We start from the raw sequence: 57,671 nt of genomic DNA on the forward strand, positions 1-57,671 counted from the left end.
GCGAGATGAAATCCGATAAAGCCTGCCGTACCCGTAATCAAAACCCGGCGTGCGGTCGTGCGCGGCTCATTTCGATCCGTTGTCATTGTTTATCGTCCAATATTGAAAGGGGGGAGGCGACCCGCTTGTTACGGATCGATGATCGGGGGTCAGGTTAAGCTCGGTCGATAGAGCCTCTTCGATAATCTGCTCAAGCTTGCGGCCACGCCATTAGCCGAAGTCCATTCATAAGCAAATGCCGATCGCCGCGGACGCCTTGCCCGCTGGAAGGGATATTCTTCTGTTTTCAGCTACATTTCGCCGGTTCAAAGGCATGGACTGGAAGCGAGATGGGACAGGCTGTGCCCAAATTACCACGTAATGATCGAATATGGTCGCGACGCGTTCCACCTATATATGTAACGGAGCCGTGGTCTTCGCGATATGGTCCAACCCAAAGATTTGGGTGGCCAAAAAGGGAGGGCTGATATCGATCACTCCGAACGTGGAATTTATCATTGAGTCCGTTTGTGCTTGTGCGCAAATCGTTGTTGTTTTTCTTTGAATTTCCAAACTATCCGGATACGAAAATTAGCATGAAAGCCCTACCTGTGAATCAGACCGAACAGGTGTTCACGAGATCACGCTCGCTGCCCCATTTTTTCGGCTTGCTCCGGACGCAATTGCTGCTCTGTCTGCTGTTCGGCGTGGCCTTGCCGATATTCCTATATATTCGCGGCGACTTGTCGTTTCTCGCGCGCAATCCGGCAGCCATCAATTCGTCAATCGCCGCAGCCATCTGTACGATGATTGCCGTCGTCACAGTGCGCAAGTTCGGCGCCTTTCCGGGTACCATCGGCGTCAGTTATGTTTTTCCTTCTCTTGCGGGTGCTTACGGCATTGCGATGGCCGGGATCTTGCTGGTGCGCGCGCCGTATAGCGGTGCGTTGCTGATGCTCACATTCGCCACCAGCATGGCTGTCCGTTTTGCAATCGGCGCGCTCGAGCGCCGCCGCGAAGGCAAGCAATATTATCTGGTTCCCGGTGGCAGCATCGATCGTATAAGTCGCGATCTCGACGCGGCATGGATCATGCTTGAAGCGCCCGTGTTGCCGAGCGACGGCGATGTGGTCATCGTCGCGGACCTCCATCACGATCATTCTGCCGAATGGGAGCGCGCCTTCGCAATGGCCGCGTTGAACGGGATCGGCGTTTATCATTACAAACAGGTGTGGGAAGCCTCGACCGGCAAGGTCCGCATCGAACATCTGTCGGAAAATAGTCTCGGCTCGCTGATTCCGAGCAATTCCTACGCGAAGGGCAAGCGGCTCATCGACATCCTGCTGTCGCTGGCCGTCCTCCCATTGCTGCTTCCGATCCTGCTGATAACAGCGCTTGTCATCCGCTTCGATTCCCCGGGTTCGGTCTTTTTCCGCCAGGAACGAATCGGCTATCGCGCGCGACCGTTTCGCGTCCTGAAATTCCGCACGATGCATTCGCGCGAGGTCGCCAAAGCCGACCGCGTCGATGACGCGATTACAAAGGACGATGATGCGCGGGTCACCAGGCCAGGACGGTTTCTTCGCCGGACGCGCATCGACGAACTCCCCCAGATCCTCAACATCCTTCTCGGCGATATGAGCTGGATCGGCCCGCGCCCCGAGGCGAGGCCGCTTTCCGAATGGTATGAAAAGGAAATCCCTTTCTACTCCTATCGCCATATCGTGCGGCCGGGGATCACGGGTTGGGCGCAGGTGAACCAGGGGCATGTCGCGGGCATCAGCGAGGTGCATGACAAGCTCCGCTATGACTTCTACTACATCAAGAATTTCTCGATGTGGATCGACCTCGTCATTCTGTTCAAAACCGTGCTCGTTGTGGTTCGAGGTTTTGGTGCCAAATAGGTCGTGGCGTCTTTTGCCGGACCATATGGAAAGTTTGATGCGTGTCCGATATTGATTTCCCGAACTTGCTGGCATGCCCGGCTGCCCATCGTGCGCCTGTCGTGGGCAGCGGCAAGAGGTGGGGGTGCAGCGATGCCAATTGCGAATATGCAATGGAAGCAGGCGGCTTTCCGGTCTTTCGCGGGATACCGGTGTTGATCGACTTTGCGGGCAACACGCTCTGCCGGCGCGAAGCCTATATCGACGCAGAAGGCGGCAGCGACGTTTATATGAAGCGCCGTCCCGAAAGTGTGAAGAAGCGGCTTCAACGCCTTACCGGCGGGACGAGTTCGGTCACGCTCGCCAATTGCCGGCGATTTCTCGACGAGATCGGAAAGATTGCGCCGGTTCCGCGGATCCTCGTCATCGGCTCGGGCGAGCGCGGCCAGGGCACCGACATGTTGTGGGAAAACGACGGGGTGCAGCGTGTCGGCATCGATATCTATCCAAGCCACACTACCCACGTCGTTGCCGATGCGCACGACCTGCCATTTCGCGAACAAAGTTTCGACGGGGTCTGGATTCAGGCGGTGTTGGAACATGTGGCGGAGCCGCAGCGCGTCGTTGCCGAGATCGAGCGTGTCCTGAAACCCGACGGGATCGTCTATGCTGAAACGCCCTTCATGCAGCAGGTGCATGAGGGCGCCTACGACTTTCAGCGCTTCAGCGTGACCGGACACCGCTTTCTCTTCCGCCGGTTCGATGCGTTGGCCATGGGGGGCAACAAGGGGCCAGGTGTCGTTCTGGCTTGGGCGATACGTTATTTCTTATGGGGCCTGCTGCGCAGCCGCAAGGCTGCCACGGCGATTTCCTATCCGCTGCTTGTCGTCTTGCGGATGCTGGACCGGTTCATGGACCCCCGCGCGCTGTGGGATGGTCCGTCGGGCACATATTTTCTCGGCCGCAAGAAGGACGGGCCGCCGATTCCGCAACGCGACCTGCCGGCGCTCTATCAGGGGTTCCAGCGCTGATGTCCCTCGCTGCGAGCTTGCATTCATGGCGTTCACGCTCGACATAGGGCGTTATGGATTTCGCCTTCGACAACAGCTTCCATGACCGGATGGAAGGCTTTTATGCTCCCGCTGCGGCAGCGAAGCCCCCGGCGCCAGAACTTCTCGCTTTCAATGAACCGCTTGCCGCGCGGCTTGGGCTAAATACCGAACACACCGATCGTGAAGAACTGGCCCGATTGTTTTCGGGGCAGGCGTTGCCCGCGGGGGCAGCGCCGCTGGCCCTCGCTTATGCAGGCCACCAGTTCGGTCATTTTTCGCCGCAACTCGGTGACGGCCGCGCGCTGCTGCTGGGCGAATTGATCGCGCCCGACGGCGTGAGGTTCGACGTTCAGTTGAAGGGATCCGGGCCAACAGCCTTTTCGCGCAACGGCGATGGCAAAGCCGCGATCGGCCCGGTTCTGCGAGAATTTCTCGTGTCCGAAGCCATGGCCGCGATGGGTGTGCCGACGACACGGTCGCTGGCTGCCGTTGCAACCGGCGACCGTGTACAACGCGAGCGGAGCCATCCCGGCGCCGTTCTCACGCGGATCGCGAGCAGCCATATCCGCGTCGGAACCTTCCAGTTCTTCGCCGCCCATTTCGGCGCCGACCATGTGGCCCAGCTATCCGATTACAGCATCGGGCGTCATTTCCCCGATCTGGCCGATGCACCCAATCCGCATCTGGCATTGCTCGACCGCGTCATCGCGCTGCAGTGCGATCTGGTGGCCCATTGGCTCGGCGCCGGGTTCATCCACGGCGTGATGAATACCGACAATGTTGCGATCAGCGGAGAGACCATCGATTATGGTCCCTGCGCCTTCATGGACCGGTTCGCTGTCGAAACGGTGTTCAGCTCGATCGATGCGAACGGGCGTTATGCCTATGGTCGCCAGCCGCAGATCATGCACTGGAACATGGCGCGCTTTGCCGAAGCCTTGTTGCCCGCCATCCACGCGGTCGACCCTGCAGACGTCGATCGCGCCAAGGCGCTGGTCGATGCGATCCCGGAGCGTTTTCGGGAGGCCTGGTTCATCAGGATGCGTGCGAAGCTGGGCCTTGGCCAAGCCCACGATGACGATATCGCGCTGATCGATGCACTGTTCGGCGAACTTGAACTGCATGCGGTCGATTTCACTTCCTTCTTTCGAGCTCTCGCGCAATTGTTGCGCGGCGACGGGGCGATGCTGAACGCGTTGCTGCCCACCGCCGACGCGATGGCGCCTTGGATCTCGGACTGGTGGGCGCATCTCGAACGCGAAACGATCGCACCGCTCGAACGCGCCGACGCGATGGACCGGGAGAATCCGCTTTATATTCCTCGCAATCATCGCGTCGAACTGGCACTCGCCGCCGCCGAAACGGGCGACCTTGCTCCCTGGCGCGAACTGTTGCACGTGGTTCGCAACCCTTACACATCACGCGCGGAATGGGCCGATTATGCGCAACCCGGACCCGAGGATGCCGCTCCCTATAAGACCTTTTGCGGAACCTGAACGGGGCGCCCGGCCGCCAGTCACGCCCTGTCGCGCAAGGGTTGAGCGATAGGGCCCCCGCTGTTACGGGGCGACGCCCGCATGATCCTGCGCGACAGAGGAAATATCATAGTGCCGAACACCCCGGTAAAAATCGCAATCGTCGGAACCGGCTATGTCGGTATTTCCAACGCTGTTCTGCTTGCGCAAAACAACCGGGTCGTCGCGCTCGATATAGACAGTCGCAAGGTCGAACAGCTCAACGCGCGGATGTCGCCCATCGCCGACCCCGAGATCGAGGAATATCTGACAAATCGCGAACTGGATCTGGTCGCAACGACCGACAAGGCGCTCGCTTATGATGGCGCCGATTTCGTCGTCGTCGCGACGCCGACGGACTATGATCCCGATTCCAATTATTTCGACACGGGATCGGTGGAATCGGTGATCGCCGACGCGCTGAAGATGGCACCGGGCGCGATGATCGTCGTCAAGTCGACCGTTCCCGTCGGCTTTACCGACCGGATGCGCAGCGAGCATGGCAGCGAGGCGATCGTCTTTTCGCCCGAATTCCTGCGCGAAGGACGCGCGTTGTACGATAATCTGTACCCGTCGCGTATCATCATCGGCAATACCCATCCCCGCGCCGCCGAGTTCGCGAACCTGTTGCTCGCCGCGTCGCTGAAACCCGATGCGACGGTGCTGCAGACCGGCAACACCGAGGCCGAGGCGATCAAGCTTTTCGCCAATACCTATCTTGCGATGCGCGTCGCCTTCTTCAACGAACTCGACACCTATGCCGCGATGCACGGCGCGGATTCGCGCCAGATCATCGACGGGGTGGGGCTCGATCCGCGGATCGGGCAATTTTATAACAATCCCTCCTTCGGCTATGGCGGCTATTGCCTGCCCAAGGACACCAAGCAAATGCTCGCCAACTACAAGGAGGTTCCGCAGAACCTGATCCAGGCGATCGTTTCGTCGAATACGACGCGCAAGGATTTCGTCGCGTCCGAGGTGTTGAAGCGCAAGCCGCGCGTCGTCGGGATTCACCGGCTGGCGATGAAGGCGGGCTCGGACAATTTTCGCGCGAGCAGTATTCTGGGTGTGATGAAGCGGATCAAGGCCAAGGGGGTGGAGGTCATCATCTATGAACCGCTGCTCGAAGAGCCGGCACTGTTCAATTCGCGCGTCGTACACGACCTCGCGGCGTTCAAAGCCGAAGCCGATGTGATCATCGCCAACCGGATCGGCGACGAACTCGCCGATGTGATCGACAAGGTCTATAGCCGCGACCTGTTCGGGGTCGATTCCTGAGCGGGGGAACTTGATCGGCGCGGGCTCGTTGATCGGGGGCACCCACCGAACGGGCAGGGGAAATGCGACGAAATGATGGGGCATGCGGACGTTTCGGCCATAGAATCCGGTTGCGCCGCCGCCGCGGGCACGCCAGACAGGCGTCATCGGCGGATCACAGATGCATTTACCTGAAATAACATGTGCAAGCCACTCGCGGCGACCGTCGCGGGTGCGGCATCTGTCGGTCCTTTCGGTGTCCATCCTTGCTTTGGGCTGGACAGCGTCAGCCGGGGCGCAGCAGGTCGCGCCGTCCGCCGTCGTGCCGACGCTCCCACCGGCGGTGGACGAACCGATAGCGTCGCCGACACCGCCGCCGCCGGAGGCGCAACTCCCCGAGGTCGCGCCGATCATCCAGGACGACGAGTTCGACAAGGCGATTCCGCCGATCGCCGCCGAGGACGACGCCGAACTCGACCGCCCGCTCGAATCCATCGCCGATTTCGAGAAGCGGCAGGCCGCCGAAGCGGCGAAGGATTCTACTGACTCCGGAGAAACCGCTGTGGAGGCGCAAGCGCCGACGATCGACGGCGCGCCCGTCCCGGCGCTGGCCGATGGCGATACGGTCGAGGCGATCGGCGATGCACCGATCAGCGACCAGGAACTCGCGGCCCCGCTTCCCTCGCTTGAAAATTTCAACGTCGAACCCGTGGTTTTTGCCGAGGCAGAGGAAAACAGGGGCGACGTCAGCATCGCTTATTCGGTGAAGGTCAACGGGCTCGATGCGGCCGACGACAGCACCGACGTCGATCTGGCCGACCTGTTCGGCGATTTGTCGGCGCTCTATGATGGCGACGGCAAGGCCGACAATGCCGCGATGATCCGCGCGCGGCTGTCTGCCGACGGCGAACTGATGCAGCGCATCCTCGCGTCCGAGGGCTATTATGACGCGGTCGTCGATACGCGGATCGATCGCGGGGAGCGTTCGGAAGGACAGGAACGCCAGCGCCGGCCCATCACCGCGGTGATCGACGTCAAGCCGGGCAAGCGCTACACGTTGGCGGACATCATCATCGACGCGGCGCCGACGATACCGCCGAGCCTGATCGCCGACAATTTTCCACTGAGTGTCGGCGAGCCGATCGTCGCGCAGCGCATCCAGGGCGCGGAGGCAGCGGTCGCGCTCAAGCTGCCGGAGGAAGGGTACCCCTTTGCCAAGGTCGGCCAGCGCGACATCCTGCTCGACGACGCCACGGGCGACGGGGTTTACACGTTGCCGATCGACATCGGTAAGCGCTCGCGCTTCGGCGGGATCGAGACAACTGGCGACCTCGCCTTCGATGCCGAGCATGTCGAAGTGTTGGCGCGCTTCAAGCGCGGCGATCTGTATGACAGCCGCAAGGTCGACGACCTTCGGCAGGCGCTGGTGGCGACGGGCCTATTCGCGACAGTCGCCGCCGAGCCGCAGCCGACCGGTGAAAGCGCCGACGACGGGACCGAATATGTCACGATGCTCGTCACGCAGCAGGCCGGACCGCCGCGGACGATTGCGGCGAGCGCGGGCTATGGCACGGGCGAGGGCCTGAGGCTCGAGGGCAGCTGGACGCACCGCAACTTCCTGCCGCCCGAAGGCGCGTTGATTTTCCGTGGCGTCGCCGGGACGCAGGAGCAGGGGGTGGGCGCAACCCTGCGTCGGTCCAACGCCGGGCGCCGCGACCGCACATTCGAACTCGTGACCGAAGTCACACGCAGCACCTATGATGCGTTCAACGCGATCACGGGGCGTGTCGGCGCGCGGGTCAGCTATGATTCGACCCCGATCTGGCAGAAAAAATTCACCTATGCCTATGGCGCCGAGCTGATCGCGACGCGCGAGGATGATTATGACTTCGTCGCGGGCGACCGCAGCTATGATTTCTATACGATCCTTGGCCTGACGGGGCAGGTCGGGATGGATCGCACCGACAGCCTGCTCGATCCGACCAAGGGATTCCGCGTCACCGCGCTGATCCAGCCCGAAGGTTCGCTCGCCGGGCGCTTCTCACCCTATGCGCGGGCGCGGCTCGACGTCAGCGGCTATTATCCGGTTACCGATAGCATCGTATTGGCAGGCCGCGTCCGCGTCGGTTCGATTCTGGGCGCGGCGCGCGAGCGGCTGGCCCCGTCGCGGCGCTTCTATGCCGGCGGTGGTGGGTCGGTGCGCGGTTTCGGCTATCAGGAACTGGGGCCCAAGGATCCGAATAACGATCCGATCGGCGGCCGCAGCGTCAACGAAGCCGCATTCGAGGGGCGATATCGGTTCGGCAATTTCGGGGTCGTCGGCTTCGTCGACGCGGGACAGGTGTATCGCGGTTCGACACCCGATTTTTCGAACCTGCGTTTCGGCGCGGGGGTCGGCGCGCGCTATTATACCAATTTCGGCCCGATGCGGTTCGACATCGCGACGCCGATCGGGCGCAAGCCGGGTGAGGCGCGGGTCAGCGTCTATGTCTCGATCGGGCAGGCCTTTTGATGACCGACGACGCTGCCTTCGATGCCGAACAGGCCGCGCCGGCGCCAAGCCGATCGTGGCCGCGCACGACCTTGCGCTGGATCGGGTTGGCGCTGCTCGGGTTGATATTGCTTTTCGCCCTGTTTCTCATCGGGCTCAATAGCGACGCCGGACGCCGTTTCGTCGTCACCCAGATCGAGAAATATGAATTCGAAAACGGGATGAAGATCGGGATCGGCCGGCTCGATGGATCGCTCTATGGCGAGATGGTCATCCGGAATTTTACGCTGTCCGACCCAAAGGGCGTCTTACTCGCCTCGCCCGAAGTGCGGGTCGACTGGCGGCCGATTCGCTATCTTGCGAACCATGTGGATATCCGATCGGCCACCGCCGCGACGATGACGATGCGTAAATTGCCCGAATTCAAGCCGGTTCCCGACACCGGCGAGCCCTTGCTTCCCGATCTCGATATCGACGTCGGGCTGCTGCGGATCGACCGCTTTGTCTTCGAACCCGCCGTTGCGGGCGAACGCCAGGTGGCGACGCTCAACGGCAAGGTCGCGATCGCCGACCGCCGGGCGCAAGTGACCGCAAACGCCGCGACGCTCAGCGGCGGCGGCGGACAGGGCGACAGGCTGAAATTGCTGCTCGACGCGGTGCCCGATCAGAACCGGCTGGCCGTGACGCTCGATGTTTCGGCACCCAAGGACGGTGTGCTCGCCGCGATGGGCGGCTTCGAAGAAACGCTGACCGCGAAGCTCGACGGGCGCGGCGACTGGAAGACCTGGAACGGCAATCTGACCGCGAACCTCGGCGCCGCGCCGCTCGCGCGCGTTGCGTTGACGGCGCGCCACGGCACCTTCGCGGCAAAGGGAAGCGCCCAGGCGTCGCGACTGTTCGCCGAAGGACCGGCAGCGGAGATATTGGGCGGCGAAACGGCGATCGACCTGACCGCGCGGCTCGACAAGCGCAAGGCGGCGGTCGACGGACGCCTGTCGTCGGACACCGCCGAGCTTGGTATAAGCGGCGGCATCGACCTTGGCACCAATCGCTACGAGAGCCTGCAACTAGCGGTCAATATATTGCGGTCGGGCGCGATTGCGCCGGCGGTGAGGGCGAACGGCCTTCGCGCGACCGCTACGCTCGACGGAGAGTTCGCGTTGCCGACGGTCGATTATCGGGCGAATGCGAACAGCCTCGCGGTCAACGATATCGTCGTCGAGGGACTGAGCCTTGCCGGCAAGGCGCGCGTTGATGCCGACCAGATCGCCATTCCGGTCGCGGGCCGCGCCGCGCGAATTCGCGGCCTTGACGCCGTTGCTGGCGGCACGCTCGTTCAGGTCCGGCTCGACGGTGACCTGGCCTATAGCGACGGGCGCATCCTCAGCGATAATCTGCGCCTTCGTTCGCCGCGTATCGACGCCAAGGCGATTCTTGTCGCCGACCTCAACAAGGGTTTCTACACCGGGGCGATCGACGGACGGATCAACGATTATCGCATCGAAAGCGTCGGCATTTTCGATATCGACACCGATGCCGATCTCAAGACCGCGCCGCGCGGCGGGTTCGAAATCGCCGGCCGAGTCCGGGCACGATCGACACGGTTGTTCAATTCGGGAGTGCGCGACTTCCTCGGCGGCAACGCCACGGCATCGAGTGACGTGCGCTATGGCACCGACGGTCTCGTCCGTTTCGCCAACCTCCGCCTCTCCGCCCCGCGCCTGCGGATTACCGGCGGGCAGGGGAGCTATACGCCGAACGGGCAGATCCGGCTGACGGCGCGCGCCCACTCGACCGACTATGGTCCGGTCGGTGTCCAGGTGGCCGGCACAATCAGCGATCCCAACGCGGTCGTGACCGCCGAACGCCCGGGGCTCGGCATCGGCCTTGCCAAGCTTGTGGCGCGCATCAACGGCGCGCCGGACGGCTATCGCCTCGCCGCGACGGGCGAGACGGACTATGGTCCCCTGTCGGCCGATGTCCTTTTGCTCACGGCGAAAGGTCCGCTGACGATCGATGTCGAACGCGGCGACCTGTCGGGCATCGGCTTCAAGGGGCGATTGGTGCAAAGCGATGTGGGGCCGTTCGTCGGGCGGCTCGACGCATCGGGGCAGGGACTGGGCGGTCTCGTCCGCCTGAGCGCGGCGGGTCAATATCAGGCCGCCGCGATCAACGTCCGCGCAAACAATGTCGTGCTGCCCGGCGCGGCGCAGCTTTCGGTCGGTTCGGCGATCGTCGATGCCGACGTCACGCTGTACGACAATCCGCACGTCGTTGCCGACATTCAGATTGCGCAGACGCGCATCCGCGAATTCGATATCGCCGTCGGCAGGGTCAAGATCGACTATCGCGACGGCAGCGGCCGCGCGCAGGCGCTGGTCGAAGGGACCAGTGGTGTGCCGTTCCGCGTTGCCGCCAATGCCGACCTGAAACCCGACTTGTGGCGCGCATCGGTGCAGGGCCGGGCAACGGGCATTAATTTCCGCACCACATCGCCCGCGCGGATCATCCCTGGCGCCGACGGCTATGAATTGCTGCCCACGACAGTCAACCTGGGCCGTGGCAGCAGCGCGCGGATCGCGGGCCGCTTCGGCGAGGGCATCATGTTGCAGAGCCGGCTCGAACGCGTCAATATGGCGATCCTCAACGCCGTTTATCCCGATATGGGCCTTGGCGGCCGCGCTTCGGGAAGCCTCGATTTCGAACAGGCCAGTGCCGACAGCTTCCCGCGCGCCGACGCGCGGCTGACGATCACCGGCTTCACGCGGACGACCGCCGCCTCGGTCAGCCAACCGGTCGACGTCAATTTTGCCGGCAAGCTGCTCAGCGATGGTGGCGAAGCGCGGGCCGTGATGCGCAAGCGCGGCAGCGTGATCGGACGGATGCAGGCATCGCTGCGGCCGCTTGGCGCGGGGGCGGGCAGCTGGACCGAACGCCTGATGGCAGCGCCGCTGGGCGGCGGTATCCGCTACAACGGCCCCGCCGATACGCTCTACTCCTTCTTCGGTCCCGCCGACCAGCATGTGACCGGACCGGTCGCGGTTGCGGCCGATTTCAGCTGCAGCGTATCCGATCCCTGCCTGAACGGGGTCGTGCGCGGCAAGGACATGGTCTATGAAAATCAGATCTACGGCACGCGGCTGACGAACATGGTCGTGAACGGTCGCTTCACCGGGAACCGGCTGGAAATCGAGCAGCTCAAGGCAACCGCGGGCGACGGCACCGTCGAGGCAAAGGGCTTTATCAGCCTGGCGTCGGCCGACGGCTATCCGATGAGTATCGCGGCGACGCTCGACAATGCGCGGCTGGCGCGCAGCGAAAATATTGGTGCGCGCGCGACGGGCAATCTGACGCTCGAAAAGGTCGCGGGGCAGACGGCCTTGCTGTCGGGCAGCCTCCGCCTTCCCGAAACCCGGTACAAGATCGTGCGCGAGGGCGCAGCGCAGGTGCCGATATTGACCGGGGTCCGCCGCAAGCCGCCCGCAGGCCGTCCGCGGATCAGCGGTGACGGTCTCGCGGCGGTCGGCGGCAGCTTGTTCGACCTCATCCGGCTCGACATCGCGCTGGAGGCGCCCGACGAAATCTATGTCAGCGGCATGGGGCTCGAATCCGAATGGAAGGCCGACATCGTGCTGCGCGGCACGACCGAGGCGCCGCGCGTGACGGGCGAGATCGAGCTGGTGCGCGGGACGCTGGGCTTCGCCGGGCGTTCGTTCGAATTGCAGGAAGGCCGGGTGACCTTCCCGACTGGCGACGCGTTCGACCCTGCGATCCGGCTGCTGGCAAGCGATACGATCGAAACGGTGACGGTGAATGTCAGCGTGACGGGTCGCGCGAGCAATCCCCAAATCGCCTTCTCGAGCGTGCCCGGCCTGCCACAGGACGAGATCGTGTCGCGCATCCTGTTCGGCGATTCGATCACGACGCTCTCGCCGCTCCAGGCGGTCCAGCTCGCCTCGTCGCTCAACGCGCTGAGCAGCGGGGGCGGAGGACTGAGCCCGCTCGGCGCGCTGCAATCGGCGACGGGGATAGACCGGCTTCGCATTCTCGGCCCCGACGACACTGTGGGGCGCGGCGCGGCGCTCGCCGCCGGGCAGTATATCACCAAGGACATCTATCTGGAGGTGATCACCGACGCGCGCGGCTATACCGCGACGCAGCTGGAGATCAGCCTGACTCCGGCGTTGTCGCTGCTGAGTCAGGCGGGCGGGTCAGGCCAGTCGAACCTCAGCATCCGCTACCGCAAGGATTATTGATGCGCGCCGCCATCCTGTTCCTGTCCGTGCTGCTGCTCTCAGCGTGCGAGGACGAACCGCGGTTCGACGAGCGCTATGACAAGGCGGCAACAGAGATCGAAGCGCGCGCGAAGGCGATGGACGCCGATATCGCGAAATCCGATCAGGCTGCGCCTGCGGCGTCAAAGGACTTGTCTGAGACCGCGAAGCCGTCTAACCCGCCGCCGTCATCTGGGGAGTAGCCAGCCGTCCTTCGCGACGGGCCGCCGCGTCAACATACTTGGCCGAGAGGTCATGGTGCGGTGGAAACGGGAAACCGTTTGGGCGAGACCAATGGCATCGACCTTCGTCCGGGCCGGACGGCGGGTCCGGTGTCTATTGGAATCGCAGCCGTCCGGCCCCGGAGTATCCCATGGAAGCCCTGTTCACCTCGACCGCCGTCGTTGCGCTCGCCGAAATCGGCGACAAGACGCAGTTGCTGGCGATCCTGCTCGCAGCACGTTTCGGCCGTCCGGTGCCGATCATCCTCGGTATCTTGGTCGCTACGCTCGCCAACCATGCGCTGGCGGCGCTGCTTGGCGCATCGGCGGCAGCCTTGCTCGACAGCGCAGTTTTTCGGTATGCGATCGGCCTGTCGTTCGTCGCCATGGCGCTATGGACGCTTATCCCGGACAAGTTCGACGATGACGAAGCGCCCAAGCCGCGCTTCGGCGCGTTTCTGACGACGCTAGTCGCCTTCTTCCTTGTCGAAATGGGCGACAAGACACAGGTCGCGACGATCGCGCTCGGTGCGCAATATCAGAATGTCGTGGCGGTGACGGCGGGAACGACGCTCGGCATGATGATCGCCAATGTCCCGGCAATCTTCCTTGGCAATGAGCTGCTCAAACGCGTCGACCTGGCCAAGGTTCGCATGGTCGCCGCAGCCCTGTTCCTCGTCATCGGTCTGTGGGTACTCGCGCAGACCGCTGGCTGGCTCGGCTAGTCGGCATTGCGCGTGGCGAGCATGCGTTCGAAACGCCAGCTCGACGCGCACATGGCGTCCAGGTCGCGGCTTGCCTTCCAGCCCAGTTCACGCGCCGCGCGTTCGGGGCTGGCAAAGCAACTCGCGACGTCGCCGTCGCGGCGTGGAGCGATGCGGTACGGCACGCGAACGCCGTTAATGCGCTCGAACGCCTCGACCATGCCGAGCACCGAATAGCCCTGGCCGGTACCAAGGTTCCATATCGACAGCGGTTGGCTGGCTTTGGCGATCGCATCGAGCGCCGCGACATGACCGTCGGCGAGGTCGACGACATGGATATAGTCGCGGACGCCGGTCCCGTCAGGCGTGTCATAATCATTGCCGAATACCGACAATTCCGCAAGCCGGCCAGCGGCAACCCGGCTGATGAAGGGCATCAGATTGTTCGGAATGCCATTCGGATTTTCGCCGATCAGCCCGCTGTCATGCGCGCCGACCGGGTTGAAATAGCGCAGGATCGCGATACGCCAGTCGGCATCGGCGGCCGCGACATCGGCCAGCATCTCCTCGATCATCAGCTTGGTACGCCCATAAGGATTGGTTGCCGATGTCGGATGATCTTCGTCGAGCGGCAGATATTGCGGCTGGCCATAGACGGTCGCGCTCGACGAGAAGACCAGCGTGCGGACGTTGCAATCGCGCATCGCTTCGAGCAGCGTCAGCGTACCGCGGACATTATTATCGTAATATTTCATCGGCTCGGCGACCGATTCGCCCACAGCTTTGAGGCCTGCGAAATGAATGACCGCCTCGGCGCCATATTCCGTGAGGGCATCGCGCAGCGCGTCGCGGTCGCGGATGTCGCCTTCGACCAGCGGAATGGCAGTGCCGGTGATCGCCTCGAGCCGGTCCATCACGGCTGCATCGCTGTTGGAAAGATTGTCGAAACAGACGGCTTCATGCCCCGACGACACCAAGGCGGCGGCGACATGGCTACCGATATATCCGGCGCCGCCGGTCAATAATATCTTCATCGCCCGACTGTCTCCATCGGGCAATGGCCCGGTATCGTCGCCATATTCTATCGGCGACATACTACCAAGAGATTGTGCGCAGCCGGGACGTTAAGGCCCGGTTTTGTCATGTCGATCAAGGTCAATGGTGAGCCCTGCTGGGTTCGAACCAGCGACCTACTGATTAAAAGTCAGTTGCTCTACCGACTGAGCTAAGGGCCCATCGCGATACCGCCAAGGCGATCTTGCGAAGTGAGCCGCCGCCCTAGTGCCCCGACGCGTTCGGGTCAACCGGCTTCGGACGGATCAACCGTGCGGCGAGTTGGCGAACGCTGCGTCCCCGCAAGGGGTGCTTCCATCCGGGGACGATCGCGCGCAGCGGGCCGAGCACGAAGGCGCGCCTTTCGAGTGCCGGATGGGGAATGGTGAGGCTGGCATCGGCCCACGCCCCGCCCGACCAGAGCAAGATATCGAGGTCGAGCGTCCGCGCGCTCCAGCGCTGACCGGTGCGGCGACCGAAGCGCGCTTCGATTTCCTGCAAACGATCGAGCATCTCGGGCGGACTCAGCTCGGAGGCGACGAGCGCGACGGCGTTAGCATAACGGCGGCGCGACGGACCGATCGGGTCGCTCGCGATGATCGGGCTGGCATCGACCGCCTCGATATCGTCGCTCTCCAGCGCGGCGAGCGCGGCGAGCAGCACGGCGCGTGGATCGCCATACCGCGCATGGCGCCGGTTCGACCCGAGGCCGATGGCATATAGGGGGAGCGGCATTGCGTTGCTCATAGATGCGCGCCTATCGCAGATAGGTGGAAATTGACAGCCCGTTGCCCGGAACCGAGCCGCCGCGCGATTGCCCGCGCTGCCCGCGGCTCGTCGCCTTGCGCCGTGCCTGTCAGGATCAGCATCCTGACTGGTGGAACGCGCCGGTCTATGCCTTCGGCGATCCCGAAGCCTGGCTGGCGTTCGCCGGGCTGGCGCCGGGCAAGCATGGCGCGAACCGCACCGGACGGCCATTCACGGGCGATTATGCCGGCAACCTGCTGTTCGCGACGCTGGCCGAATTCGGGCTGAGTAAAGGATGCTACGATGCGCGGATCGACGACGGGCTGACGCTCGACGGGGCGATCATCGTCAACAGCGTCAAATGCCTCCCGCCTCAGAACAAGCCGATGCCTTCGGAGATCGCGAACTGCCGCCCCTTTTTCGAGCGTCAGCTTGCCGCCCTGCCGGCAGTCCGGGTGATTATCGCGCTCGGGCGGATCGCCCACGATGCGGCGCTGCGCGCGGCAGGCGAGCGCATCGCCGCGCACCCTTTCGGGCACGGCGCGGTCCATGCGCTGCCCGGCGACCGCTACCTCGTCGATAGCTATCATTGCTCGCGTTACAACACGAACACCGGGCGGCTGACGGCTGAGATGTTCGCCGACGTCTTTCGCACCGCGATCGCGCTCCGGGATCAGACGAGCGGGCCGAATTCCTCGACCAATCCGCGATAAAGTGCGCGTTTGAAGGGGACGATCAGCTTCTCGATCTCGCCCAGCTCGGCCCATTTCCACGCGCGAAATTCCTGATGCTCGGTGTGGATGTTGACGTCGCCGTCGTCGCCCATGAAACGCATCAGGAACCAGTGCTGGCGCTGCCCGCGATATTTTCCGCCCCACATCTTGCCGATCAGATGGTCGGGGAGGTCGTAGAAATATTCCTCTTTGCTGCGCGCGATGATCTCGACCAGCCCGCCATGGACGCCGGTTTCCTCGCCAAGTTCGCGGATCGCGGCTTCCTCGGCATCCTCGCCGTCGTCGATACCGCCTTGCGGCATCTGCCACGCCTCGGTGGTGGTATCGAGGCGCTGGCCGACGAAGATGCGGCCGTCGCGGTTGGCGAGCATCACGCCCGCGCACGGGCGATAGGGAAGTTTGTCGTGATCGATCATGCCGTGCCGTTAGCTTCGGCGACGATCGCTTTCAATATGGCGAGCGCGCCGCGGATGTCCTCCTTCGCGCTCGGGATTCCCTGCGACAGATTGATATAGCCGTGGATATTGCCCTTCGCCTCGCGGTAGGTTGTCGGGACCCCCGCTTCGATCAGCTTCGCGGCGTAAGCGCGCCCCTGGTCGCGCAGCGGGTCGAGCCCCGCGGTCACGAGCAGCGTCGGCGGCAAGCCTTCGGCCGGGAAATCGAGCGGCGAGGCGCGGTAATCGGCAGAATCAGCGGCATAATGATTGCCGAACCAGGCCATGCTGCCTTTGGTCAGCAGATGGCCCTCGCCGAAATCGCGATAGCTTTGCCAGTCGTCGTGCGTCGTGACCGCCGGATAGATGGGGTGTATCGCGATGACCGGTTTCGCCGCGGGCTTGTCGCGCAGGCTGAGCGCGGTGGCGATCGTCAGATTGCCGCCGGCGCTTTCGCCCGAAAGGACAAGGCCGGTGCAAGGGATATGGTCGGCGACCCATCGCGTCGCCGCTTCGCAATCCTCCGGCGCGGCGGGGAAGGGATGTTCGGGCGCAAGGCGGTAATCGACGGCGATCACGGGCATGTCGAGCAGCCGCGCGGCCTCGGCGCAATAGGGATCGTGCGTGTCGAGATCGCCGATCACCCACCCGCCGCCGTGATAGAATACCATCACCGGACCGGTTTCGCGGTCGGGGCGATTGTCGTATATGCGGATGGCGATATCGCCCGCGGGCCCCGGGATGGCTCGGTCCTCGACATGCGCGATCTCGCCGCGGGGCACGTCGGCGAGCTGGCCCATCACACGGAACATCTCGCGCGCGCCTTCCGGCGGCATCTCCTCCATCTTCGGGCCTTCCTGCCCGTTCAGGAAGGCGAGGAAAGCCGCCACGTCGGGGCGCGTTAAATGGGTGGTGCCGTCGGTCATCTGCATCTCTCCCTGATCCAATTTTCACCATGCTATTCGGTATCGACGGGTTAAATTCAATCCCGAAATGAAACCCACCTGCGCTTCTCCCTTTGCTGCGCACAAATTTTTCTCAATTGCGGCGAAGCGCCCACAGGCCTAGGCCAGTGTCACAGGTTCGCAAGTTTCAAAGGCAGATACGAAAAATGGCGACAGCGGTAGCGGACGAAGCCGGCAAGCGGCAGTCCCCCCTTTCGGATGCGGTGGTGGTTCGTTTTGCCGGCGACAGCGGCGACGGGATGCAGCTCACCGGCGGTCAGTTTACCTTGTCGTCGGCGCTGGCGGGCAACGACTTCGCGACCTTCCCCGATTTCCCTGCCGAAATTCGCGCCCCGCAAGGCACGCTCTTCGGCGTGTCGGCCTTCCAGATCAATTTCGGTTCGTCGGCGATCGACACTGCGGGCGACGCGCCCGACGTGCTTGTCGCAATGAACCCCGCGGCGCTCAAGACCAATGTCCCGCAGCTGAAGCAGGGCGGCCTCATCATCGCCGACGAGGGCGAGTTCAACGACCGCAACCTCGCCAAGGCGAAATATGACGCCAACCCGCTCGAGGACGGCAGCCTTGCGAAGTGGCAATTGTTGAAGCTCAATATCAGCCAGCTCACCATGGACGCGGTCAAGCCCTTCGGGCTCGGCAACAAGGAGGCGCTGCGCTGCAAGAATATGTGGACGCTGGGGCTTTCGCTCTGGATGTTCGACCGCGATCGCCAGCCGCTGATAGACTGGCTGAACGCGAAGTTCGCCAAGGACCCGAACCTTGCCGCCGCCAACGTCGCTGCGCTCAACGCCGGCCATGCCTATGGCGAAACGGCCGAGCTCGCGGGACCGCTGAAACAGCAGCATGTCGATCCCGCACCCGCGGCGCCGGGGCTCTACCGCACGCTGACCGGTGCCGAGGGCATCGCGCTCGGCCTCGTCGCGGGGGCGCAGCTCGCGAAGCTGCCAATGTTCTTCGGCGGCTATCCGATCACCCCGGCGTCGGCGATCCTGCATCACCTGTCGCGGCTGAAGGAATATGACGTCACGACCTTCCAGGCCGAGGACGAAATCGCCGCCATTTGTTCCGCGATCGGCGCGAGCTACGGCGGCTCGCTCGGCGTGACCAGTTCGTCGGGCCCCGGCATCGCCCTGAAGGGCGAGGCGATGGGCCTTGCGATCATGACCGAGTTGCCCCTCGTTATCGTCAATTCGCAGCGCGGCGGTCCCTCGACTGGCCTGCCGACGAAGACCGAGCAGTCCGACCTCTATCAGGCGGTCTATGGCCGTAACGGCGATGCGCCGATGCCGGTGATCGCCGCGCGCTCGCCCGGCGACGCGTTCGAATGCGCGATCGAGGCGGTGCGCATCGCGGTGCAATATATGACCCCGGTGATGCTGCTCACGGACGGCTATATCGCCAACGCTGCCGAGCCTTGGGCGGTGCCCGATCTTACCGCCTATGAGGCGTTCCCGGTCGAATTCCTGACCGAAGTGCCGGAGGGCGGCTTCAAGCCCTATGGCCGCGACGAAAATCTCAAGCGTCCGTGGGTCAAGCCCGGCACCCCCGGTTTGCTTCACCGCATCGGGGGGATCGAGAAGGAAGTCGACACCGGCCACATCAACTATGCGCCCGCCAACCACCAGGCGATGACCGACATCCGCAAGGACAAGATCGACGGCGTCAAGGTCCCCGACCAGGTCGTCGAACTTGGCGCCGAAGGCGGAAGGCTCGCGGTCGTCGGGTGGGGCTCGACCTTCGGCCCGATCCACCAGGCGGTGCGTCGCCAGCGGGCGCAAGGCGCCGACGTCAGCCATATCCATATCCGCCACATCTGGCCGCTGCCCGCCAATCTCGGCGAATTGCTCAAGAGCTATGAGAAGGTGATCGTGCCCGAAATGAATACCGGGCAATTGAAAACCGTGCTGCGCGATCAATATCTGGTCGACGCAAAACCCGTAAACAAGGTGTCGGGCCAGCCCTTCACCATTGCCGAAATCGAAGCTGCGATCGAGGGAGCGCTGGGCTGACGCGCAAGCGTTGTTGCCCCTAGAGGAAATGCCATGAACGAGATGACGACCATCGCGCGCCCGACGACGCTCAAGGATTGGGAGACCGATCAGGAAGTCCGCTGGTGCCCGGGCTGCGGGGACTATGCGATCCTCAAGGCAGTGCAGCGGACCATGCCCGAAATCGGCACCGCGCCCGAGAATACGGTATTCATCAGCGGCATCGGCTGCTCGTCGCGCTTCCCTTATTATATGGAAACCTATGGCTTCCACACCATCCACGGCCGCGCGCCGGCGTTCGCGACCGGTTTGAAGCTCGCCAATCCGGGGCTCGACATCTGGATTGTCACCGGCGACGGCGACGGGCTGTCGATCGGCGGAAACCACACGATGCACCTGATCCGCCGCAATCTCGATTGCCAGATCATGTTGTTCAACAACGAGATTTACGGGCTGACCAAGGGGCAATATTCGCCGACGAGCCGCGTCGGCACGACGAGCCCCTCGACCCCCTATGGCTCGGTCGACCGTCCGGCGCAGCCCGCGGCCTTTGCGCTGGGAGCGGGGGCGCGTTTCGTCGCGCGCGGCTTCGACGTGTCGAAGGAACTGCCCAATGTTCTGAAGGCTGCGCACGCCCACAAGGGCGCAGCCTTTATCGAGATTTTCCAGAACTGTATCGTCTATAATAAAGATGTGTTCGAGGATTTTGCGGCGCCCAAGGGAGCCGAAGACCGCCAGCTCTGGCTGAAGCAGGGCGAACCGATGCTTTATGCCAAGGGCACCAAGGGCATCGCGCTCGACGCCGAGGCGCTGCACCTCAAGACCGTCGATGTGGTCGATGGCGATTGGGAAGCCGCGGGCGTGATCGTGCATGATGTTACCAACCGCAGCGTCGCGCATATGCTCGTGGAAATGCGCTTCGGCGAGTTCCCGATGGCGCTTGGCGTGCTCTACGACGATCCGCGCCCGACCTTCGAGGCCGATGTCGTTCGCCAGAACAAGGCGGCAGCCGAGGGCAAGAAGGCGGACCTGCAGGGACTGCTCAAAAAGGGACAGACCTGGACAGTGACCGAGGGCGGCCCGGAACTCTGACCGTCCGCCGTCATGGATAATCTGACGCACAGCCTGGTCGGGGCGGTTCTTGGGCAGATGGGACTCAAGAAAAAGACCGGCCTCGCGATGCCGACGTTGATCATCGCGGCGAACCTGCCCGATATCGATGCTGGTTGCGCGATCTACGGGATCGAATCGCTGGCGATGCGGCGCGGGATCACGCACGGGCCGATTGCGCTGCTTGTGCTGCCGCTTATCCTGTGGGGGCTGATGCTTGCCTTCGATCGCTGGCAGGCGCGGCGCGGCAAGCGGCCCGCCGACCGGCTACCTGTCGACAAGGGCTGGTTGCTCGTGCTCGCCTATATCGGGTGCCTCAGCCATCCGGCGCTCGACTGGCTCAACAATTACGGGATCCGCCTGCTCGAGCCCTTCAGCCATCGCTGGTTTTACGGCGACAGCATTTTTATCATCGACCTGTGGATATGGATTGCGCTCGCGGTGTCGGTCTGGCTTTCGCTCCGCGGTGAGCGCCACGGAGCGGCCAATTGGCGGCGCCCGGCATGGATCGGCTTCACGGCGGTTTGCGCCTATATCTTTGCCAACGGCCTCATCACTGGCGCCGCCGAGCGCATGGCATCGAGCGCGCTTGAGGCTGGCGGCCGTAAGGACGCGCTGGTCGTCGCCAGTCCACCCCCGCTGGCGTTCTGGAAACGCGACATCTTCTGGCGAACCGTCGATCGTTACGGCAGCGCGAGCTTCGTGCCGGGCCTCGGCGGAACGGTCGATCTGACCGGCAGTCCGACGGGCATGGACGACCCCCGCCTCGCAACCTGGGTAAAGGGCGACCCCGCCGCCCGCGCTTTCCTGTTCTGGTCGCGGATGCCGGTGGCGCAGGGCGATGGCGACGCAATCCTGCTGCGCGACCAGCGCTTCATGCATCCGCTGGCACAGGGCCGTTTCCAGGTCCGGCTGACCGCGCCCGACACGGCAAGCCATACGGATTGATCGTGGGGCGAGGGACGTCGTGACGCCATGCGGCAACCGATTGTCAGCCGCACAGCTTTAAGGCAGGAAGGGGCTATGAACACGCATGTCAGCCCGCGCCGCGGCAAGGAACTGCTCCGCGCCGATCGAGCCTACCGCACCGGCGGCGCGATGGCCCGGCTGATTGCGCTCGCACCCGCAGGCCTGTTCCACCGCCTTCTCGACCGCATCGACGCCGGCCTCGCGCAAGGGACGATCGAGGGGCATTTGCCCGACGGCAGCGTGCGCCTGCTCGGCGGGCGCGGCAAGGGCCCCGTCGCCGTTGTCCACCTTCATCGCTGGGCGGCGCTCGCGCGGCTGGCGCTGTCTGGCTCGGTTGGCTGGTACCGCGCGTGGGAAGCGCTGGAATGGTCGTCGCCCGATCCGGTACCGCTGTTCGACCTGTTCATGCGCAATGGCGAATCGCTGGGCAATGTGGCGCGCGCGCGCGGCCCCTCGCGCTGGCTGAACAAGGCGATCCACGCCTTTCATCGCAACGATCGCCGCGGCGCCAAGCGAAACATTCATGCCCATTACGATCTGGGCAATGATTTCTACCGCCTGTGGCTCGACCCCGCGATGAATTATTCCAGCGCGATGTTCACCGATCCCGGCCAGTCGCTCGAACAGGCGCAGGCGGCCAAGGTCGACGCGATCCTCGACCGGCTCGACCTGCGTTCGGGAAGCCGGCTGCTCGAGATCGGATGCGGATGGGGCGCACTCGCCGAACGCGCGGTCGAGCGCCATGATGTCCTTTATACCGGCATCACCCTGTCGGCGGCCCAGGCCGAGATTGCTGATGCACGGTTGGCCGCGGTCGACCTCACCGGGCGCTCGCATATCGAGATTTGCGATTATCGCGACGCAAAAGGCCCCTATGACGCGATCGCCAGCGTCGAGATGGTCGAAGCGGTCGGGCAGGAATATTGGCCGGCCTATCTCGATGCGATCGCCGGGCTTCTTCGGCCGGGGGGCAAGGCGGCCATCCAGTACATCTTGATCAACGACGCGCTTTTCGAGCGCTATGCGGCGAGCAGCGACTTCATCCAGGCCTATATCTTCCCCGGCGGATGCCTGATCTCCGAAAGCCGCTTTCGCGCGCTGGCCGAGGCGCGCGGCCTTGTCTGGCGCGACGTGCGCCGGTTTGGCGGTGACTATGCCGAAACGCTGCGTCAGTGGCGCGAGCGGTTCGACGCGGTCGTAGCAGCGAACGATCTGCCTCCCGGGTTCGACGAGCGCTTCGTGCGGCTCTGGCGCTATTATCTTCAATATTGCGAAGGTGGGTTTCGCGGCGGAGGCATCGACGTCGCGCAAGTCACACTAGAAAAAAGAGCCTGAGAACAGGGGAGGAAAAGCATGCGACGATTTTGGGCGGCGGGGCTTTTATGCGCCGCAGCAGCGGGGTGCGGTGCGCCCGCGTCCACCCATGCCAACGACATATTGCCAAAGGATCTGAATGTGCTGTTCTGGACCCAAGATCAACGCGACGCCGCCTTCCGGACGATGGAGACGGTTCCGAAGGTCGTCGTCAACACGGTCGAGGCCGGCGACGCCGTCTATCCCTTGCCGCAAGGCAAGCCGCTCGATGTCGGATCGGACATCGATGCCTATATGGCGAAGCAGCGCAACGCGGGGCTCATCATCGTCCAGGACGGCAAGATCCGGCTCGAAAAATATGCGCTCGGCTATGGCGCCGCGGGCCGTTGGACCAGCTTTTCGGTCGCCAAGAGCTTCACCTCCACCCTCGTCGGCGCGGCGGTAAAGGACGGCTATATTAAAAGCCTCGACGACAAGGTCACCGTCTATATCCCCGGCCTTAAGGGTTCGGCTTATGACGATGTCAGCGTCCGGCAATTGCTGACGATGACCTCGGGGGTCAAATGGAATGAGGATTATACCGATCCCAAGTCCGACGTTGCGCAGTTCAATATGCAGAAGCCGGTCGCCGGCGAGGATATAACAGTCAGCTATATGAAGACCTTGCCGCGCGAAGCGCCGGCGGGATCGAAGTGGGTATACAAGACCGGCGAAACCAATTTGATCGGCGTGCTCGTGTCGAGCGCGACGGGCAAGACACTGTCGGCCTATCTGTCCGAAAAGATCTGGAAACCGTTCGGCATGGAGCAGGACGCGGTGTGGATGCTCGGCGCGACGGGGCACGAGATCAGCGGATGCTGCATGTCGGCAAGCCTCAAGGACTATGCGCGGTTCGGGCAATTCATCCTGAATGGCGGAGTTGCGGGGGGCGAGAAGATACTGCCCGACGACTGGCTGGCATCCGCGACGACCAAGCAGGCCGGGATCGACATTCCGGGGCGCGGATATGGCTATCAATGGTGGACGAACGACGACGGCAGTTTCGCCGCGCAGGGCATTTTCGGCCAGGGGATATTCATCGATCCCAAGCGACAACTGGTGATTGCTTCGAACGGCAACTGGCCGACGGCCACCGATCCCGAAGGCGTCGGCGCGGCGCGTGAGGCCTTTTACAAGAGCGTGCAGGCGGCCGTCGACCGGGAGGCAGAATAGGCGTCCCCCCGCAAGGCGGGGGGCGTTGGCAGCCTGGCGACGAGGCTCGTTAGTCGGTGACGACGCTTGCCGCGCGCTGGGCCAGCCAGACCGCGACCAGCGGCACGACGACGCCCAGCGCCATGATCCACCATGTATCGGCAAGCGTGACGGCACGATAAAGCGCGGCGCCGATGACCGAACCGGCCACGATCCAGCCTGCACCGGTGCCGGCGGCGACGCGCATGGCAAGCCAACCGCCGGCGAAGGTTCCGATGAACCAGCCGGCGATCAGCGCGATCGTCGACCCGACCGGGATCAGGATTTCGCCGCTTTCGGGGTCGTAAACGTCGGGCGAAATTTCGCTGCCGGCATATTGCGCCAACCAGATCAGCCCGAAAGCGACAAGGATGCCGACCACGGCGGCGATCGCCGATCGCAAAATATTCTTCGTCATTCCCGCGCCCTCGCAAACCCTTGTTATGATGGTCCCTTAGCGCAGGAAAGCAAAGATGGCGTTAAGCTTTTTCCATGACCTTGGGCAGCGCATGAAAGGCAGTGCTGTCGAAGCCATCGATCATCATCCGGGCGACATAATCGCCAACCGCGGCGGGTTCCTTGATGCTTTGCGGGTCTTCGCCCGGATAAGCGCGCGCGCGCATCTGCGTCCGCGTGCCGCCGGGGTCTAGAATGGCCGTCCGCACCGTCGAGATATTGCGCATTTCGGCGCCATAGCTGGTGACGAGCGTTTCGAACGCCGCCTTCGACGCAGCATAGGCGCCCCAATAGGCTCGCGGCTCGCGCGCAACGCTGCTCGACAGCGCGACAAGCCGCCCGTTCGCGGCGCGGCGCAGCAACGGGTCGAAATTGGCGATCAGCGCCTGTTGCGCGATCAGGTTCAGCGTCAGAATCTTGTTGAATTCCTTGCCGTCGATCGCCGCGACCGGGGTCAGCGTGCCCAGCATCGCGGCGTTGAGCACGAGCATGTCGAGTTGCTGCCAGCGTTCGGCAATCGCGCTCGCGAGACGGGCGATGCTGTCGCCATCGGTCAGGTCGAGCGGTGCAATCGTCGCGCTGCCGCCGGCTTCGTGGATGCGGTCCTCGAGCTCTTCGAGCCCACCCGCCGTGCGCGCGGTGATCACGACATGCGCGCCGCGCAGGGCCAGCGCTTCGGCAATCGCCTCGCCGATCCCCCGGCTGGCGCCGGTGACGAGCGCGACCTGGCCCGCGAGTTCTTTAGACGTCGTAGTCATTGTGTCAGACAACCCGTTCCGCAAGCAGCGAAAATTGATCTTCGAGGCCATGCTCGTCGAAATCGGTCAGCGTGGTCGGATAATCGCCGGTAAAGCAGGCGTCGCAATATTGCGGCGCGTCATGCTTGCGATCCGCCTCGCCAAGCGCGCGATAGAGGCCGTCGATCGTCAGGAAGGCGAGGCTGTCGGCGTTGATGAAATTCGCCATCTGCCCGACCGTCATCTGCGCGGCGAGCAGCTTCGCGCGTTCCGGCGTATCGACGCCGTAGAAGCAGCTATGCTGGGTCGGCGGGCTCGCGATGCGCATATGCACCTCGGCGGCACCCGCATCGCGCATCATCTGCACGATCTTGAGGCTGGTCGTGCCGCGCACGATCGAATCGTCGATCAGCACGATACGCTTGCCCGCGATCAGCGCGCGATTGGCATTGTGCTTCAATTTCACGCCCAGATGGCGGACCTTGTCGCCCGGCTGGATGAAGGTGCGCCCGACATAGTGCGAACGGATGATGCCGAGTTCGAACGGAATGCCCGATTCCTGCGCATAGCCGATCGCGGCGGGCGTGCCCGAATCGGGGACCGGGATGACCAGATCGGCTTCGACGGCGTTTTCGCGCGCGAGTTCGGCGCCGATCGCCTTGCGCACCGAATAGACGCTCGTTCCGTCCACGATCGAATCGGGGCGCGAGAAATAGACATATTCGAAGATGCACGGCCGCGCGGACTGCTGCGCGAACGGGCGGTGCGAGGTGAGTTGACCGTCGCGGACGATGACGAGTTCGCCGGGTTCGACAGAGCGGACAAATTCGGCGCCGACGACATCGAGCGCCACCGTTTCGGACGCGAGGATATGCGCGTCGCCCAATTTGCCGATGACGAGCGGACGAATGCCGAGCGGATCGCGGCAGCCGATCATGCCTTCGGCGGTCAGGCAGATCAGCGAATAGGCGCCCTCGACCTGTTTCAGCGCGTCGATGAACCGGTCGAGCAGCGAGCGATAGCTGGACGTGGCGACGAGGTGGATGATCACCTCGGTATCGCTGGTCGACTGAAAGATCGAACCGCGGCGGACCAATATCTTGCGCAGCGCCGCGGCGTTCGAGATATTGCCGTTGTGCGCGACCGCGAAGCCGCCGGTCGCGAGGTCGGCGAACAGCGGCTGGACGTTGCGCAGCGCGGTCTCGCCCGTCGTCGAATAGCGGACGTGGCCGACCGCCGACCCGCCGGCGAGTTGGCGCATGATGTCGTCGCGGTCGAAATTGCCCGCGACATGGCCCATCGCGCGGTGGGTGTGGAATTCCTTGCCGTCGAAGGCGGTGATGCCCGCGGCCTCCTGTCCACGGTGTTGCAGGGCGTGGAGGCCCAACGCGACAACCGCGGCGGCGCTGTCGGCGCCATGAATACCAAAAACGCCGCACTCCTCGCGGAGCTTGTCGTCGTCGAAAGGGTGGGTCGTCAGCATGTCGTTCCAGGGGGCAGGGGCCAGTGACTGCGGCGCATATAGGGAGGGCAATCGCAAATGTCGCCCCCTAATCACGGATTTGTCATATGGGCGACGAGGCGTGGGGTGACAGCCCGGCCAAAGCTGCTCTAAAGCGTCGCTCATGACCGACCAGCGCGACACGACCGATCGATTTCTTCCGCGTTTCGACACCGCCGGACTGGTAACGGCGATCGTTGTCGAGGCCGACAGCCATAAATTGCTGATGGTCGCGCATATGAATGCGGAGGCGATCGAGCAGACCCGCGCGACGGGGCAGGCGCATTTCTGGTCGCGCTCGCGCGCGGCCCTGTGGCGCAAGGGCGAGACGTCGGGCAACGGCCTCACCTTGGTCGAAATGCGGGTCGATTGCGATCAGGACGCGCTCCTGCTGCGCGTGAAACCGGCGGGCCCGGCGTGCCATACCGGGCGCCGATCCTGCTTTTATCGCCGCGTCGAAAGCGACGGCAGCCTGACCTTCCTGGCCGACGATGCGCAGGGCTAGCGCCGCACTGGCGCTGGCGCTGGCGCTGCTTGGCGGATGCGAACGACCGGCCCCCGCCGTGGACACCAAGGGCATCGAGGCAGACAATCCGCTCGAGATGGCGGCGCGCGAGCGCGGCGTGGTGCGCGTCGAAGCCGCGACCCCGGTCGGCGTCTTCGAACGCAGGCACGATCTTGGCCGCGACGCCATGTGCGTCGTCCCCGATGGCACTGGACAATGGCGTTTTGCCTTGACGGCTGCCTTCGGCCCCGGGCTGTCCTGCACCGCACAGGGCACGATCGTCCGCGAAGGCGGCGGATGGCGGATGCGCTTTGCCGGCGCCGACGGCTGCGAGGCCGTGGTGCAGGAGCAGGAGGACGAACTGCGCCTGCCCGGAAAGCTGCCGGAGCGATGCAATCGCCTGTGCCCCTCGCGCGCGTCGCTTGCTGGTTTGCGGCTGCCGCGTGCAAGCTGGTCCGAAGCCGATGCGAGGGGCTTGCGAATGACCGATCGACGCGGCAATATAGGGCGTCCGTGCGGTGGTTGAACCGTCCCGGATCGGCCCGATCGGGCAGTCTTGACGTTCACGTCAACGGAAACTAGTTTCAGCCGTATGACCGAAGCTTACGGCCACGCCCATATCGATACGCCCGATCATCTGGGGCGCGAGCAATTCAGCATCACCGACTTGTCGACCGAGTTCGGCGTGACTGCGCGCGCGCTGCGCTTCTATGAGGATGAGGGGCTGATCAGCCCGTCGCGCAAGGGGTTGTCGCGCATCTATTCAAAGCGCGACCGTGCGCGGTTGGCGTGGATTTTGCGTGCCAAGCGCACGGGCTTCAGCCTCGCCGACATTCGCGAGATGATCGACCTGTACGACGTCGGCGATGGCCGCAAATTGCAGCGTCAGGTGACGATCGAAAAATGCGAAGAGCGCATCGCGCTCCTGCGCCGTCAACGCGACGATATTGACAGCGCTGTAGATGAGCTGTCACGCTTCATCGATATGGTGAAGAAAGTCGACGCCGGCCAATAAGGCCGCCCGGCTCCTGACCCTCTGCCTCTCCCCAGGCAAGTTGACATCGAAACTGCTTTTCAGAAGGATTTTCCATGCCCGTCTATCGCGCCCCCGTGCAGGACACGCTGTTCCTCCTCAACGACGTCCTCGGGATCGAGCGTTATTCGAATTTGCCGGGTTTCTCGAACGCCACGCCCGACATGATCGAGGCGGTGCTGACCGAGGCGGGCAGGTTTTGCGAGGAAGTGTTGTTCCCGATCAACCAGTCGGGCGACCTTGAAGGTTGCACGCGTCACGACGATGGTTCGGTAACCACGCCCAAGGGCTTCAAGGAAGCCTATAAGGCCTACAGCGAAGCGGGCTGGGGCCTGCTGACCGCGCCCGAGGAGTTCGGGGGGCAGGGTTTGCCGCACGTCCTCGGCTTCCCGGTCGAGGAATATCGCAACGCCGCCAACCAGGCCTTTGCCATGTATCCCGGCCTGACGCAGGGCGCGACCGCCGCGATCCTCGTCAAGGGATCGGACGACCAGAAGGCGACCTATGTCCCCAAGATGATCGCGGGCGAGTGGAGCGGCACGATGAACCTGACGGAGCCGCATTGCGGCACCGACCTCGGCCTCATCCGCACCCGCGCGGTGCCGAACGGCGACGGCAGCTATGCCGTGACCGGCACCAAGATCTTCATCTCCTCGGGCGAGCACGACCTGACCGACAATATCATCCACCTCGTCCTCGCGAAGACCCCCGATGCGCCCGATAGCGTCAAGGGCATCTCGCTGTTCATCGTGCCGAAATTCCTCGTCAATGACGACGGATCGCTCGGTGAGCGCAACAGCCTCTCGTGCGGATCGATCGAACACAAGATGGGCATCCACGCCAATTCGACCTGCGTGATGAATTATGACGGGGCGAAGGGCTGGATGGTCGGCGAGGAGAATAAGGGTCTCGCCGCGATGTTCGTGATGATGAACGCCGCGCGCCTCGGCGTGGGCATTCAGGGGCTCGGACAGGCTGACGTCGCCTATCAGAACGCGGTGCAATATGCGCAGGATCGTCGGCAGGGCCGCGCGCTCACCGGGCCGAAAGATCCGCAGGAAAAGGCCGACCCGCTGTTTGTCCACCCGGACGTGCGCCGCATGTTGATGGACGGCAAGGCGACGGTAGAGGGGCTGCGCGCGCTCTGTACCTGGGGCGCGCTCCAGGTCGATCTTGCGCATGTTGCCGAGAGCGAGGAGGAGCGCCAGCGCGCCGACGACCTCGTCAGCCTGCTCACCCCGGTCATCAAGGGCTTCGGCACCGACAAGGGTTATGAAGTCGCAACCAACGCGCAGCAGGTGTTCGGCGGCCATGGCTACATCGAAGAACAGGGCATGTCGCAATATGTCCGCGATGCGCGCATCACCATGATCTACGAAGGCGCGAATGGCGTGCAGGCGATGGACCTCGTCGGCCGCAAGCTCGCGCAGAATGGCGGCCGTGCGATCCAGGCCTTCTTCGCGATCGTCGACGAAGAATGTGCCCGCGCGAAGGGCGATGAAGCGCTCGCGGATTTCGCGGGCCGTCTCGAAAAGGCGAATGGCGAGCTCAAGGCCGCGACGATGTGGTTCATGCAAAATGGCATGGCGAACCCCAATAATGTCGGCGCGGGCGCGCATCATTATATGCACATATTGGGCATCGTCGCATTGGGGTCGATGTGGCTGATGATGGCCGAGGCGGCGCAAAAGGCGCTCGCCGAGGGCCGCGGCAACAAGGCGTTCCTCGAAGCCAAACTCGTCACCGCGCGCTATTTCGCCGAACGTTTCCTGCCCGACGCCGGATCGCTCCGCCGCAAGATCGAAGCGGGCAGCGAAGCGATGATGGCGCTCACGCCCGAACAGTTCGCCGCCGCCTGACTTTAGCCCTTGCAACTATCGCCGCCATCATGCGTGGTGGCGGCGATGGGGACAGATCTTGCACCTATAGTGGTCGAGGGCCGCAACTGCTGGCGGATCGAACGCGCCAACAAGGCGCGGATGATCGTCGATGCAGCCGACTATTTCGCGTTGCTCGAAATTCTGATGGCGAAGGCGGAAGAGCGCATCCTGCTCATCGGCTGGGACTTCGATCCGCGCATCGCGCTGAAACCCGGCAAGGACGGCAAGGGTGAACCGCTCGGCAATTATCTGCTGAAGCTCGCGCACGAAAAGCCCGATCGCGACATCGATATATTGCGCTGGAATTTCGGCGGACTGAAGCAGTTTGCAATACCGCGCATCCTGTCGATGATCGTGCGCTGGAAACTGACGCGCTCGATCAGTTTCCGTCTCGACAGTGCGCATCCGGTCGGATGCAGCCACCACCAGAAGGTCGCGGTGTTTGACGACCATCTCGCCGTGTGCGGCGGAATCGATGTCGGCGCGCGGCGCTGGGACACGCGCGATCACAAGGATGACGACACGCACCGCACCGCGCCCGACGGCAAGGCCTATATGCCTTGGCACGACAGCACGATGATCCTCGCGGGGCCGGTTGGCGGCGCGCTCGCCGACCTCGGCAACGAACGCTGGCAGCGCGCGACGAAGAAGCCGCTGCGCGACCTGACGGGCAAGGGCGAGAATTGGCCCGACGACCTGGAGCCCGATTTCGAGCGCGTCGACGTCGCCATTTCGCGCACGCGCGCCAAATATGACGGCTATGACGAAATTCGCGAGATCGAACAGCTATATCTCGACATGATCGCGGAGGCGAAGCACTTCATCTATTTCGAAAATCAATATTTCACCTGCGGAAAGATCGCCGCGGCAATCGCCGAACGGCTGAACGAGGATGATCCGCCCGAATTCGTGATGGTGATGCCCGAAACCGCCGACGGCTGGCTCGAACAGGTGGCGATGGACGCCGCGCGCGTACAGCTCGTCCGCGAAATCGCGAAAGCGAAACATGGCGATCGGCTCAAGGTCTATTTTCCGCGGACGGCAAAGGGCGAGCCCATTTACGTCCACGCCAAGACCGCGGTGGTCGACGACCGGATGATCCGCGTCGGATCGGCCAATATGAACAATCGCTCGATGGGACTCGACAGCGAATGCGACGTCACGATCGACGCCGCCTTGCGCGCCAACGCCGGCGTCGAGCCGATTATCCGCCGCCTGCGCGAATCGCTGATCGCCGAACATCTGGGCGTCGACCCGGCCGAGGTCGGCCGCCGGTTCGACGCGACGGGCTCGCTCATCGCCGCGATCGAGGCGCTGCGCGGGGAAGGCCGGTCGCTCGAGCTGCTCGATCTGACCAAGCCCGGGCCATTCGATGAATTCATCGCCGAAAATGAACTGCTCGATCCGACGAGCCCCGACGACATGTTCGAAAGCCTGACCGAGCGCGGCCTCAGGAAAAGCTGGCATCGCGGCCGCGACTGGATGCGGCGGCACCGGCCCTTCCGGAGGAAGAGCTAGTCAGCGAGCGACAGGATGTGATGCGCCTGTTTGAGGTGCGGCGCATCGACCATCTTGCCGTCGACCTGCAGCACGCCGACGCCGGGGTTCGCCGCAAAGGCGTCGACGATCGCCTGCGCTCCCGCCACCTCGTCCGCCGACGGCGTGAAAGCGGCGTTGATCGGGCCGACCTGCGACGGGTGGATCGCCATCATGCCCGTAAAGCCGTCGCGCCGCGCGCGCGCGGCGTAAGCAGCGAGGCCCGCCTCGTCCTTGATCGCGGGAAAAACGGTGTCGATCGCGGCGGTGTTCGCGCCATGCGCGGCGAACAGCGTCAGCGCGCGCGCCATTTCATAGGGGGCGGTGTAGTTGCCGTCGTCAAGCCGGCTGGTCGTCGCACCGATTGCGGCGGGCAGGTCCTCGGCGCCCCAGGTCAGGCCGAGCAGCCGGTCCTTCACTTCGCGATAGCTGCCGAGCGTGAAGATGGCGGCGGGGGTTTCGGTGGCAATCGGCAGGATGGCGGGGAGCGACGCATCGCGCGCCGACTCGCTGCGCAATATGGTGTCGAGCTGCTGGATGCTTGGCGCGCCTTCGGCCTTGGGCAGCATGATCGCATCGGGCCGCGCGCCGGCGATCGCGGCGACGTCGGCGGCGGTCATATGCCCGTCGAGCGGGTTGACGCGCACCAGCGTAATGACCTCTCGCTCGCCTGAAAGATAGGCCGCGACCGCGGCACGCGCCGCCTCCTTGTTCGCGAGCGACACCGAATCCTCGAGGTCGAGGATGATCGCGTCGGCGCCCGACGCCGCCGCCTTGGCGAAACGTTCGGGCCGGTCGCCGGGGACGAAGAGGAGCGAGCGGAGTCTCATGCCATCACCTATGCCGTTCGTGTCGAGCGAAGTCGAGACACGCGAGGGGCCAACGGTTCTCGACTTCGCTCGAACCGAACGGAATCGATCAGTCTTTTCGCTTGATGAGCGCGGAACGCTCGCACTGGCAGACGATCTCTTCCCGCTGGTTGATCGCGCGGTGAAGGAAAGTCACGATCCCCGCATTGGGCCGCGATTTCGATTCCTTCAGGCCAATTACCTCGCTTTCCGCGCGAAGCGTGTCGCCGATGAACACCGGCTTCGGCATGACGAGCTTGTCGTAGCCGAGGTTCGCGACGAGCGTGCCGAGCGTCGTGTCGCCGACCGACAGCCCGACCATCAGGCTGAAGGTGAAAGTGCCGTTGACGAGGATCTGTCCGAACTCCGACGCTTTCGCCGCCTCGATGTCGAGGTGGAGCGGCTGGGGATTGTGCGTCATCGTGGTGAAGAGCAGATTGTCGGTCTCGGTCACCGTGCGGCGGATGTCGTGCGTCAGCGTGTCGCCAATCGCCCATTCGTCGAAATATTTGCCCGCCATTATGCCTCTTCCTTCTCGATCTTCACTAGCAGCGCCTCGACTTGAACCTGCGCCCCTGCGGTCGCATTGAGTTCGGCGACGACGCCGTCGAACGGCGCGGTCAGGCTATGCTCCATCTTCATCGCTTCGAGCGTGAGCAGTTTCTGCCCGCTCGTCACCCTGTCGCCCACCGCGACATCGACCGCGATGACCTTGCCCGGCATCGGCGACAGGATCGCGCCGTCACCCGCCGCGCCGCCGGCGCTGCCTTCGGCCCGCCAGGGCGTGAGCTGCCACACCGAACCGGCTTCGGCGACGAGCATCGCCGGGGACGGCTCCTCGGCGCCCGGACCGTGGAGTTCGACCTCGACGCGCTTGCCGTCGAGCAGGAAGGGCGCGCTGCGCACGTCGGGGGCATTGAGGCGGAAGCCCGATTGCAGCGAGCGCGGCACCATCGCCATCGCGGCGTTGGTGAGCGCCTGTGCGGTCGGGACCGGTTCCTCGGTCATCGTGTCGCCATCGCGGCCGATCAGGCCGGTGTCGACGGTGCCCGCGACGAAATCGGGGTGGTCGAGCGCTGCGATCAGGAAAGCCGAATTGGTTTTCACCGGCCAGATCGCACTGTCCTCCAGCATCTCGGACAAGAGTTCGCGTGCTTCCTCGCGATCCTCGCCCCACGCGATGACCTTGGCAATCATCGGGTCGTAGAAGGGCGAGACCTCGGCGCCTTCATAGACGCCGGTGTCGACGCGGCCCATATGTTCGGGAAGCTGGAACAGCTCGAGCGTGCCGATCGAGGGCAGGAAGCCCTTCGCCGGATCCTCGGCATAGAGCCGCGCTTCCATCGCCCAGCCGTTGATCGCGAGTTCGTCCTGCCCCAGCGGGATCGGCTCGCCCGATGCGACGCGGAGCTGCCATTCGACCAGGTCGACGCCGGTAATCTCCTCGGTGACGGGGTGCTCGACCTGCAACCGCGTGTTCATTTCCATGAACCAGATGCGGTCGGCGCGCAGGCCTTCGCTCGCGTCGGCGATGAACTCGATCGTTCCGGCACCGACATAGTCGACCGCCTTCGCCGCGCGCACTGCCGCGGCGCAAAGCTCGGCGCGCGTCGCTTCGTCCATGCCGGGGGCAGGGGCTTCCTCGATCACCTTCTGGTGGCGGCGCTGCAGCGAGCAGTCGCGCTCGAACAGATGGACGACATGGCCGTGCGTGTCGCCGAATATCTGCACCTCGATATGGCGGGGGGTGAGGATATATTTCTCGATCAGCACATGATCGTTGCCGAACGACGCTGCCGCCTCGCGCTGGCAGGAGGCGAGCGCGTCGGCGAAATCCGCCGCGGCGTCGACCTTGCGCATTCCCTTGCCGCCGCCGCCCGCGACCGCCTTGATCAGCACCGGATAGCCGATCTCGGCGGCCTGTTCGGCGAGATAGGCGGGGTCCTGGTTTTCGCCCATATAACCCGGCGTCACCGGCACCCCGGCGTCGGCCATCAGCTTCTTCGCGGCGTCCTTCAGGCCCATCGCGGTGATCGACGAAGGCTTCGGCCCGACCCACACCAGCCCCGCATCGGCGACGGCCTGCGCGAATTCGGCATTCTCGGACAGGAACCCATAACCCGGATGGATCGCCTCGGCGCCCGTCGCCTTCGCGGCGGCGATGATCTTCTCGCCGACCAGATAGGAGTCGCGTGCGGGCGACGGCCCGATATGCACGGCCTCGTCGGCCTCGCGCACATGCAGCGCCTTGGCATCGGCATCCGAATAGATGGCGACGGTGCGAATGCCCATTTCACGCGCGGTACGGATGATCCGGCAGGCGATCTCGCCGCGATTGGCAATGAGGAGGGAGTTGATCATAGCGTTTTGCGCTTCCAGTTAGGGTCGGAGCTAGGGGCTTGCCGATGAAGATAGGCGGTCATCACATCCCTGAGCTGGGTTAGGCTCGCCTCGTATTTTTGATGCTCGCCCAAGGATCCCTTCGGCAAGATCGCTTGGAAATGTCGCGCGGCACTGCCCTCCAGCTTCTCCAAAACGTAATGATCTGCGTTTGAAAGAGCCTGAATATACTCGTCCGGTGCGAACTCCAGAACGGCAAAGTCGCCAATCGATAGCGCAGAAAGAGCTTCATCTAATTGGTCAGCGGATACGCCGACACGCTCTTCACCATTTACGAAGAAGCGAACAGGGTTGGACTGCATAGGCAACGAAGGCGTTGAACCGCGTACGCTTCTGTCGGTCGGCGCTAACGTCTTACGGACAAAATGCACCAGTGCGTCGGCTTCACGGCGGTCGGCGGAATTGATCCAGAGTGTCAACGGCAGGCCAAGGCCAAATATCGCGCCAATGACCAAATAGGCCTGCAGGGAGCCCTGACCGGCTTCGGCCATCTTGTAAGTCACCCAAGCCATGAAGGGGACGAGCAAAATGAACATTGCCGTCCCATTCAAATCAGCGCCTGCGCGTCCCACCACTTTGCTTCCTAGGCCATCTTTCCTGACGATTCCGACAACCATCGGCCCGTGCTGATTGAATGCGCTTAGCCACAGGCAAATAAATGGGCCGACGATCCAACCTCGCGCACCGTTCTGCGGATCGAACCACCCCTTTTTCTTCTGCCGAAGCCTGCTCTTCGCTTTTTCGCGCGGAAGCGTTGATGTGATTGCAAACCTATAGCCGAGAGGCTGGAACGCCATGATAATTCACATCCTGAACACACCGAACCCGCGATCTTCGACCGGCGCGTTCAGCGTTGCGGCAAAGGCCAGTCCCAGCACGTCGCGGGTCTGCGCGGGGTCGATGATGCCATCGTCCCACAATCGCGCGGTCGCGTGATAGGGGTTGCCTTCATTCTCATATTTCTGGCGGATCGGCGCCTTGAAGGCTTCGGCCTCTTCGGGCGTCCATTTGTCGGCGTCGCGGTGGACGGTTGCGAGCACCGACGCCGCCTGTTCGCCGCCCATCACGCTGATCCGGCTGTTGGGCCAGCTGAACAGGAAGCGGGGCGAGTAAGCGCGCCCGCACATGCCGTAATTGCCCGCGCCGAAGCTGCCGCCGATCAGCACGGTGATCTTCGGCACCGTCGCGGTCGCGACCGCGGTCACCAGCTTCGCGCCATGTTTCGCGATGCCCTCGGCCTCATATTTGCCGCCGACCATGAAGCCACTGATATTCTGGAGGAAGAGCAGGGGAATGCGCCGCTGCTGCGCCAGCTCGATGAAATGCGCGCCCTTGACCGCGCTTTCGCTGAACAGCACGCCATTGTTCGCGAGGATCGCGACGGGGATGCCCCATATATGCGCGAATCCGCAGACGAGCGTGCTGCCGTAATTCGCCTTGAACTCGTGGAACTCGCTGGCATCGACGATGCGCGCGATTACCTCATGCACGTCGTAGGGCGCGCGAACATCGTCGGGAACGACGCCATAGATTTCCTCGGCGGCATATTTCGGCGGGCGCGGCGCCTTCATCGGCACCTCGAAGCCCTTGTCCTCTCCAAGGTGGCTGACAATGTCGCGCACGATCGTCAGCGCATGCTCGTCATTTTCGGCGAGATGGTCGACGACGCCCGATTTCTTGGCATGCAGGTCGCCGCCGCCGAGATCCTCGGCGCTGATTTCCTCGCCCGTCGCGGCCTTCACCAATGGCGGGCCGGCGAGGAAGATCGTGCCCTGACCCCGCACGATCACCGTTTCGTCGGACATCGCGGGGACATAGGCGCCGCCCGCGGTGCAGCTTCCCATGACGCAGGCGATCTGCGGGATGCGTTTCGCCGACATATTCGCCTGGTTGAAGAAGATGCGCCCGAAATGGTCGCGGTCGGGGAAGACCTGGTCCTGGTGCGGCAGGTTCGCGCCGCCACTGTCGACGAGGTAGATGCACGGCAGGCGGTTCGCCTCGGCAATCTCCTGCGCGCGCAGATGCTTCTTCACCGTCATCGGATAATAGGTGCCGCCCTTTACCGTCGCGTCGTTGCACACGATCATGCACTGGCGCCCCGACACTTGCCCGATCCCGCAGATCAGCCCCGCGCCCGGCACTTCACCTTCGTAGAGGTCGTTCGCCGCAAGCTGGCCGATCTCGAGGAAGGGCGAGCCCGGATCGAGCAGTCGTTCGACGCGCTCGCGCGGAAGCAATTTGCCGCGGCTCTTATGCCGCTCGCGCGACTTTTCGTTGCCGCCGAGCGCCGCTTCGGCGACCGCCGTCCGCAACGCGTCGGTCAGCGCACGATTATGCGCGCTGCGGGTGCGAAATTCGTCGCTGTCCGCGTTGATGTTCGTGCCGAGAACCGGTGCGCTCACTGTATCGTCTCTCCCTGAAGCCCGTTCGGAACTAACCTGCCGTTCGTCGATTGAAAAGCACGGCATGCCGAAAATGGTTGGAATTGAAACCGGATTTTTCCACGCGTCGGTCGCCTGCCGATCCGTGACAAAATAAGGCCATTCTGATGAAAAAAGCTGTCTTTGCTGTTCTTCTGTCCACAGCTGCCGTTCTTGCCGGGCCCGTCGCCTGTAGCGGCGGCGGCAAGGACAGCTCCGCCGCTTACGCCGTCGGGACCGACATCGGGATCAGCAAAGCCGCAATGGATACGACGGCGAAGCCGGGTGACGACTTTTACGCCTATGCCAACGGAAACTGGGACAAGGCGAACGAAATCCCCGCGGACCGGTCCTCGATCGGCGCCTTTTACGTCGCACAGCTCGAAACCGAAAAGCGCAACCGCGAGCTGGTCGATGCGATCGTCAAGGGCAACGCCGCCCCCGGCACCAACGAAGGCCGTATTGCCGCCTTCTACAAAGCCTACACCGATGTGAAGGCGATCGACGCCGCGGGCATGAAGCCTGTCGCCGCCGATCTCGCGCGCTTCGCCGCGATCAGCGACAAGGCCGCGCTGTCGAAGGTGCTCGGCGAGCAGCTTCGCGCCGACGTCGATCCGCTCAATGCCACCGACTTCCAGACCGAAAATCTGTTCGGCGTCTTCGTGACGCAGGGGCTCGCGACCCCCGGCGAGGTTATCCCCTATTTGCTGCAGGGCGGGCTCGGCATGCCCGAGCGCGAATATTATCTGTCGGCCGATCCCAAGATGGCGAGCATCCGCACCGCCTACCAGGCCTATATCGCCAAGCTGTTGACCGCCGCCGGGCAGAGCGACGCCGCCGAGAAGGCGAAGCGCATCTACGACCTCGAGATCAAGATCGCCAAGGCGCATGCAACGCGCGAACAGAGCGAGGATTTCACCAAGTCCGCCGACGTCTGGACCAAAGCCGATTTCGCGAAGAAGGCGCCCGGTATCGACTGGCAGACCTTCTTTGCCGCGGCGAAGCTCGACGGCGCGGACAAGTTCGGCGCCTATCATGCGAATGCGATCACCGGCCTGTCGGCGCTCGTTGCGTCCGAGCCGATCGATGCCTGGAGGGACTGGCTCGCCTTCCACCAGATCAACAGCCACGCCGACGTGCTGCCGAGCGCAATCGATAGCGCGCATTTTGCCTTTTACGGCACGACGATGGCGGGCACGCCGCAGCAGCGCGGCCGCGAAAGGCGCGCGCTCGACGCGCTCGACACCTATCTCGGCGATGCCGTCGGCAAGGCCTATGCCGACAAATATTTCCCCGCCTCGGCCAAGGCCGAGGTCGGCGACATGGTGAAGAATATCAAGGCGGCCTTTGCAAAGCGCGTCGAAACGATCGACTGGATGGCGCCCGAAACCAAGAAGGAAGCGATCAAGAAGGTCGAGACGATTGTGGTCGGGGTGGGCTATCCCGACACCTGGCGCGACTATGGCAGCTACACCGTCGGCACCGACGCCTATGCCAACGAGGTCGCGGGGCAAAAGGCCGAATATGCGCATCAACTCGCCAAGATCGGCAAGCCGATGGACAAGGGCGAATGGTGGATGGTCCCTCAGACCGTCAACGCGGTGAACCTGCCGGTGCAGAATGCGCTCAATTTCCCCGCCGCGATCCTGCAACCGCCCTTCTTCAACGCCAAGGCCGATCCCGCGTTCAACTATAGCGCGATCGGCGCGGTGATCGGCCACGAGATCAGCCACAGCTTCGACAATAATGGCGCCGCGTTCGATTCCACCGGCGCGCTGCGCAACTGGTGGACTGCGGCGGATCTGGCGAAATTCAACGCCGCGGGCGATGCGCTCGCGGCGCAGTTCGACACCTACAAGCCGTTCCCCGACCTGGCGGTCAACGGGAAGCTGACGCTGGGTGAAAATATCGCCGACGTCGCGGGGCTGCAGGCTGCTTACGACGCGTACCGCGCGTCGCTCGGCGGCAAGGAAGCGCCCGTGATCGACGGCTTTACCGGCGACCAGCGTTTCTTCATCGCCTTTACGCAGACCTGGGCGACCAAGATGCGCGCCGAGGCACTGCGCGCGCGCATCGCGACCGACGGCCACGCGCCGGGCATGTACCGCGCGCTGACGGTCCGCAACCTCGACGCTTGGTACAAGGCGTTCGACGTCAAGGAAGGCGACAAGCTCTACCTCGCGCCCGACAAACGCGTGCGCATCTGGGGCTGATGAGCGGGCGGGGCGGGGCGTCATTTCGCCTCGCCTTCCCCAGCCGGCGCGTCAGGCCTTTCCTTCAGGATCAGGTAGCGATAGACGCCAATCGCGTTGATGATCAGCAGCGCGATGTTCTGCCAGCCGATGCCTTCGCTGTCGGGTTGCAGAAAACCCCATGCGATCAACGCTATGCTGCTCGTCACGAAAACGACAAAAGCCCAGCCGGTCGAGCGCCGCCCGAGGTTGAGCGACACCACCAGCGCCGCGAGCGTCGCCGCGCCCGCGCCGTAATATTGGAGTGCGGTGAGGAGCGTGTCGTTCACAGCTATGCCAACGCGCCGACCAAGGCAAAGATGCCCGCGCTACAGAGCGCCGGCCACGCGATGTGGCGGCCCTTGGTATAGGCGGCGTTGACCAGACCTGTCGCAAGCCATCCTGCGCCAATCACGATTAGCAGCCCGCGCGGCGTTCCGGGCCAAATGACTGCCGACGCCGAAATCAGCATCAACACCGCGGTGGCATGCCACGCGAACCGAATGATGCGGCGCGTCAGCGCGTCGGACAGCGGGCCTTCGCGGCGCTGCAGCAACGGCACGATCAGTCGCCGATAGCCCAGCACCGAATGAACCCCGGCCGCGGTCACCATGAAGGCGGCCGACAGCCAGAGCCAGATCACGCGCCCGCGCCGATCAGTTCGCGGCCGATCAGCATGCGGCGGATTTCGTTCGTGCCCGCGCCGATGTCGAGCAGCTTGGCGTCGCGCCAGTAACGTTCGACCGGCCAGTCCTTGGTATAGCCCGCGCCGCCCAGAGCTTGGATTGCTTCGCCCGCGACCTTCACCGCATTCTCGCTTGCGAGCAGGATGCAGCCCGCTGCATCGAAGCGCGTCGTCTGCCCGGCATCGCACGCCTTGGCGACGTTGTAGACATAAGAGCGCGCCGACTGGAGCATGACATACATGTCGGCGACCTTCGCCTGCATCAGCTGGAACGATCCGATCGGCTTGCCGAACTGCTTGCGCTCGCGGACATAGGGAATGACGGTGTCGAGACACGCCTGCATGATGCCGAGCTGGAGCCCGGCGAGCACGACGCGCTCATAATCGAGCCCCGACATCAGCACGCCGACGCCGCCATTCTCCGGCCCCATGACCTGTTCTTCGGACACTTCGCAATCGGTGAACACCAGCTCGGCGGTCGGCGAGCCGCGCATGCCCACCTTGTCGATCTTCTGCCCGATCTTAAACCCCGGCATGTCCTTTTCGATCAGGAAGGCCGTGATCCCGCGCGATCCCGCCTCGGGGCTCGTCTTCGCATAGACGACGAGCGTGTCGGCATGCGTCGCATTGGTGATCCAGAATTTGGTGCCGTTGAGGACATAGCCGCCCTGAACCCGGTCGGCCTTCAGCTTCATCGACACGACGTCGCTGCCGGCGCCGGCTTCGGACATCGCCAGGCTGCCGACATGTTCGCCGCTGATCAGCTTGGGAAGATATTTCGCCTTTTGCTCGGGATTGCCCCATCGGCGGATCTGGTTGACGCACAGGTTCGAGTGCGCGCCATAGGAGAGGCCGATCGCGGCGCTGGCACGGCTCACTTCCTCCACCGCGATCACATGTTCGAGATATCCGAGGCCGAGCCCGCCGAACTCTTCCTCGACGGTGATGCCGTGCAGGCCGAGCGCACCCATCTGCATCCACAGCTCATCGCGCGGAAACCAGTCGTCCGCATCGGCCTTGACCGCGAGCGGTGCGATCTGTTCGTCGGCGAAACGAGCGGTGGTATCGCGGATCATGTCGGCGGTTTCGCCGAGCGCGAAATCGAAATCGGGGGTGGCGCGCATGAGGGTCCCTTCGGTCAGGGGCGGAACATGCCGCGGTTGTGCCCCAAAGCGCCTTCATATGAAAATTGAAACTTCATGCGCTTCAGCATAAGAAAATCTTATGATAAAGCGTTCGCACATCCGTCAGTTCCTTGCCGTGGTCGACGCGGGCAGCTTCACGCGCGCGGCGCAGCAGATTCGGGTCACCCAGCCGGCGCTGTCGACGGGCGTCGCCGACCTTGAACGCCTCGTCGGCGCGCCGCTCTTCATCCGCAATCGTCGCCAGATCCGGCTCACCGAAGCCGGCGGTCGTTTCCTGCCGATCGCGCGCGATCTCGAACGCAATTTCCGTGCGGCCGACGGCTTTGGCCGCGCGGAAGAAAGCGACAAGCCCGTGCTCAAGTTCGGAACCATCCGGTCGATCCCGGGGGCGTTTTTCCAGACCGTTGCGGCGCTGCTGTCGCGCGACTTCGCGCTCGAGGTCAGCGAGAACAGCGATTCCGATCTTCGCGCCGCCATCCATGCAGGCCGCCTCGGCATGGCGATGGTCCCGCTCCGGCCGGGCGAGCGCGACGCCAATGTCGTGCCGCTCTATCAAGAGCCGATGGTCATGTTCGTCGCCGCCGATCATCCGCTGGCGGGGCACGGCGACGTGTCGCCCGAGGATCTGGCGCCCGAAACGATGATCGCGCGGCGCTCGTGCGAATTTCTCGACGCGACCAGCCGCTTCTTCACGCGTCACCGGGTTCGCCCGCGCTTCGCGCTCCGCAGCGACAGCGACGAGCGCTGCCTGCGCATGGTCGCCGCCGGTGTGGGCATCACCACCGCGCCGGCTTCGCTGGCAATCGACGGCATCGTGCCGGTCAAGGTCATCGGATATGATTTCAGCCGGGAGCTAGGGCTGCTGATCGACCCCGCATGGCGAGCGCAGCCCGACATCGCGCAGCGCGCCGAACGCGCGCTTCCGGCAATCCGCCGCGCGGCGGCCGACTGGCAGGCGGCGCGGGTCGATGGCTGACCTTGCAAGTCTGGCTTGCCCCCCCCAAAGGCCATACAGCTTGATCGCTCCGGACGGCGGCGGCAAGGGCAGGGCATGACCGATACGCTGACCCATCTCGACCGGCTCGAGGCCGAGAGCATCCATATCATGCGCGAAGTGATGGCCGACGCGGCCAAACCCGTGATGCTCTACAGCGTGGGCAAGGACAGCGCGGTGATGCTGCACCTCGCGCGCAAGGCCTTTTATCCGTCGCCGCCGCCGTTCCCGCTGCTCCATGTCGACACGACATGGAAATTCCGCGCGATGTACGAGCTGCGCGACCGCATGGCGGCCGAGAGCGGGATGGAACTCATCGTCTATCAGAACCCGGAGGCGAAAGAGCGCGGGATCAACCCCTTCGATCACGGTCCGCTGCACACCGACATGTGGAAGACCGAAGGGCTGAAGCAGGCGCTCGACCTCCACGGCTTCGACGTCGCCTTCGGCGGCGCGCGCCGCGACGAGGAAAAGAGCCGAGCGAAGGAACGCATCTTCTCCTTCCGCACCGCGACCCACGGCTGGGACCCCAAGAAGCAGCGCCCCGAACTCTGGAACCTCTACAACGCCCGCAAGGCGAAGGGGGAGAGCATTCGCGTCTTCCCGATCTCGAACTGGACCGAACTCGACATCTGGCAATATATCGCGCGCGAGAATATCCCGATCGTGCCGCTCTATTTCGCTGCTCCGCGCCCCACGGTCGAGCGCGACGGCCTGCTGTTGATGGTCGACGACGACCGCTTCCCGCTCAAGGACGGCGAAGTCCCCGTCGAACGCTCGGTGCGTTTCCGCACGCTCGGTTGCTATCCGCTGACCGGCGCGGTCGAGAGCGAGGCGACGACGCTTGGCGAAGTCATTCAGGAAATGCTGCTGACGACAACCAGCGAACGGCAAGGCCGCATCATCGACAAGGACGGGGGCGACGCCTCGATGGAGAAAAAGAAGCAGGAGGGGTATTTCTGATGACCGACCCCATCTACGTCACCGACGCCCTCATCGCCGAGGACATCGACGCCTATCTCGCGGGCCACGAAAAGAAGTCGCTGCTCCGCTTCATCACCTGCGGCAGCGTCGACGATGGCAAATCGACGCTGATCGGGCGGTTGCTCTATGACAGCAAGATGATCTTCGAGGACCAGCTCGCCGCGCTGGAGGCCGACAGCAAGCGCGTCGGCACGCAAGGGCAGGAGATCGACTTTGCCTTGCTCGTCGACGGCCTCGCCGCCGAACGCGAGCAGGGCATCACGATCGACGTCGCCTATCGCTTTTTCACGACCGAAAAGCGCAAGTTCATCGTCGCCGACACGCCGGGGCACGAACAGTACACGCGCAACATGGTCACGGGGGCCTCGACTGCCGACCTCGCCGTCATCCTGATCGACGCGCGCAAGGGTGTGCTCACCCAGACGCGCCGCCACAGCTTCCTCGCGCATCTGATCGGCATCAAGCATATCGTTCTCGCGGTGAACAAGATGGACCTCGTCGGATACGACAAGGCAGTGTTCGACCGCATCACGCTGGCGTATCGCGCCTTTGCGAGCGAGATCGGCATCACCAACTTCACCGCGATCCCGATCTCGGGTTTCAAGGGCGACAATATCACCGCGCTTTCGGACAACACGCCCTGGTTCAAAGGCCCTGCGTTGATCGAGCATCTCGAAAATGTCGAGGTCGGCAGCGCCGCAGACGAAGCCAAGCCGTTCCGTTTGCCTGTCCAATGGGTCAACCGCCCGAACCTCGACTTCCGGGGCTTCTCGGGCCAGCTCGCGAGCGGCAAGGTCAAGCCCGGCGACGCCGTCCGCATCCTGCCCAGCGGCAAGACGACGACCGTCGAGCGCATCGTCACGCTCGACGGCGACTTGGGCGAGGCGGCCGCGGGCCAGTCGGTCACGCTGACGCTCGCCGACGAAGTCGATTGCTCGCGCGGCGACGTCATCGCCGCCGCCGACAATCCGCCCGAGGCGGCCGACCAGTTCGAGGCGACGCTCGTCTGGATGGCCGACGAGGCGATGATCGCGGGCCGCGCCTATTGGCTCAAGCTCGCGACGCAGAGCGTTTCGGCGACGGTGCAGGCGCCGAAGTACGAGATCAACGTCAACACGCTCGATCATCTCGCGGCGAAGACGCTCGAATTGAACGGCATCGGCGTCGTCGAGCTGTCGACCGACAAGCCGATCACCTTCGAGGCCTATGCCGACAACCGGACGCTCGGCGGTTTCATCCTGATCGACAAGCTCACCAACGCGACCGTCGCCGCGGGGATGCTGCACTTCAGCCTTCGCCGCGCGCAAAATGTCCATTGGCAGGCGACCGACATCGACCGCGACATGCGCGCGAACCTCAAGAACCAGCGCCCCGCTCTGCTCTGGTTCACGGGCCTGTCGGGATCGGGCAAGTCGACGATCGCCAACCTCGTCGAAAAGAAGCTGCACCGGATGAACCGGCACAGTTTCCTCTTGGATGGCGACAATGTCCGCCATGGCCTCAACCGCGACCTCGGCTTTACCGAGGCCGACCGGATCGAGAATATCCGCCGCGTCGGCGAGGTCGCGAAGCTGATGACCGACGCGGGGCTGATCGTCATCACCGCCTTCATCTCGCCGTTTAAGGCCGAACGCGAGTTGGTGCGCGGGATGCTGCCCGAGGGCGAGTTCCTCGAAATCTTCATCGACACCCCGATCGCGGAGGCGGAGAAACGCGACGTCAAGGGCCTCTACAAAAAGGCGCGCGCGGGCCAGCTCAAGAATTTCACCGGTATCGACAGCCCCTATGAGGCGCCCGAGAACCCCGAAATTCGTATCGACACGACCGCGATGACGCCCCAAGAAGCGGCGGATCTGATCATCGATCGCTTGCTGGGATAGACATGGCTGCGGGGGAAAGCGACGAACAGCTTGCCGAACGGCTTGCAACCGCAGCGGGTGCGATCCTGCTCGATCTGCGCGCGCGCGGCGACCTTGAAGGCAAGGCGCTGGGGAAGGCGGGTGACGAGCAGGCCAACGCCATGCTGTGCCGCGAGATTCGCGCCGCGCGTCCCGCCGATGCGCTGCTCTCCGAAGAGGAAAAGGACAATGTGGCACGCTGTGGCCAGAGCCGCGTCTGGATCGTCGATCCGCTCGACGGCACGCGCGAATATGGCGAGGGCCGCGACGACTGGGCGGTGCATGTCGCGCTCGCGGTGGACGGCGTCGCAACGGTCGGTGCCGTTGCGCTGCCCGGCCTCGGCGTCACGCTGACCTCGGGCGCGCCGGTCGCGCTTCGACCCGCGAACCAGCCGCTCCGCATGCTCGTCAGCCGCACACGCCCCGCCGCCGAGGCGGTGTTCGTCGCCGACAAGCTCGGCGCGGAACTGGTCGCGATGGGCTCGGCGGGCGCCAAGGCGATGGCGGTCGTGCGCGGCGAAGCCGATATCTACCTCCACACCGGCGGCCAATATGAGTGGGACAATTGTGCGCCCGTCGCGGTGGCGCAGGCGGCGGGCCTGCACGTCAGCCGCGTCGACGGCTCGCCGATCCGTTATAATAATCCCGATACCTATCTGCCCGACCTGCTGATTTGCCGGAAAGAGCTGGCCGATGCGGTGCTGCGTCTGGCCGCGGACTATTCGCCCGCGCGATAAAGCCGGGCGCCGCCGGTCCCTTGTCGCGAAAGGCGATTTAAGCGCAAGAATCGGGACGCCGCGCCCTCCGTTGCCTCGATAGAGCGCCCTGACCGATGTCAGGAAGAGGCAAATCATGGAACTGGAAGACAAGACCATCATCGTCACCGGCGCGAGCAGCGGGATCGGCGCCGCGGCGGCGAAGCTGTTTGCATCGGAAGGCGCGAATGTGGTGCTGGGCGCGCGTCGAGGCGCCGAACTCGAAGCCGTTGCCGATACGATCCGCCATGCCGATGGGCAGGCGGTGTTCCTCGCCGGCGACGTGAGGGACGCGCAATATGCCAAGGCTCTTGTCGATCTGGCCGGAAAGGCGTTTGGCGGACTGGACGGCGCGTTCAACAATGCCGGTATCGTCGGGGATATGCAGCCGGTCCCCGATATGGCCATCGGCAACTGGACCGACGTCCTCTCGGTCAACCTGACCGCCGCCTTTCTGGCCGCCAAGGCCCAGCTGCCGGCGATGACGGCGCGCGGTGGCGGCTCGATCGTCTTCACGTCTTCATTCGTGGGTTTCAGCAACGGCGGTCTGCCCGGCATGGCGGCCTATGCGGCGTCCAAGGCGGGGCTGATCGGCTTTGCCCGGTCGCTGGCATCGGACCATGCCGCCGAGGGCATAAGGGTGAACACCTTGCTACCCGGCGGCACGATCACGCCGATGGGAGGCGAAAACGATCCTGCCGCGCAGGAGTTTATAGCCGGATTGCATCCGATGAAGCGGATGGCAGCCGCCATCGAGATCGCGCAGGCGGCGCTGTTTCTTTTGTCTCACCGGTCGAGTTTCATGACGGGAAGTCCGATGATTGCCGATGGCGGGGTCTCGGTCCGGCTGACATGATGGGGACGGCGCCGGATGCTTCGCCATTCGGGCTGTATTTTCACAACCGGCGATTGCCAGCGTCCTTCTGTCGCCCTATTTCGGTTTCATCGAGAAACCGAACACGGGAGACGCATGATGACCGACCTGCCTGAAACCAACCTCACGATGCTGACGCTAGTGAAGCCCGAGGGACAGCTCGAAGTGTCGCTGGAGCGTCGCCCGATGCCGACTCCCAAACCGCACGAGATACTGGTGAAGGTCCTCGCCGCGCCGATCAACCCGTCGGACCTTGGCCTGCTGTTCGGCGGCGCCGACATGTCGACCGCGCGCGCGTCGACTCGCGACGGCTTGCCCGTCATCACTGCCGATGTGCCGCCCGCGGGCATGCGCGCGATGGCGGGGCGCGTCGGCGACGCGCTCGCCATCGGCAACGAAGGCTGCGGCACCGTCGTCGCGGCTGGTGATTCGCCCGAGGCGCAGGCGTTGCTCGGCAAGACCGTCGCGCTGCTCGGCGGCGAAATGTACGCCGAATATCGCTGCCTGCCGGTGCAGATGGTGATGCCGCTTCCCGACGGCACCGACCCCGCCGACGGCGCCTCCTGCTTCGTCAATCCGCTCACCAGCCTCGCCTTTACCGAGACGATGCGGATGGAAAATCACAGCGCGATCGTCCACACCGCCGCGGCGTCGAACCTCGGCCAGATGCTCGTCAAGATTTGCGCGAAGGACGGCATTCCGCTCGTCAACATCGTCCGCAGCGACGCACAGGTCGAAATATTGAAGGGCATCGGCGCCCAATATGTCGTCAACAGCAGCGCCGACGATTTCATGGACCGGCTGATCGACGCGATCGTCGAGACGGGGGCGACGATCGGTTTCGATGCCACCGGCGGCGGCAAGCTCGCGGGTCAGATCCTGACCGCGATGGAGGCGGCGGCGGTCAAGCGCATGACGACTTACAGCCGCTATGGTTCGGACACCTTCAAACAGGTCTATATCTATGGCGCGCTCGACCTGTCGCCGACGACCTTTTCGGCGCGCAGCTTCGGCCTGACCTGGGCGCTCGGCGGCTTCCTGCTGACGCCTTTCATGGCGAAGGCGGGGCCGGAGGTCGTGGGCCGGATGCGGCAGCGGGTGGTCGACGAACTGACGACGACGTTCAAAAGTCACTACAGCCATGAAGTGTCGCTGGCGGACGCGCTCGATGTCGAAACGGCGCAAGCCTATAATGCGAAGCGCACGGGCGAGAAATATCTCATCAAACCGCACCGCTAGGCGCGTCTGTAAACGACCGGTAGTTGCCATAAATCCTCCCTGTGGCGCAGCCATGGGGAGGTGGCAGCCCGCAGGGCTGACGGAGGGGCCAATGGCACACCGTCGCAGCCCCTCCACCACCGCTTCGCGGCGGTCTCCCTCCCCATCGCTGCGCCACAGGGAGGATATTCCACGCCTCGTCATCCCGGACTTGATCCGGGATCCATCGCGGCGTCGAAGTCATGGACCCCGGATCAAGTCCGGGGTGACGAGGGGGGCTGACTGTGACGGCTCCCCACCCCTGAGCCGCCATCGCCCCAAAAAATTGCTGTCCTACATTATCGTGTCGTGTCAGCCATCGGCGGCTCTTTGAAATCGTCGGCTTGCGCAAACAGGTCTTGGGATGGCCCTAAAGCCACAAAGGACACATTTTGGACGCACGCACGCGGGGCTTTTGTGGCTTTGGCGCTGCGCGGAACGCGACTTCAGAGTGAAGTCAGGCAGATTCCCGCCATTCCGGCTTTACCGCTTCATGCACTGCCTTGCATCGTCGCGCTTATACTCGCTGCAATTCCACAGCGCCTTTTCGAACCCCGCCTTGTCGTCGCGCAGGTAGGAAAAGCTCATCGCCGCGCGCTGCGTGTCGCTCATCGCATCGCTGTCGGGTTTGAGGGTCGGGTTGGTCCAGCCCATGAATTTGCAATAGGGCTTGTCGCCGCAGAGGCGCAGCGCGGTCGTCACGAAACTTTCGGGCGCCGCCTTGCGGTCTAGCTGGGTATAGATGGTGTCGCGGCCCACGCTTTCGCCCGCGCCGGTCACGACGCGCGCTTCGCCGACCGCGGCATTGGCGTCGACACCCGCCGCCAGTTCCGTCGGCAGTCCCAGCGCATTCGCATGCCGCGGCGACAGGGCTGCGAGTTTCGCAATCGGGCCGTCGTCGCCTGATACGCTGCCGCGAAAGGCCCCCGGCGTGCCCCAGAACCCGGGCCAGCGGAAAAACAGGTGCGTATCGACGATCGCGATCTTTTCGAGGCTGTCGCTCCAATAGGGGCGGACCCAGTCGGTATGATAATGGGTGGCAAGGCCGACCGACGGATCGGTCAGGCCCGACAGCATCATGTCGGCATTGACCTGCGCGCGCAGCCACGCCGCTTCGGAATAGCGGCGCGCCAGCGCGCCGTCGCAGGTGAAGGTGAACTGGCAACCGGTCTGGCGTTCGGCGCCCTGGAACACCACGCCGCAGATCGATTTCGGAAAGGCCGGATGTCGCGCACGGTTGATCACGACCTGTCCCACCGACAATTGTCCGCGGCTGTCGTCGCCTGCCTCGTAAATCATCGCCGCGGCGAGGCAGTCGCGGGCGCGCAGGCGCGCGTCGCCCGTGCCGGCATAGACGAACGGCCGCGCCGCCACGAATCCCTTGGTGACCAGCGCGATGCGGGCGTTGGCGGCGCGCGCGTCGTCCTCGGTAACGGGCGCCAGTTCCATCGGCAGCACGTCGGGAACGACATCGGCGGGCGGCGCGACCGGGTGCGGTCGCACGGTGACGTCACCGCCGATGCCCCCGCCGCTGTGATACAACACGGCCACGATTGCGACCGCGACGATCAGGACGAACAGCCAGCCCCTCCAGTCGCGCCCGACGGGCAACGCCGATGGATCGTCCGCGGAACGCACGAGGGGGCCTCAAATCTCCGGGAGGAAATCGGGAACCGACAGATAGCGCTCGCCGGTGTCGTAGTTGAAGCCGAGAATGCGGCTGCCCGGCGGCAGCTCGGCCAGCTTCTGCGCGATGGCGGCCAGCGTCGCGCCCGACGAGATGCCGACGAGCATGCCTTCCTCGGTCGCAGCGCGGCGCGCGAAATCCTTCGCCGCACCGGCGTCCACCTTGATCACCCCGTCGAGCAGGTCGGTGTGGAGGTTGCGCGGGATGAAGCCCGCGCCGATGCCCTGGATCGGGTGCGGCGCCGGTTGGCCGCCCGAAATGACCGGCGAGGCTTCGGGTTCGACGGCATAGACTTTCAGGTTCGGCCAATGCTCTTTCAGGAATTGCGCGGCGCCGGTGATGTGCCCGCCGGTCCCCACGCCGGTGATCAGCACATCGATCGGCGTGTCCTTGAAATCGGCGAGGATTTCGGGGCCGGTCGTGCGGACATGGACGTCGATGTTCGCTTCATTTTCGAACTGCTGCGGCATCCACGCGCCGGGCGTCGTTTCGACCAGTTCGATCGCGCGCTCGATCGCACCCTTCATGCCCTTTTCGCGCGGCGTCAGGTCGAAGGTTGCGCCATAGGCGAGCATCAGGCGGCGGCGCTCGACCGACATGCTTTCGGGCATGACGAGCACCAGCTTATATCCCTTGACCGCGGCGGCCATCGCCAGGCCGATGCCGGTGTTGCCCGACGTCGGCTCGACGATCGTACCGCCTGGCTTCAGGCTGCCGTCGCGCTCGGCCGCCTCGATCATTGCCAGGCCGATGCGATCCTTGATCGACCCGCCGGGATTGCTGCGTTCCGATTTCACCCAGACTTCGGAGTCGGGGAACAGCTTGGCCATGCGAATGTGCGGCGTGTTGCCGATGGTATCGAGGATGGAATTGGCTTTCATGTCGATCCTGCCTTGAATTGGGGTTCAAAGGTGCGTGCCCGGCGCAGTTCGGGGAACAGCCAAGCCCATAGCGCCGTCACGCCGATCGCGCCAGCGCCGCCGATCACGACCGCGCCGACCGGCCCCAACGCAGCGGCCATCGCCCCGGCGCGCATTTCGCCAAGTTCGTTCGACGCCGAAATCGCGAGCCCCGACGCGGCGCTGACGCGGCCGCGCATATGGTCGGGGGTGTTGAGCTGGATCAGCGTACCGCGCACAAAGACCGAGAACATGTCCGCGGCGCCCATCAACACGAGCACGGCGAGCGAGAGAAGGAGGTTGGTCGAAAGGCCGAAGACTACCGTCCCGGCGCCGAACACCGCCACCGCCCACAACATCTTGACGCCGACATTCCGCTCGATCGGGCGGATGGCGAGGCCGACCGCGACCGCCACCGAACCCGCCGCGACGGCGGCACGCATCAATCCCGCGCCTTCGGGGCCGGCGTGCAATATGTCGCGCGCGAAGACGGGGAACATCGCGGTCGCGCCCGCGAGCAGCACGGCGAACAGGTCGAGCGTGATCGTGCCGAGAAGGAAGCGTTCGACCCACACGAACTGCAACCCGTCGACCATTTCGCGCAAGGGGTGTCGGCGAACTTCGGCGGGCGGGGGCAGCACGTGCCGGACCCGGCTCAGCGTGAAGGCCGAGACGGCGAGGAGCATCGCCGAGAAAACATACACCGACCCCGGATGCGCGGCATAGATGAGCCCGCCCGCGGCGGGGCCGATCACCGACGCCGATTGCCACGCAATGCTGCTCATCGCGATCGCGCGCGGCAGCACTGCCGGAGGTACGATATTGGGGGCGATCGCGCTCATCGCCGGCCCCGAAAAGACGCGCGCGACGCCGTGGAGCGCGGCGAGGCCGAAGAGCAGCGGCAACGTCAGCCCATCGGTCCAGGTCAACCAGCCGAGCGTCGCCGCGATCAACAGGTCGATCAGGTTCGAAAAGATCGCGACGCTGCGCCGTTCGAATCGGTCTGCGGCCCATCCCGCGACGGGGGTCAATATGGCGAGCGGGACGAACTGGAAGAGCCCGAGCAGCCCGAGCTGGAACGACGCCTCCTTGATCGACATGCCATAGTCGGTGCGCGCGGTGTCGTAGAGCTGGTAACCGATCACCACGACCATCGCGATCGTGGCCATCACGGCGGTGAAGCGCGCGAGCCAGAAATAGCGGAAGTCGGGAAAGCTGAGCGGGGAGGGGGCTTTGGGCGCCGCTTCCGGCATCACCGGATCTTCGCCTTCGGGGGGTGGGATCGTCGCCATCGATGATCGCCGTAGCCCGCTTTTCGCGCCTGTCCAGAGGGATAGCTTTGCCGTTTGTCGATTCTCGGGTGTCATTATGCGAAGCCGCTGGCAAAAGGCGCGACGCAGAAGGCAAGGAGACATTCGAATGAAAAGCAAATTGGCCCGTTTGGGCAGCACGGCGATGGCCGCCACGCTGCTGGTCCTTACCGCGTGCAACGCGTCGAAGAACGATTCGGCGACCGCGCCAAGCGCGAAGACCTGGACCGAATTTCGCGACCAGTTCCTTGCCGGCTATTTCCCGCTGAATCCGAATTTCGCGGTCTATCAGGGCAAGCATGAGTATGACGGCCAGCTCCCCGACTGGTCGCCCGAAGGGCTCGAGAAGCAAGCCGCCTATCTGGAAAAGGCAATCGCCGACGCCAAGGCGTTCGATGGCGAGATGACCGACGCCGAAAAGTTCGAGCGCGACTATCTTGTCCATGTGGCACAGGGCCAGCTCTTCTTTCTGCGCGATACCGACTTCGCGCAGAAGAACCCCGCCTTCTACACCGGCGCGCTCGACCCCAACGTCTATATTGCGCGCCCCTATGCCGACGCGACGACGCGGATGAAGGCCTTCATCGCCTATGCCGAAAAAGTCCCGGCGGCGGCGGCGCAGATCAAGGCCAACCTGAAACTTCCGCTGCCCGCGACCTTCGTCAAATATGGCACCGCCGGCTTCGGCGGCTTTGCCGATTATTACAAGGGCGACGCGAAGGCGGCCTTTGCCTCGGTCAAGGATGAAGCGCTGCAAAAGCAGTTCGACGAGGCGGTGACCAAGGCCGGCGCGGCGATGACCGACCTTGCCGAATATGTCGGATCGCAGCCGGGCACGCCCGACGGCTATGCGCTCGGCGCCGAGAAATTCGCAAAGATGATCCTCACCAACGAGGGCGTCGACACCCCGCTCGCCGAGCTCGAACGCATCGGCCAGGCCGATCTCAAGCGCAACCAGGACGCGCTGAAGGCGGCATGTGCGACTTACGCCGCGGGGATGACGATCGCCGACTGCATGAAAAAGATGAACGCAGACAAGCCCGCCGACGGCCCCGTCGCCGAGGCACGGCGCCAGCTCCCGGTCCTGCGCGCCTTCCTGGTCGAAAAGGACATCGTGTCGATCCCCGGCACAGAACAGGCGCAGGTCGAGGAATCGCCGCCATATAACCGCCAGAACAGCGCCTATATCGACATTCCGGGACCGTATGAGAAAGGCCTGCCGTCGGTCTATTACATCTCGCCGCCCGATCCGGCGTGGGACAAGGCGACGCAGGACGCGTTCATTCCCGGCAGGAAGGACCTGCTTTTCACCTCGGTGCACGAGGTGTGGCCGGGCCACTTCCTCAATTTCCTCCATTCGAACCGCGCGGAAAGCATCTTCGGCAAGCTTTTCGTGGGCTATGCCTTTGCCGAAGGTTGGGCACATTATACCGAGGAAATGATGTGGGATGCCGGGCTCGGCGAAGGCGATCTCGAAACGCACATCGGCCAGCTGTCGAACGCGCTCCTGCGCGACTGCCGCTACCTCTCGGCGATCGGCCTGCACACCAAGGGCATGACCGTCGCGGAATCGGAAAAGCTGTTCAAGGAACAATGCTATCAGGACGAAGGCAATTCGCGGCAGCAGGCGGCGCGCGGCACCTATGACCCCGCCTACCTCAACTACACCATGGGCAAGCTGATGATCCGCAAGCTGCGCGAAGACTGGACCAAGGGCGACCGGACGAAGTGGAAGGCGTTTCACGACGAATTCCTGTCCTACGGCGGCCCGCCGATCCCGATGGTTCGCGCGGCGATGATGAAGGAAGAAGCGCCCAAGGCGGTCTTCTGAAGTCTGGCTGGAAAATCGATCGCCGGGCGGTTAGCCTCCTCAAAACAGGGGGCTAGCCGTCGCACCCCGGCGCAGCCCGAATGGGCGCGGGCCGAGGCCGACGTCGCGCGCAAACGAAAAAAAACTGGTACAGACGGCGATCGACGATGTGATGCCGCCGCTGCGCTTCGACCAGGTCCAGTTCGCCGATCTCACTGACTGGAACGGCGACCCCGCCCATCGCGGCTGGCGGAAAGTTCGGATGGTCTGGAAGAATTGCGCGGTCGCGAGGCTGCGGCGCGGGTTGCGATGCCCAAGTCGCCTCCGGCGCCTAAGGAAAGGGATGCCGAAGCCGGCCCGGCGGGGCAAAAACATCCATCCTGCCATGGGCACTGTTGGACCTTGCGACCATCGCGGTCGCGCTGCTCGCATGGAAATTGTTGCAACCGGCCGCAACGCCCCCGAAAAAATCGGATGCGGCGACCCCGGCCATTTCGTCGGCGCCGACGTGCGGTGAGCCCGCCGCCAAGGCCGCTCTCCCGCCTGCCGAAGCCTTCACGCTCGGTCTGTTTGTACCCAGCCGCTGGCGGCGATGCTCGCGCTCGGCGCCGCGCGCGACTTCGATTGCGACGATGTGGGAAAGGTACGGCTCGCCAAGGATTATGGCGATCTGGCGCTCTATCGCCTCTCGCTCCGCTCAGGCTGACGGCGCGCGCAGCCGCGCAATGAAAAAGCCGTCGAGTCCGCCGGCATCGGCCAGCAACCCCGGCAGCGTCCGGATAAATCCATCGCGGTCGGCCGTAATGGCCGCGGGCAGTTCGCCGGCGCGCGGCGCTTCCACCGACCAGCCGCGATTGGCTTTCAGGAAAGCCGACATCTGCTCCTCGCCCTCGGCCCGCTCGAGCGAGCAGGTCGCATAGACCAGCGCCCCGCCGGGCTTGACCCAGTTCGCGGCGCGCGCGAGCAGCACCGCTTGCAACGCCGTCATCTCGTCGATCTGACGCGCTTCGATCCGGTGCAGCACATCGGGGTGGCGGCGAAAGATGCCGGTCGCCGAACAGGGCGCGTCGAGCAGGATCGCATCGGCGGGGGCCGCAGGTTCCCACACGCGAACATCGCCCTGGACGATCTCTGCCGACAGGCCGGTGCGCGTCATGTTGGCGCCCAGCCGCTCCAGACGCTTTGCGCTGGCGTCGATCGCCACGACCTTCCATCCTGCCGCGGCGAGCTGCATCGTCTTTCCGCCGGGCGCGGCGCAGAGGTCGAGGACGGTGCGGCCTTCGCCGGCGCCGAGCAGCCGCGCCGGCAGGCTGGCGGCCAGATCCTGTACCCACCAGCCGCCTTCGCCATATCCGGGTAGCGATTCGACCGCTTGGCCGCGCGGCAACCGGCGCTGGTGGGAGGCAAGCGAAACGGCTCCGGGCCATTCGCCGGGATCGGGTTCGGCTGCGAAGCTGAGGTCGATCGGCGGCGGAGCACTCCAGCCGGCTTCGGCCGCTTCGACCATGGGCAGCCCCCATTGTTCAGCCCAGCGGTCCGCCGTCGCAAGGGGCAGGGTGGCGCGGTCGGGGAGCTGCCACTCGTCCTGTTGCGCGCGCGACAGGATCGCATGAACCAGCCGCCGCGGCCCGCCGTCGACAAGCGGCAACGCGGTCGAGACGACCGCATGTCCGGGGCTTTTGAGCACCAGCAATTGCGCGAGCGCGATCCGCAGCACTGCCCGGGATTTGACATCGTCGGGAAGGATTTGCGCCGTCGCGCCATCGATCAGCGCGTCGATGTCGACCTTCCAGCGCAGCGCTTCGGACGCGATGGCGATCGCAAAAGCCCGGTCGGGACCGGTAAGCCCCTGCGCAGCGGCATGCATGGCAACGTCCAGCGGATCGCCGCGGCGCAAAATCGCATCCATCAGCCGCAACGCGGCGCGGCGCGGCGCCATGCCCGGCGGCTCGGCTTCGCGCGGCGAGCGGCGTCGGACGGGTCGCCGGTCAGCCATGAGGCGCAATGCTGTGGTTGGCGTGCCGCACGATAGATCCTATACTACACTATCATGACCGATAGCAGCCCCAACACGACCATTGGCGGAACCCCCCGCGCAGTAAAGCGTCCGGCGCATGTCAAGGCGCCTGCCGAATGGACGAACAGCGACGTGCCGACGCCCGAGTCGATCCGCGAGGACAAGGCCGAAGATCAGCCCGGCGGACGCAATCCGGTACGCTATGGCGATTGGGAGCTCAAAGGGCTGGCGGTCGATTTCTGACGCCGGCGCGAGGCCGAGAGGCTCGGAAAACGGAAATATGGCCGCCCCGGCTGAGGCGGCCATATGTATCCGCATCAGGTGGTCGGCAATTCCATGACGGCGGGCATCTTGCCGGCCTTGACCTGTTCGGCAAAGATTTCGCGCATCAGCTGCAGCGAGAAAAGATGCGCGAAGATCAGCGCGAGAATGCCATTCTGCGTCAGCTTGCGCAGGACGTCGCCGCGCAGTTCGCGCAGCTTGTTCTCGTCGACCATCTGGAATCCGCGATAGACGAAGGGCTTGTCATTGCCTTCCTGCTGGATGGCGACTTCGCCGTCCATCAGAAGGTCGGCCTTTTTCAGTTCTTCCATGAAAAAGCCGGTGCGCTGGCCCGCTTCCTCGAAATTCTTGCAGAATTCCAGAACCGCCTGGACCGACGCGGTCGGCTGGCCGTTCTCGAACAGCGGATCGCCTTCGTCGAACTTGCCGATCGCTTCCGATGTCGGATCGAAGCAAAGCGACAATTCGTCCGAACCCTCCTGCAGGCGCGCGAGCAGGAAGGGATAGCGGCGGACATAGGCGGGGACGTAGACGGGGTTCAGCAGCTTGCCGTCGTCGTCGACGAAGGTGTTGACGCCCTCATTGAGGCCCATCAGCGCCAGCGGAACCGGGTTGTCGCCCGCCGAGAAAACGATCGGATAATAACGGCACGCCGACACGAATTCGTCCGACGTCAGCGGAATGGCGTGCTGCTTGACAAGGAAATCGGCCTTGTCGAGCGGGCGGGCACGATAATCGGCATGCTCGACGCTCGAAAGCGGGGAGAGATCTTTATAGAAAAGAGGCAAATTGGCAGGTACGGGCGCTGCGGCCATGATCGAACTCCGGTAAGGCTCCCGGGGATCCGGGACAAAAAGGATAAAGCGCCTTATTGACCCGCGCCGCGACGCGCAAGGGGCGATGCCGCAGCGGGCAAAGATCGTCAGGGAATCAGCTTGCCGGGATTGAAGATGCCCGATGGGTCGAGCCCGGCCTTGATTCCTCGCAGCGCAGCTAGCCGCGCCGTGCTGTCGAGTTCGGCGAGGATGTCGCGCTTCATCTGGCCGATGCCATGTTCAGCCGAAATCGATCCGCCGAGCTCGATGACATGCGAATAAACGAGCCGGCTGACCGCTGCGCCATGTTCGGCGAGCCAGGCTACCCCATCGACATTCGGCGGCGGCTGAACATGATGATGGACATTGCCGTCGCCCAAGTGGCCGAAGGACAAGGCGCGTGCACCGGGGTAGACCGTCGCTAGCCGGCGCGGGTTTTCGGCGATGAAAGCCGGCATCAGGTCGACGGGGACGCTGATATCATGTTGCAACGCCGGCCCTTCGGCCCGTTCGGCCTCCGAAATGGAATCGCGCAGGCGCCAAAAATCCTCGCTCTCGCGGTTGTTCTTGGCGACAACGACGTCGCGCGCCAGTCCGGCGTCGATCGCGGCGGTCAGTTGCGCTTCAAGCGCCTCGCCCAGCGCCGCGTCATTTTCGCCCGCCAGTTCGAGCAAGACGTGCCACGGATGTTCGCCTGCTAGCGGCGCGCGCGTGCCCGGGATATGGCGCAGGACAGCGTCGAGGCAGATCTGCGGGATAATCTCATACCCTTCGAGTTCTCGCCCCAGTGCTG

The 57,671-nt window shown here is 64.1% G+C and carries 50 protein-coding genes, 1 tRNA gene and 1 riboswitch (2 of these 52 cut by a window edge); of the genes, 28 read left to right on the forward strand and 23 right to left on the reverse strand.

From position 1 onward, the window contains the following. Nucleotides 1-86: the beginning of a GDP-mannose 4,6-dehydratase gene (locus HDC35_RS00510; protein ID WP_184642933.1), read on the reverse strand. Its footprint begins 961 nt before the window's first position; 86 of the gene's 1,047 nt are visible here — the first part of the coding sequence; the start codon lies at nt 84-86; its stop codon lies beyond the left edge, outside the window. 423 nt (nt 87-509) lie between these two features. On the opposite strand from HDC35_RS00510, the gene HDC35_RS00515 reads away from it, so the two are divergent. From HDC35_RS00515 to HDC35_RS00550, 8 genes are all read left to right on the forward strand, one after another. Beyond that, the gene (locus tag HDC35_RS00515; RefSeq protein ID WP_184642934.1) at nt 510-1,883 is read left to right on the forward strand and encodes an exopolysaccharide biosynthesis polyprenyl glycosylphosphotransferase; all 1,374 of its coding nucleotides are present in this window, start codon (nt 510-512) and stop codon (nt 1,881-1,883) included. Nucleotides 1,884-1,924: 41 nt separating this feature from the next. Next, nucleotides 1,925-2,893, forward strand: a complete 969-nt coding sequence (locus HDC35_RS00520) for a class I SAM-dependent methyltransferase (protein WP_184642935.1) — start codon at nt 1,925-1,927, stop codon at nt 2,891-2,893. Nucleotides 2,894-2,946: 53 nt separating this feature from the next. Beyond that, nucleotides 2,947-4,410, forward strand: coding sequence for a YdiU family protein (locus tag HDC35_RS00525; RefSeq protein ID WP_184642936.1), 1,464 nt, complete (start codon nt 2,947-2,949; stop codon nt 4,408-4,410). Nucleotides 4,411-4,521: 111 nt separating this feature from the next. Then, complete coding sequence (locus tag HDC35_RS00530; RefSeq protein ID WP_311770690.1) at nt 4,522-5,706, forward strand: nucleotide sugar dehydrogenase; 1,185 nt, start codon at nt 4,522-4,524, stop codon at nt 5,704-5,706. Between the two features lie 322 nt (nt 5,707-6,028). Next, entirely contained in the window at nt 6,029-8,197 is a 2,169-nt protein-coding gene (locus HDC35_RS00535) for a BamA/TamA family outer membrane protein (RefSeq protein ID WP_311770691.1), read from the forward strand. Further along, a complete protein-coding gene (locus tag HDC35_RS00540; protein ID WP_184642939.1) occupies nt 8,197-12,432 on the forward strand; it encodes a translocation/assembly module TamB domain-containing protein in 4,236 nt (1,411 codons plus the stop codon). Before HDC35_RS00535 ends, HDC35_RS00540 begins: the two co-directional genes overlap by 1 nt. Next, nucleotides 12,432-12,653, forward strand: a complete 222-nt coding sequence (locus HDC35_RS00545) for a hypothetical protein (RefSeq protein WP_184642940.1) — start codon at nt 12,432-12,434, stop codon at nt 12,651-12,653. The genes HDC35_RS00540 and HDC35_RS00545 overlap by 1 nt, the downstream gene beginning before the upstream one ends. Next, a riboswitch (yybP-ykoY riboswitch) is annotated at nt 12,632-12,807 on the forward strand. (Overlaps the previous gene by 22 nt.) Nucleotides 12,808-12,823: 16 nt before the next feature. Next, nucleotides 12,824-13,396, forward strand: coding sequence for a TMEM165/GDT1 family protein (locus tag HDC35_RS00550; RefSeq protein WP_184642941.1), 573 nt, complete (start codon nt 12,824-12,826; stop codon nt 13,394-13,396). Here the strand turns inward: HDC35_RS00550 and galE are convergent. The 3 genes from galE to folK all read right to left on the reverse strand — a co-directional run bounded on the left by galE (nt 13,393) and on the right by folK (nt 15,175). Continuing rightward, on the reverse strand, nt 13,393-14,409 hold the full coding sequence (gene galE / locus HDC35_RS00555; protein WP_184642942.1) for a UDP-glucose 4-epimerase GalE: 1,017 nt from the start codon (nt 14,407-14,409) through the stop codon (nt 13,393-13,395). The two genes, HDC35_RS00550 and galE, sit on opposite strands and share 4 nt — an antisense overlap. 125 nt (nt 14,410-14,534) lie before the next feature. Next, nucleotides 14,535-14,610: transfer RNA gene (locus HDC35_RS00560), tRNA-Lys, on the reverse strand. A gap of 43 nt (nt 14,611-14,653) precedes the next feature. After that, nucleotides 14,654-15,175 carry a 2-amino-4-hydroxy-6-hydroxymethyldihydropteridine diphosphokinase gene (gene folK, locus HDC35_RS00565; RefSeq protein ID WP_184642943.1) on the reverse strand — a complete coding sequence of 174 codons (522 nt, stop codon included), beginning with the start codon at nt 15,173-15,175 and terminating at the stop codon, nt 14,654-14,656. A 23-nt stretch (nt 15,176-15,198) separates the two neighbouring features. Between folK and HDC35_RS00570 the strand changes: the two genes are divergently transcribed. Further along, nucleotides 15,199-15,888, forward strand: a complete 690-nt coding sequence (locus HDC35_RS00570) for a uracil-DNA glycosylase (protein ID WP_184642944.1) — start codon at nt 15,199-15,201, stop codon at nt 15,886-15,888. Here HDC35_RS00570 and HDC35_RS00575 read toward each other — a convergent pair. After that, complete coding sequence (locus tag HDC35_RS00575) at nt 15,849-16,325, reverse strand: RNA pyrophosphohydrolase (protein ID WP_184642945.1); 477 nt, start codon at nt 16,323-16,325, stop codon at nt 15,849-15,851. The genes HDC35_RS00570 and HDC35_RS00575 overlap by 40 nt on opposite strands. Continuing rightward, nucleotides 16,322-17,269 (reverse strand): alpha/beta hydrolase, encoded by a 948-nt coding sequence (locus HDC35_RS00580; RefSeq protein ID WP_184642946.1) that lies wholly within the window; start codon nt 17,267-17,269, stop codon nt 16,322-16,324. The genes HDC35_RS00575 and HDC35_RS00580 overlap by 4 nt, the downstream gene beginning before the upstream one ends. 185 nt (nt 17,270-17,454) lie before the next feature. Here HDC35_RS00580 and HDC35_RS00585 point away from each other — a divergent pair, with 185 nt between their 5' ends. The 5 genes from HDC35_RS00585 (at nt 17,455) to HDC35_RS00605 (ending at nt 23,901) form a co-directional block, all read left to right on the forward strand. Beyond that, the gene (locus HDC35_RS00585; protein WP_184642947.1) at nt 17,455-19,317 is read left to right on the forward strand and encodes a 2-oxoacid:acceptor oxidoreductase subunit alpha; all 1,863 of its coding nucleotides are present in this window, start codon (nt 17,455-17,457) and stop codon (nt 19,315-19,317) included. A gap of 33 nt (nt 19,318-19,350) precedes the next feature. Continuing rightward, entirely contained in the window at nt 19,351-20,388 is a 1,038-nt protein-coding gene (locus HDC35_RS00590; protein WP_184642948.1) for a 2-oxoacid:ferredoxin oxidoreductase subunit beta, read from the forward strand. 12 nt (nt 20,389-20,400) lie between these two features. Next, nucleotides 20,401-21,354, forward strand: a complete 954-nt coding sequence (locus tag HDC35_RS00595; RefSeq protein ID WP_184642949.1) for a metal-dependent hydrolase — start codon at nt 20,401-20,403, stop codon at nt 21,352-21,354. A gap of 75 nt (nt 21,355-21,429) precedes the next feature. Next, nucleotides 21,430-22,710, forward strand: a complete 1,281-nt coding sequence (locus HDC35_RS00600) for a cyclopropane-fatty-acyl-phospholipid synthase family protein (RefSeq protein ID WP_184642950.1) — start codon at nt 21,430-21,432, stop codon at nt 22,708-22,710. Between the two features lie 18 nt (nt 22,711-22,728). Further along, on the forward strand, nt 22,729-23,901 hold the full coding sequence (locus HDC35_RS00605) for a serine hydrolase (RefSeq protein WP_184642951.1): 1,173 nt from the start codon (nt 22,729-22,731) through the stop codon (nt 23,899-23,901). Between the two features lie 49 nt (nt 23,902-23,950). Here HDC35_RS00605 and HDC35_RS00610 read toward each other — a convergent pair whose 3' ends face one another. From HDC35_RS00610 to purF, 3 genes are all read right to left on the reverse strand, one after another. After that, nucleotides 23,951-24,337, reverse strand: coding sequence for a hypothetical protein (locus HDC35_RS00610; protein WP_184642952.1), 387 nt, complete (start codon nt 24,335-24,337; stop codon nt 23,951-23,953). Between the two features lie 61 nt (nt 24,338-24,398). Then, the gene (locus HDC35_RS00615) at nt 24,399-25,133 is read right to left on the reverse strand and encodes an SDR family NAD(P)-dependent oxidoreductase (RefSeq protein ID WP_184642953.1); all 735 of its coding nucleotides are present in this window, start codon (nt 25,131-25,133) and stop codon (nt 24,399-24,401) included. Between the two features lie 4 nt (nt 25,134-25,137). After that, on the reverse strand, nt 25,138-26,595 hold the full coding sequence (gene purF / locus HDC35_RS00620; RefSeq protein ID WP_184642954.1) for an amidophosphoribosyltransferase: 1,458 nt from the start codon (nt 26,593-26,595) through the stop codon (nt 25,138-25,140). A 142-nt stretch (nt 26,596-26,737) separates the two neighbouring features. On the opposite strand from purF, the gene hisI reads away from it, so the two are divergent. The 5 genes from hisI to HDC35_RS00645 all read left to right on the forward strand — a co-directional run bounded on the left by hisI (nt 26,738) and on the right by HDC35_RS00645 (nt 31,549). After that, nucleotides 26,738-27,118: a phosphoribosyl-AMP cyclohydrolase gene (gene hisI / locus HDC35_RS00625; RefSeq protein ID WP_184642955.1), complete on the forward strand. Its 381-nt coding sequence runs from the start codon at nt 26,738-26,740 to the stop codon at nt 27,116-27,118. After that, entirely contained in the window at nt 27,105-27,644 is a 540-nt protein-coding gene (locus tag HDC35_RS00630) for a hypothetical protein (RefSeq protein ID WP_184642956.1), read from the forward strand. The genes hisI and HDC35_RS00630 overlap by 14 nt, the downstream gene beginning before the upstream one ends. Nucleotides 27,645-27,710: 66 nt before the next feature. Then, on the forward strand, nt 27,711-28,133 hold the full coding sequence (locus HDC35_RS00635; protein ID WP_058801530.1) for a MerR family transcriptional regulator: 423 nt from the start codon (nt 27,711-27,713) through the stop codon (nt 28,131-28,133). A 74-nt stretch (nt 28,134-28,207) separates the two neighbouring features. Then, on the forward strand, nt 28,208-30,010 hold the full coding sequence (locus tag HDC35_RS00640; RefSeq protein WP_184642957.1) for an acyl-CoA dehydrogenase C-terminal domain-containing protein: 1,803 nt from the start codon (nt 28,208-28,210) through the stop codon (nt 30,008-30,010). A 45-nt stretch (nt 30,011-30,055) separates the two neighbouring features. After that, on the forward strand, nt 30,056-31,549 hold the full coding sequence (locus HDC35_RS00645) for a phospholipase D-like domain-containing protein (RefSeq protein ID WP_184642958.1): 1,494 nt from the start codon (nt 30,056-30,058) through the stop codon (nt 31,547-31,549). Here the strand turns inward: HDC35_RS00645 and HDC35_RS00650 are convergent. From HDC35_RS00650 to HDC35_RS00670, 5 genes are all read right to left on the reverse strand, one after another. After that, entirely contained in the window at nt 31,546-32,397 is an 852-nt protein-coding gene (locus HDC35_RS00650) for a CoA ester lyase (RefSeq protein ID WP_184642959.1), read from the reverse strand. The genes HDC35_RS00645 and HDC35_RS00650 overlap by 4 nt on opposite strands. An 88-nt stretch (nt 32,398-32,485) precedes the next feature. Further along, nucleotides 32,486-32,935 (reverse strand): MaoC family dehydratase, encoded by a 450-nt coding sequence (locus HDC35_RS00655; RefSeq protein WP_184642960.1) that lies wholly within the window; start codon nt 32,933-32,935, stop codon nt 32,486-32,488. After that, complete coding sequence (locus HDC35_RS00660; RefSeq protein ID WP_184642961.1) at nt 32,935-34,776, reverse strand: acetyl/propionyl/methylcrotonyl-CoA carboxylase subunit alpha; 1,842 nt, start codon at nt 34,774-34,776, stop codon at nt 32,935-32,937. The genes HDC35_RS00655 and HDC35_RS00660 overlap by 1 nt, the downstream gene beginning before the upstream one ends. Then, complete coding sequence (locus HDC35_RS00665) at nt 34,773-35,612, reverse strand: hypothetical protein (protein ID WP_184642962.1); 840 nt, start codon at nt 35,610-35,612, stop codon at nt 34,773-34,775. The genes HDC35_RS00660 and HDC35_RS00665 overlap by 4 nt, the downstream gene beginning before the upstream one ends. A gap of 6 nt (nt 35,613-35,618) precedes the next feature. Further along, a complete protein-coding gene (locus tag HDC35_RS00670; protein ID WP_184642963.1) occupies nt 35,619-37,217 on the reverse strand; it encodes a carboxyl transferase domain-containing protein in 1,599 nt (532 codons plus the stop codon). Nucleotides 37,218-37,363: 146 nt separating this feature from the next. On the opposite strand from HDC35_RS00670, the gene HDC35_RS00675 reads away from it, so the two are divergent. Continuing rightward, on the forward strand, nt 37,364-39,448 hold the full coding sequence (locus HDC35_RS00675) for a M13 family metallopeptidase (protein WP_221438060.1): 2,085 nt from the start codon (nt 37,364-37,366) through the stop codon (nt 39,446-39,448). Nucleotides 39,449-39,468: 20 nt separating this feature from the next. On the opposite strand, the gene HDC35_RS00680 is transcribed toward HDC35_RS00675, so the two are convergent. The 3 genes from HDC35_RS00680 to HDC35_RS00690 are packed head-to-tail and all read right to left on the reverse strand — an operon-like array spanning nt 39,469 to nt 41,275. Further along, on the reverse strand, nt 39,469-39,756 hold the full coding sequence (locus HDC35_RS00680) for a hypothetical protein (protein WP_184642964.1): 288 nt from the start codon (nt 39,754-39,756) through the stop codon (nt 39,469-39,471). A gap of 2 nt (nt 39,757-39,758) precedes the next feature. Further along, entirely contained in the window at nt 39,759-40,109 is a 351-nt protein-coding gene (locus HDC35_RS00685) for a hypothetical protein (protein ID WP_184642965.1), read from the reverse strand. Then, nucleotides 40,106-41,275 (reverse strand): isovaleryl-CoA dehydrogenase, encoded by a 1,170-nt coding sequence (locus HDC35_RS00690; RefSeq protein ID WP_184642966.1) that lies wholly within the window; start codon nt 41,273-41,275, stop codon nt 40,106-40,108. The genes HDC35_RS00685 and HDC35_RS00690 overlap by 4 nt, the downstream gene beginning before the upstream one ends. A 100-nt stretch (nt 41,276-41,375) precedes the next feature. Between HDC35_RS00690 and HDC35_RS00695 the strand changes: the two genes are divergently transcribed. From HDC35_RS00695 to HDC35_RS00720, 6 genes are all read left to right on the forward strand, one after another. Continuing rightward, complete coding sequence (locus HDC35_RS00695) at nt 41,376-42,272, forward strand: LysR family transcriptional regulator (RefSeq protein WP_184642967.1); 897 nt, start codon at nt 41,376-41,378, stop codon at nt 42,270-42,272. A 33-nt stretch (nt 42,273-42,305) separates the two neighbouring features. Then, on the forward strand, nt 42,306-43,253 hold the full coding sequence (gene cysD / locus HDC35_RS00700) for a sulfate adenylyltransferase subunit CysD (protein WP_311770709.1): 948 nt from the start codon (nt 42,306-42,308) through the stop codon (nt 43,251-43,253). After that, entirely contained in the window at nt 43,253-45,154 is a 1,902-nt protein-coding gene (gene cysN, locus HDC35_RS00705) for a sulfate adenylyltransferase subunit CysN (protein WP_184642969.1), read from the forward strand. Before cysD ends, cysN begins: the two co-directional genes overlap by 1 nt. Before the next feature lie 2 nt (nt 45,155-45,156). Beyond that, nucleotides 45,157-45,909, forward strand: coding sequence for a 3'(2'),5'-bisphosphate nucleotidase CysQ (locus HDC35_RS00710; RefSeq protein ID WP_184642970.1), 753 nt, complete (start codon nt 45,157-45,159; stop codon nt 45,907-45,909). Between the two features lie 115 nt (nt 45,910-46,024). Then, nucleotides 46,025-46,783 (forward strand): SDR family oxidoreductase, encoded by a 759-nt coding sequence (locus HDC35_RS00715; RefSeq protein WP_184642971.1) that lies wholly within the window; start codon nt 46,025-46,027, stop codon nt 46,781-46,783. Between the two features lie 117 nt (nt 46,784-46,900). Next, the gene (locus tag HDC35_RS00720; RefSeq protein ID WP_184643870.1) at nt 46,901-48,040 is read left to right on the forward strand and encodes a zinc-binding dehydrogenase; all 1,140 of its coding nucleotides are present in this window, start codon (nt 46,901-46,903) and stop codon (nt 48,038-48,040) included. A 501-nt stretch (nt 48,041-48,541) separates the two neighbouring features. Here the strand turns inward: HDC35_RS00720 and HDC35_RS00725 are convergent. Genes HDC35_RS00725 through HDC35_RS00735 form a run of 3 tightly spaced genes read right to left on the reverse strand, consistent with a single transcriptional unit; the run spans nt 48,542 to nt 51,936 of the window. Continuing rightward, a complete protein-coding gene (locus HDC35_RS00725; protein ID WP_311770692.1) occupies nt 48,542-49,696 on the reverse strand; it encodes a cell wall hydrolase in 1,155 nt (384 codons plus the stop codon). Nucleotides 49,697-49,705: 9 nt separating this feature from the next. Further along, the gene (gene cysK / locus HDC35_RS00730) at nt 49,706-50,626 is read right to left on the reverse strand and encodes a cysteine synthase A (protein WP_184642972.1); all 921 of its coding nucleotides are present in this window, start codon (nt 50,624-50,626) and stop codon (nt 49,706-49,708) included. Beyond that, nucleotides 50,623-51,936: an MFS transporter gene (locus tag HDC35_RS00735; protein WP_260397388.1), complete on the reverse strand. Its 1,314-nt coding sequence runs from the start codon at nt 51,934-51,936 to the stop codon at nt 50,623-50,625. The genes cysK and HDC35_RS00735 overlap by 4 nt, the downstream gene beginning before the upstream one ends. Before the next feature lie 127 nt (nt 51,937-52,063). Here HDC35_RS00735 and HDC35_RS00740 point away from each other — a divergent pair, with 127 nt between their 5' ends. Continuing rightward, complete coding sequence (locus tag HDC35_RS00740; RefSeq protein WP_184642973.1) at nt 52,064-53,785, forward strand: DUF885 domain-containing protein; 1,722 nt, start codon at nt 52,064-52,066, stop codon at nt 53,783-53,785. A 676-nt stretch (nt 53,786-54,461) separates the two neighbouring features. On the opposite strand, the gene HDC35_RS00745 is transcribed toward HDC35_RS00740, so the two are convergent. Further along, on the reverse strand, nt 54,462-55,760 hold the full coding sequence (locus HDC35_RS00745; protein WP_184642974.1) for an RsmB/NOP family class I SAM-dependent RNA methyltransferase: 1,299 nt from the start codon (nt 55,758-55,760) through the stop codon (nt 54,462-54,464). A 54-nt stretch (nt 55,761-55,814) separates the two neighbouring features. On the opposite strand from HDC35_RS00745, the gene HDC35_RS00750 reads away from it, so the two are divergent. Beyond that, nucleotides 55,815-56,024, forward strand: a complete 210-nt coding sequence (locus tag HDC35_RS00750; protein ID WP_184642975.1) for a DUF1674 domain-containing protein — start codon at nt 55,815-55,817, stop codon at nt 56,022-56,024. Nucleotides 56,025-56,098: 74 nt separating this feature from the next. Here the strand turns inward: HDC35_RS00750 and HDC35_RS00755 are convergent, their stop codons facing one another. Both HDC35_RS00755 and HDC35_RS00760 read right to left on the reverse strand, forming a co-directional pair. Then, entirely contained in the window at nt 56,099-56,878 is a 780-nt protein-coding gene (locus tag HDC35_RS00755) for a SapC family protein (RefSeq protein WP_184642976.1), read from the reverse strand. 107 nt (nt 56,879-56,985) lie between these two features. Further along, on the reverse strand, nt 56,986-57,671 hold the end of the coding sequence (locus HDC35_RS00760; RefSeq protein ID WP_184642977.1) for an FAD-binding oxidoreductase. The gene runs 739 nt beyond the window's last position; the window shows 686 of its 1,425 coding nt (coding positions 740-1,425); the start codon falls outside the window, past its right edge; its stop codon occupies nt 56,986-56,988.

The sequence above is a fragment of the Sphingopyxis sp. JAI128 genome, assembly GCF_014207235.1.
Classification (GTDB): domain Bacteria; phylum Pseudomonadota; class Alphaproteobacteria; order Sphingomonadales; family Sphingomonadaceae; genus Sphingopyxis.

Excerpts from the sequence above, each read along its gene's own strand:
- HDC35_RS00525 (WP_184642936.1), top strand. The coding sequence starts at position 2,947 with ATGGATTTCGCCTTCGACAACAGCTTCCATGACCGGATGGAAGGCTTT.
- HDC35_RS00540 (WP_184642939.1), top strand. The coding sequence starts at position 8,197 with ATGACCGACGACGCTGCCTTCGATGCCGAACAGGCCGCGCCGGCGCCA.
- HDC35_RS00545 (WP_184642940.1), top strand. The coding sequence starts at position 12,432 with ATGCGCGCCGCCATCCTGTTCCTGTCCGTGCTGCTGCTCTCAGCGTGC.
- HDC35_RS00550 (WP_184642941.1), top strand. The coding sequence starts at position 12,824 with ATGGAAGCCCTGTTCACCTCGACCGCCGTCGTTGCGCTCGCCGAAATC.
- galE (WP_184642942.1), bottom strand. The coding sequence starts at position 14,409 with ATGAAGATATTATTGACCGGCGGCGCCGGATATATCGGTAGCCATGTC.
- folK (WP_184642943.1), bottom strand. The coding sequence starts at position 15,175 with ATGAGCAACGCAATGCCGCTCCCCCTATATGCCATCGGCCTCGGGTCG.
- HDC35_RS00575 (WP_184642945.1), bottom strand. The coding sequence starts at position 16,325 with ATGATCGATCACGACAAACTTCCCTATCGCCCGTGCGCGGGCGTGATG.
- HDC35_RS00580 (WP_184642946.1), bottom strand. The coding sequence starts at position 17,269 with ATGACCGACGGCACCACCCATTTAACGCGCCCCGACGTGGCGGCTTTC.
- HDC35_RS00585 (WP_184642947.1), top strand. The coding sequence starts at position 17,455 with ATGGCGACAGCGGTAGCGGACGAAGCCGGCAAGCGGCAGTCCCCCCTT.
- HDC35_RS00590 (WP_184642948.1), top strand. The coding sequence starts at position 19,351 with ATGAACGAGATGACGACCATCGCGCGCCCGACGACGCTCAAGGATTGG.
- HDC35_RS00595 (WP_184642949.1), top strand. The coding sequence starts at position 20,401 with ATGGATAATCTGACGCACAGCCTGGTCGGGGCGGTTCTTGGGCAGATG.
- HDC35_RS00600 (WP_184642950.1), top strand. The coding sequence starts at position 21,430 with ATGAACACGCATGTCAGCCCGCGCCGCGGCAAGGAACTGCTCCGCGCC.
- HDC35_RS00605 (WP_184642951.1), top strand. The coding sequence starts at position 22,729 with ATGCGACGATTTTGGGCGGCGGGGCTTTTATGCGCCGCAGCAGCGGGG.
- HDC35_RS00610 (WP_184642952.1), bottom strand. The coding sequence starts at position 24,337 with ATGACGAAGAATATTTTGCGATCGGCGATCGCCGCCGTGGTCGGCATC.
- HDC35_RS00615 (WP_184642953.1), bottom strand. The coding sequence starts at position 25,133 with ATGACTACGACGTCTAAAGAACTCGCGGGCCAGGTCGCGCTCGTCACC.
- purF (WP_184642954.1), bottom strand. The coding sequence starts at position 26,595 with ATGCTGACGACCCACCCTTTCGACGACGACAAGCTCCGCGAGGAGTGC.
- hisI (WP_184642955.1), top strand. The coding sequence starts at position 26,738 with ATGACCGACCAGCGCGACACGACCGATCGATTTCTTCCGCGTTTCGAC.
- HDC35_RS00630 (WP_184642956.1), top strand. The coding sequence starts at position 27,105 with ATGCGCAGGGCTAGCGCCGCACTGGCGCTGGCGCTGGCGCTGCTTGGC.
- HDC35_RS00635 (WP_058801530.1), top strand. The coding sequence starts at position 27,711 with ATGACCGAAGCTTACGGCCACGCCCATATCGATACGCCCGATCATCTG.
- HDC35_RS00640 (WP_184642957.1), top strand. The coding sequence starts at position 28,208 with ATGCCCGTCTATCGCGCCCCCGTGCAGGACACGCTGTTCCTCCTCAAC.
- HDC35_RS00645 (WP_184642958.1), top strand. The coding sequence starts at position 30,056 with ATGGGGACAGATCTTGCACCTATAGTGGTCGAGGGCCGCAACTGCTGG.
- HDC35_RS00650 (WP_184642959.1), bottom strand. The coding sequence starts at position 32,397 with ATGAGACTCCGCTCGCTCCTCTTCGTCCCCGGCGACCGGCCCGAACGT.
- HDC35_RS00655 (WP_184642960.1), bottom strand. The coding sequence starts at position 32,935 with ATGGCGGGCAAATATTTCGACGAATGGGCGATTGGCGACACGCTGACG.
- HDC35_RS00660 (WP_184642961.1), bottom strand. The coding sequence starts at position 34,776 with ATGATCAACTCCCTCCTCATTGCCAATCGCGGCGAGATCGCCTGCCGG.
- HDC35_RS00665 (WP_184642962.1), bottom strand. The coding sequence starts at position 35,612 with ATGGCGTTCCAGCCTCTCGGCTATAGGTTTGCAATCACATCAACGCTT.
- HDC35_RS00675 (WP_221438060.1), top strand. The coding sequence starts at position 37,364 with ATGAAAAAAGCTGTCTTTGCTGTTCTTCTGTCCACAGCTGCCGTTCTT.
- HDC35_RS00690 (WP_184642966.1), bottom strand. The coding sequence starts at position 41,275 with ATGCGCGCCACCCCCGATTTCGATTTCGCGCTCGGCGAAACCGCCGAC.
- HDC35_RS00695 (WP_184642967.1), top strand. The coding sequence starts at position 41,376 with ATGATAAAGCGTTCGCACATCCGTCAGTTCCTTGCCGTGGTCGACGCG.
- cysN (WP_184642969.1), top strand. The coding sequence starts at position 43,253 with ATGACCGACCCCATCTACGTCACCGACGCCCTCATCGCCGAGGACATC.
- HDC35_RS00710 (WP_184642970.1), top strand. The coding sequence starts at position 45,157 with ATGGCTGCGGGGGAAAGCGACGAACAGCTTGCCGAACGGCTTGCAACC.
- HDC35_RS00715 (WP_184642971.1), top strand. The coding sequence starts at position 46,025 with ATGGAACTGGAAGACAAGACCATCATCGTCACCGGCGCGAGCAGCGGG.
- HDC35_RS00720 (WP_184643870.1), top strand. The coding sequence starts at position 46,901 with ATGACCGACCTGCCTGAAACCAACCTCACGATGCTGACGCTAGTGAAG.
- cysK (WP_184642972.1), bottom strand. The coding sequence starts at position 50,626 with ATGAAAGCCAATTCCATCCTCGATACCATCGGCAACACGCCGCACATT.
- HDC35_RS00735 (WP_260397388.1), bottom strand. The coding sequence starts at position 51,936 with ATGGCGACGATCCCACCCCCCGAAGGCGAAGATCCGGTGATGCCGGAA.
- HDC35_RS00740 (WP_184642973.1), top strand. The coding sequence starts at position 52,064 with ATGAAAAGCAAATTGGCCCGTTTGGGCAGCACGGCGATGGCCGCCACG.
- HDC35_RS00745 (WP_184642974.1), bottom strand. The coding sequence starts at position 55,760 with ATGGCTGACCGGCGACCCGTCCGACGCCGCTCGCCGCGCGAAGCCGAG.
- HDC35_RS00750 (WP_184642975.1), top strand. The coding sequence starts at position 55,815 with ATGACCGATAGCAGCCCCAACACGACCATTGGCGGAACCCCCCGCGCA.
- HDC35_RS00755 (WP_184642976.1), bottom strand. The coding sequence starts at position 56,878 with ATGGCCGCAGCGCCCGTACCTGCCAATTTGCCTCTTTTCTATAAAGAT.